The organism is Flavobacterium sp. HSC-32F16 (assembly GCF_024171645.1).
Classification (GTDB): domain Bacteria; phylum Bacteroidota; class Bacteroidia; order Flavobacteriales; family Flavobacteriaceae; genus Flavobacterium.
The window spans coordinates 403,699-461,369 of the sequence record NZ_JALKAC010000003.1; the positions used below are offsets into that span (position 1 = coordinate 403,699).

Below are 57,671 nucleotides of genomic sequence, written 5' to 3' on the forward strand. Positions count from 1 at the left end.
CATTGCCAAACGATCGATTGTAGCCAGAATATAATTTTTATCGAAAAAATGACGAGATAAATCCAGCATTAAACCTCTCCATTTAAATCGGGGTTCATCTGTAATGGTCAAACTTGGAATCTGCCATTTTGCAGAACTAATCGCATATTTACTTTCAATTGCTTCTGGAAGTAATTGTCTCACACTTTCTAAACCGTATAAAAAACCAACATTTCCTTTTGCCGAAATAACAATACTGCTGGCGTTTACATCTAAAATATAAGCTTCATTTTTTAAGTTTGGATCAACTTTAAACTGAACAAAATTGCTTGCCGGCGCTTTTGTTGTCGTTTCTGGTTTCCATCCTGCTGCAACTTCAAATTTAGAAGCCAGAGCATTGGAAGCATCTTTCTGAAAATCATTTCCGGTAATAAATTTTGTGTCTTTATTAAATTCAAAAACACCCGTTTTTATTAGAGTCTGAGTCGGTTTTGGAATGATATGAATATCACTTTCCGTGTAAACTTTCTGTGCATACGAAGAGGTTACAAAAGCAAGAAAACCGATTATCAAATAAGATTTTATAATTCTCATATTCTAATTATTTTAATGATGGTGTTATTTTAAATTGATACTGATAATTTTTGCCTCTCAAAAGATATTTTTCCATTGGCCATGCCTGCCAGCTGTCGATTCCTCCTACTCCCATTTGTTTCGAGTCGATTTTTAAACTCGTTAAATCTCTTTCCTTCAATTCGGCAGCGTGTCTTTGGTCTTTCTGCAGTCCGTCGTCTAAATCTTCATTTAAGAAATGTAAAGCGGTTACGGCCAATAATTCGTCAGATGTTACGGTTAATTTCAATTTATCACCTGATAATTCTAAGAAACGCACATCGGTTTTATTTCCGGTTTCCTGCGGACGGATGTATGGATAATATTGTTCTGAAACCGTTTGTGTATACAATCCTACTTTTGAACTGTAATTTCTGTCGATATAATTTTCATGAGGACCTCTTCCATAATAGGTCATATTGCTGAAATCTCTCGGAACAATTACTTCCATTCCAAATCTTGGCAAAATAGGCTGTTCTTTGTTTTTATCAATATTTAAAACTTCTTTTACAGCTAATTCTCCGTTTCCGTTGAATTCATAATTCAATTCTAAAGTCGAAGAAACTTGTGGCAAGCTGTACGTTGCTTTTACTAAAACTTTATTGTCTTTTGTTGGCGTAAACGTCCAGTTTATCAAAGATGGATTTTCTGTTGCATCTTTCCATGCCTTTAAGTTTACCTGAAAATTAGCGCCAAAATCATTATCGTTTGGTGCTCTCCAGAAATTAGGACGCAATTGGTATCCTTCTTTTACAATAGGCTGATTATTGAATGAATAACCGCTGATAAATCCGGTTTTCTTGTCGAAAGTAATGACTGCTTTATCACTTTTAAAAACTGTCGCATTTACTTTTTTCTCAACTGTAATTTTCCCATCTCCTTTTACAGTAATATCATTTTTCCAGATTCCTTTATAAGCCAGTTGCTCTGTAGCAATTTCAAATCCTTTTGGTAAAAATGGTTCTTCCTGTTTTAACTGATAACTGATATTTATAAAAGCTTCCTGAAATTTTTTATTCCCTAATTTAATTGGGAGTGTGTAGGTTTTTGACTGTGTTGGATCAATGGCCAAATAATCGATAATTCCAGATGCATCTTTAACTCCGTCTAAAAACAATTCCCAATGTAAAGTGACGTTGCTTAAATCTTTAAACGAAAACTCATTATATACTTTTATAGTGGCAGTTTCCTGATTTTCCCAAGATGTGTGAATATTTTGATGTACATTTTTTACTTCAAATGCATGCGGATTTGGTTTTCTGTCTACTGTAAAAACTCCGTTGTTTACAAAGTTATTATCGCTTTTTACATCTTTAGGTCCAAAATCTCCTCCATAAGCTAAAATTGTAGTTCCGTTATCCAGTTTTTTATAAACTGACTGATCGATCATATCCCAAATAAATCCTCCCTGAAAGTTTGGATATTTACGAATTACGTCCCAATAATCTTTAAAATTCCCCATCGAATTACCCATTGCATGCGCATATTCGCACTGAATGTAAGGTCTTGACGGATTTGGATTTGCCAGAATATATTCTTCCATTTTGTTTGGAGAACTGTACATTGGATCAATAATATCTGAATCCCATTCGAATTTTAAATCTTTTCCGTCCCAAGCACCCGCAGTAGCTCTTTCGTACTGAATTGGTCTTGATTTATCACGGTTTTTAATCCATAAATAACCTCTGTAAAAGTTGTAACCGTTTCCGGCTTCGTTCCCCATACTCCAGATAATTATTGAGGTATGATTTTTATCTCTTTCTATCATACGCTGCATACGCTGAATGTGCGCCAGTTCCCAATCTGGTTTATTACCAAGGGTTTTGGTAATATCATAACCCATTCCGTGCGATTCAATGTTTGCTTCATCGACAACATAAATTCCGTATTTATCGCATAATTCGTAGAAATATTCATCGTTTGGATAATGCGACATTCTCACGGCATTGATATTAAATTCTTTCATCAATTTAATATCCTGTTCCATTCTTTCTCTTGAAATTGTCTGCCCTGTAATTGGATCCACTTCATGGCGGTTAACACCTTTTATGTAAATCGCTTTTCCGTTTACTAAAAGCTGTCCGCCTTTAATTTCTACTTTTCTAAAACCAATATTATGATTGATAACTTCAATTACATTTCCTTTTTTGTCTTTTAAAATAAAACTTACCTGATATAAATTCGGAATTTCCGCACTCCATTTCTTCGGGTTGTTTACTGCAAAATCAAAAGTTTGTTTTTCGCTTAAAACGGTAACATTTTTTGATGTTATAATTTTGTCACCGTCTTTTAACTGAACGTCTAAAGAGTAACTGTCTTTTTTATCTAAATCAGAAAACTGAGTTGAGATTTTTAAACTTCCGTTTACGTAATTTTCATCTAAATCCGGAATAATTTCAAAATCATTTAAATGCGCTTTATTTCTCGCAACTAAATAAGAATCACGGGTAATTCCGCTCATTCTCCACATATCCTGGCATTCTAAATACGAACCGTCATTCCATTTCATTACCTGAAGTGCAATTGTATTTTTTCCGGTTTTTACATATTTGTTTAATTTGAATTCAGAAGGTAATTTTCCATCTTCGCCATAACCCACATAAACACCATTTACCCAAACCGTTAAATTTGACTTAGCTGTTCCGATATGAAGAAAAATGTCTTTTCCTTCCCACGATTTATCAATATTGATTTCTCTTCTGTAAACTCCTGTAGGATTGTATTTTGTTGGAACAAACGGCGGATTAGGTGCCATTAAATAATCAAAATCGTAACTCGTATTTACATAAATTGGATATCCATATCCGTTTACATCCCAACTTGCCGGAATTCTGAAATTATCCCAGCTTTTATCATCAAAATTAGTTTTCTCAAAATCTTTTGGAAGCGCTGCCGGATTTTCAACATATTTAAATTTCCAGGCTCCGTTAATGTCTAAGTAATTTTTAGATTGTCTCCATTCGTTTTTAGCCGCTAATGTTTCATTTTCAAAAACATAATAGGCAGCGTGCATGGGCTCTCTATTATCTTCATTGATTTTTTCATTCTGCCAAAACGGAACTTTTTCCTGAGCATTAATAGATAATGCTGTTGTAAGTAATAAGGTTAATATGGATACTATTTTTTTCATTTTTGTTTTTGTTTTAACACATAGCCCCGATAATTATCGGGATAGATTGTGAGAGAAAAATCTATTTCTATGTGCTTCAAATTTTAATTTTTGTTTGTCATTTCGAGAAACGAGAAATCATACTAGAAACTCCGTAATTTAAATCGCCAATCTTTGGCGAGTTCCGTGTGTGATTTCTCGTTCGTCGAAATAACAAATAGGTCTATTTATCCCACGACATTTTAAATTTAGCATCTTCCATTCTGTGTCCTTTTTCGTCATCAGAAACAGCATAATTAAAACCAGATCTTAAACTGTAGCCTGCATGTTCGCCGTTTTTATTTAAGGCAATAAATCCAACCTGCAGATACTCCATGTCTTTGTGGTTTTTGTGTTTGTTGTAAATACGCTCTGTGATTTCTTTGCAGGCATCATAAGGCGATTTTCCCTGACGCATTAATTCTACTACCATGGCGCTTCCTGCCGTTCTAATTACAGCTTCGCCTAAACCTGTTGCCGCTGCAGCTCCTACTTCGTTGTCCAGAAAAAGACCCGCGCCGATTATTGGGGAATCACCGACGCGGCCGTGCATCTTCCAGGCAGCACCACTGGTGGTACACCCTCCCGAAAGATTTCCGTCTTGATCCAACATTAGCATGCTTATGGTATCGTGATTTTCTATATTAATGACTGGTTTGTATTTAGAATCTTCCAGCCATTTTTTCCAGTCTTTTTCAGATTCCGGAGTTAGTAAATTTTCTTCTTTAAACCCTTCTGATAAAGCAAACTGCAATGCACCTTGTCCGGCCAGCATTACGTGAGGTGTATTTTGCAATACTCTTTTTGCTACAGAAATTGGGTGCATAATGCCTTGTAAAAAACAAACAGAACCGCAGTTGCTGTTGTGGTCCATAATACAGGCATCCAAGGTCACTTTTCCTTCGCGATCCGGATATCCTCCATAACCAACACTGCGGACATTCGGATCTGCTTCAGGAATTTTCATACCGGCCTCAATCGCGTCTAAGGCAGATTTTCCGGCTTTTAATTCTTTCCACGTTTCTTTATTCGCCGGTAAACCGTGATTCCATGTCGAAATAACAACCGGCTTTTTTACTTTTTTTGAAGCAAATTCTAATGCACCTTCTTTTTCTTTCGCAAATCCGCTAAAGCCTACTGAACTTACAGCTGCTGCGCCTAAAGCTGCTTTTTTGATAAAGTCTCTTCTATTTGACATGCTTTTTACTTTTAGTTTTATTGAAACACATAGAAACATAGTTTTTGAAACCGCATAAAACGCTTTCCACTTGCATTAACAAACAGAGCTATGTGTTAGAAACTTGTTTATTTTTGTATTCTTTTTGTACACACTTAAAACCTATCTTCTTATGTGTTTAAAAATATTACTTTAAACTTGCTTTTGTTTCTTTGATGGTCTTTAAATTACTTTCAGACAATGCATTTCCGTCGAAAAATGAAACTCCTACGGCTCCATTTTCTTTTGCTTCTAAAATAGCTTGTTTTAATTCTTTATCGTTTTTCAATCCCGGAATATAAATCCCTGTATTGATTTTTGTTTTCTTATCTTCTAAGTCTGCAACACCTTGTTTTGTAGCATAACCAACCCAGTCAATTTCTTCATTGTAAAAACTGTGGTAAATCATTGGATATACTTCATCAATATTCCATTTATCCCAACGCTGGCGTACCATGTGGTCTGCCATTTCTGGGTAAGGAAATACAGCGGCAGTTAATTGTTTGTTGTGTTTATGTGCAATTTTATATGCATCGTCAACAACAGCTTGTATCGCATTTAAACGGAAGTTTTTCCACTCCATATCGATAGAAGTGTTGTGGCTTTCTTTTGGGTTTTTATGGTGGATTTTTTCGAATGCTTTTACACATTCGTCACAATAACAAAAATCAAATTGAGGTAATTCTACATCCTGAACTAAGTTGTATTTTGGCAGTAAACTAATTGGTAAAAAGATGTCCGGGAAACGAATATAATCTAAGTGAACACTCTCAATTCCTTCTACTTTTGCCAGTTCTTCAACTAAATGCAAAACGTGTTCTCTTGATTCTTTTCTGGTTGGACATAACCATTGGTAGTAATCTACGTAAGGACGATTGTCAAAGCATGATTTTCCTTCTTTACTTACCTGATACCACTCCGGATGCTGTAAAGCAATTGAATCTCCGGGTCTGTTCATAGCCATAATCCAGGCATGAACTTTTAGGCCTTCTTTAGTGGCAAGAGGCACTAATCTTTTTAAAAGCTGTGCATCTGTGGTAGTATTGATTAATACTTCGTCGATACCGCCGTCTTTATATTTTTTGAATTCTTTTGTATAATCTGCATCTGATTTTTTAGCATCAGCGGTTGTCCAGACTCCAAATTTAAATGCAGTGGTTGGTTCTTCTTTTTTGGCACAAGAAAAAATAGTAATGGCCAATAATAGAAGTAATGCTTTTGGTAGTTTCATAGTGGTTTATTTTGTTATTATTTTGCCATCCTGCCTTATAATCAATGTTTGATTTGAGAAAGGACTTTTTATTGAAATATTATATCCTGCAGAATGGTTTTCTAAAATAGGCTTTAAAATTTTATTATCAACGCTGATGGCTTCTTTTGTTAGATTCGCCAGCGATTTTGCCCAAACTTTATTCTTTTGAAAATATTCTTTTTGGGCTCTGTATAAATTGTAAAGTTCCCATTTTACTTTTTCTTCCTGCGGAATGGTAAAGGTATCTTTTCCTTCTTTGGATGAAAAATAAACATATCCCCATTTTTCAGGTTCATGCATATTGATTACACCCATTGGTGACCAAACCCAGTTGTATTCTGGAAGAAATTTTCCGTCAGAATCTTTTTTGCGTTCGTATTTTCCGTCGATAAGTGAATGCTGCCAGTTGACTCTTGAGAAATTGACTCTCCAGAATTTATCTGCAGGCACGTTTTGATCAAAATATGATGTTTTGTAAGCTGCCCACGGAATCGCCATTTCTAAAACCCATCCCTGATCAACATCATTAGGGTTATTAAGCGTTCCATGAATTTTTACAGCTGATTTTAAACCGGTAAGATTCCAGTCATTTAAAACCACGAGATCATTTTCTCGGTAAGGTTTTGATAAAAATAGATCCCAAGCAGTGTTCAAGGCGTTTATCTCTAATTCGTAATAGTTAAAAGTATCGCTGTCGGGATCTATAAAAACTTCAAAGTCATTGTTATAAAATATAATGGTATCTCGCTGCTTTAAATTAGCCCAAACGTGCGGTTCGTCAATCTTTGCTAATATATAAAAATTGGTTTCGTCCCATAACATTTTAACTTTTGTTGCATATTTGGGTTTTACATCATTTTCTATATCCTCAAAAAGATCTGTCCAGTCTGCCTTGCTCCATGAAGCGTCAGACTCGTCTCCGTCTATTGTAATTGGACTTGTTGTTTTTGCCGCTACATATGTTTTAGGAATAATCGTATTTTTCTTTGACTGCGCAAAACCCGCCGTCGAAAGACAAACTAAAACAACTGTTAACCATTGAAATTTTAAACGCATGCTTTTTCTATAAACTGTTATCTTTTGTAAACTGAATTACTTCACTTAATTTACCAAATGCTATTGCTACAGCGGTATCTGCTGCACCATAATAAACAGCTAGTTTATCTTCTTCTGTATCGTGTAAAGCGGCACATGGGAAAACTACATTTGGCACATCTCCTACCATTTCATAAATCTCAGCAGGTCCTAATAAATAAGGCTGTGTTCTGTATTTAACTTTGTCTGGTGAATCAACATCTAAAAGTGCTGAGCCCATTGCATAACGGAAACCGTTGCAGGTATTGATAACCCCGTGGTAGATCATTAACCATCCTTCATTAGTTAAAATAGGAATTGGTCCTGCTCCCACTTTTGTACACTGCCATGCACTTTTTTCAAACGGACTTGGTTTCATTACTAATCTATGTTCTCCCCAATATTTCATGTCCGGGCTGTAACTGATCCAGATATCTCCAAAAGGCGTATGTCCGTTATCACTTGGACGGCTTAACATCGCGTATTTTCCGTTTATTTTTTGAGGGAATAAAACTCCGTTTCTGTTGAATGGTAAAAAGGCATTTTCACATTGAAAAAACTCTTTAAAGTCAAAAGTATATCCAATTCCAATTGTTGGCCCATTGTAACCATTACACCATGTAATCCAATAACGGTCTTCGATGAAAACCACACGCGGATCATATTTATAAGCAGATTCGATCATATCTGTATTACCAGACTGCATTACGATTGGTTCGTGGTTGATGTCCCAATCGATTCCGTTTTTACTAAAGCCGGCAAAAATATTCATTTGAACCGCTTTGTTATCACATCTGAAAACTCCCGCATAACCATCTCCAAAAGGAACTACAGCACTATTAAAAATACTGTTTGATGATGGTATTGCATATCTGTCGATAATTGGATTTTCAGAATATCTCCACATTACATCGTTACTGTTTTCGGGTCTGTCTTGCCAAGGAATACTGCTCATTTTTTTTGTTTTTTATTGTTTGTTTTATTGTAAAGCTTTGTCATTAATTTAAACACATAGAAACATAGTTTTTGAAAACCGCATAAAGGCGTTTCACTTGCATTAACAAACATAGCTATGTATTAGAAACTAGTTTCTTTTTGTATTCTTTTATACACATTTAAAACCTATCTTTCTATGTGTTTAATTTTTTTCTCAATCTTGTCATTTCGAGAAACGAGAAATCGCACTAGAAATTCCGCAATCTAAATCGTCAATCTTTGTCGAGTTTCGTGTGCGATTTCTCGTTCCTCGAAATAACAAACTGTATGTCTTATCTAATCTTCAATTTTTCTAACCTTATCTAACCACGTAAACTTCAATATCGTAGTCGTTACTAAAAACACAATCAAAGCCGTAATTGCTTTTGGATAATCTCTGATAATAAAGAATATCGGAAGCAAAATCATGCTCGACTGCCAGATAATTCCAATTGCACAGTTCATCATATCTTTCCAGAAATCATTGTTTTTTTCGAAAGTAAAATCTTCTGCTTTCAATTGTTTATAAACCGGCCCCCAGAATCCCCAAGGTCTTACGTTTGCATAGAATGATTTTAGAACTTCCATGTCTGTTGGTTTGCTTAAGAACGTTCCTAAAATACACCCTAAAATTGAGAAACCAAATATTATTGGGAACAAGTAAATGGCCTGTACTTGTGCTAAATCGTATAAAAATGATCCTTCGGTTAAACTTCCTTTTGCCTGACCTAAAGCAAATTGTAAAGAAGCAATGATTAATCCGGCGAACATTCCCCAGAAATAACCCCATCCGTTAAAACGCCACCAAATCCACTTTAGGAAATTTGCAGCAACGTAACCTCCGTATAAAGCACTTGTAATCCAAAGCGTTAAAGAGTTGATTGAATCGGCAAAGAATCCCATGAAAACTCCTAAACCAACTACAAGGAAAGATGAAATCTGACTTACTTTAATATAATGTGCATTTGTAGCAACCGGTTTAAAGTATTTTTTATAAATATCATTTACAATATAAGCTGGCCCAGCGTTTACAAACGCTGAAAATCCCGACATGAAAGCGGCTAATAAACCTGCTAAAAGAATTCCTTTAATTCCAACCGGAATATATAAATTGACCACTTTTGGCATTAATAATTCTAAATCAGCCCCGGTTAAACCTGTGTTGGCATTCAATTCCGGTGCTAAGTTTACCAATGCAATTACTACGATTCCGGTAATTAACAAGTATCTTGGAATAAATAAAATTAAGTTCGTAAAACCACTCATATAAGCCGCTTCTTTTACAGATTTTGTAGAAAGAACACGTTGTAAATCATAACTAGGAGTTGGCCCTGCGACACTTGCAAAGAAACCTTTGAATAATGTCATTCCGATGAAAGCACCAAACATTTTATAACCTTCTGAATCAATTAAATTATTGAAGGTTTGGAATTTATCACTCCACTGGGTTTCAAACTGCCATCCGAAGAAAACATTTTTCCACTCCTCGGTAATAACCGAATTTATCTGAAGATCTGTATAATTAATAAATGCATATCCGGCAATTAAAACTCCGGCTACAATCATGATTAAATATTGTACAACTTCTGTCGCAACGACAGAAAACATTCCGCCTTTTACGGTATAAATTGTAGTTAAAAAAATGATAATTAAGGCGTAAGAACGTTCTGAAGTCAATAAAATTAAATCGCCATAATGAAGCGTTAAATCCCACGGTAGAATAATAGTTACAAATTTTCCGATTCCTTCGAAGAAATAAGCGATAAAACCAATTGTAGAAATAATAGCAAAAATAGCCACAATAATATGCGATGCTTTTCCGGCTCTGTCGCTGCCAAAACGGGTTAAAATCCATTCAGAACCTGTCATTACTTTTGATCTTCTAATCCAGACTGCAAGGAACATCATCACGAAAATCTGATTCCAGATTGGCCAGAGCCACATGAACATAAAGCTTTTTACTCCATATAGAAAAAGTACTCCAATCATCCAGGAAGTTCCGGAAACATCAAACATTCCAGATCCGTTACTAAGACCTAAGAAATACCATTTGATTGTTTTTCCGCCAAGAAAATAGTCATCTAATCCTTGTTTTGCTTTTCTTGAAATCCAAATTCCAATACTCACTGAGAGCAGAATATAAGCTACGATTATCGATACGTCAATAATATCCATTAAATTATTTGTTTGTTAGGTTAGTTACGTTTTTGTTTTTTTATTTTTTTGTTCCCCAGTTTTTATTTGGCTGAGGTCCCATTACAAAATGTAAAACCCCGCCTTTTAAAATCTGTTGATGTGTGATTGCTGTTTGATTGAATTCAACTCCGTTTAAAACAGCCGACTGGATATAAAAGTTTTTATCTGAAACATTCTCTGCTTCAATTACAAACGTTTTACCTTTTTCAAGATTGATGGTCGCTTTCTCGAAAATCGGACTTCCAATTTCGTATTCTCCCGAAGCCGGATTCATTGGGTATAATCCCATTGAACTGAAAACATACCAAGCTGACATTTGTCCGCAGTCTTCGTTACCGCTTAATCCGTTTGGTGTCGTATTGTATTGTGTATCTAAAATATGACGTACCCAATATTGCGTTCTCCACGGCTGGCCCGCATGATTGAACATATACGCAATGTGGTGACTTGGTTCGTTTCCGTGTGCGTATTGTCCAATTAATCCCGAAATATCTGCCGAAACATTGTTTCCTGTAATTTCTGAACTTTCGGTAAACAACTGTTCTAAACGTTTGGTAAATAATTCATTACTTCCGTGAAGTTTGATAAAATCTTCTACATTATGAGGTACAAACCAACTGTGCTGCCATGCATTTCCTTCTGTATAATCTGTGTGTTCTCTGTGATTAGAATGTTTTGGGTCGAAAGGTTCATTCCAAGATTTTCCGTCTTCAGATTTTCCTCTCATGAATCCTGTTTTTGGATCAAATAAATATTGATAGGCCTGAGAACGTTTTAAGAAAAATTCATAATCGGCATTTTTTCCTAAAGCTTTTGCCATTTGTGCCACACACCAATCATCATAAGCATACTCTAAAGTAATTGTAACCGATTCGTCTAATAAATTATAAGGTATATAACCGTATTTTTTGTAGAAATTTAAACCACGCTCGTCCTGCATCATTGTGGTTTTCATAGCCTCAAATGCTTTTTCTGCATCGAAACCTTTTATACCTTTTAAGTATGCATCAACAATTACCGGAATGGAATGGTAACCTGTCATTGTATTCGTTTCATTGGCGTATAGTGTCCAAACCGGTAATATTTTTTTGGTATCGTAATACGCTAACATTGAGTTTACAATATCTGAGGCTTTGTCTGGTGCCAGCAAAGTCAATAAAGGATTTTCGGCTCTAAAAGTATCCCATAGTGATAAGGTCGAATAAGCGGTATAATCTTTTGCTGTAACAATTTGATCATCCTCTCTCCTAAATTGACCGTTTTTATCACTATAGGTTACAGGGGCAACTTGTGCGTGATACATCGCAGTATAGAAAATCGTTTTTAACGAATCTACTGGAGTTTCAACTTTAATTTTGCTTAATGCTTTATTCCAAACAGAAGAAGCTTCTGATTTTGTATTGTCGAAATTGGCTTTTTCTCCATCTAAATTATCTTTGGCATTGGCCACACTTACAGATGACAATGCTACTTTTACAAATAATTCATCTGAGTTTTTCGGATCAAAAAATAATTGTGCCGATGTATTTTCGGATTCTGCTTTTTTAGTATTAACAATTTGTTTGTCAGCAGTTAAAACTGATTCTGTAATTGGTTTTGAAAACTTAGCAACAAAAAATACTTTTTGGTTTAATGCCCAGCCTTTACTGTATCGATAACCGCTAATGGTATATTCGTCTTCAATTGTAATTCCGGTTTTTAAGGCTTTGTCCCAGTTTATGGCAAATCCTAAATCGACAACTACTGATTGTTTGTCGTTTTTTGTAAAAGTGTACTTATGATAAGCTGTTCTTTGTGAAGAAGTTAATTCTACATTGATCTTAGGATCCTTAAGAAAAACCTGGTAAGAACCTGGTGCTGCTTTTTCGTTAACATGACTGTAAAATGATTTATAAGGTAATTGATCTCTTGAAGTTGTTTTTAATGTTAAATCGACTTTTTTGTTTGTCGGCATAAATAAAATATCTGCCAAATCGCCAATTCCTGTTCCGCTTAAGTGCAAATGACTAAACCCAGAAACGATAGAATCTGAGTAATGATAGCCAGAACACCAGTCCCAGCTTGAGATTCCGTTATCAGGACTTACTTGTAACATTCCAAAAGGAACCGTCGCTCCGGGATACGTATGACCGTGTCCACCTGTTCCGATAAAAGGATCAACATGGTTTACAAAAATATTTTCTTGATTATTATTTTTGTATGACTTTATTTTACAACTTGTAACCAAAATTACAAATAAAGCAGGCACGAGAAATTTCTTCATATAAAACAACCTTAATTTAACTTTAAATTTAAATAAACTGACTTTTTATTAAAACTTATTTAGACGGACAACATATAAACTTAGATAAACATCAAAAAAAGTCACAAAACATCCTCATATTATGAATTTCAATTCTAATAAATTATATCGCGTACCATTGTATTATCATGTGGTTTTTTGGCTGACTTATTTCTTATTTAATACTTTTAGGTGGGGAAGCTATTTTAACAATTATTGGTATTCAATAAAAACCAACTTGCTTGGTTTCCCAATTCACATGACACTTTGTTATTTGAATATCCTCATTTTCATGCCATATCTGGTGTACCGAAAAAAGTATTTTTTGTATATGCTCGCCGTTTTATCTGCCATATTTGTTATGGTATTGATAAAATTTAACCTTACTTATCTCTTAATCACACATGAAGTATGGCCCGAAGGTCCTGAAACAATTGATAAACTTACCTTAAATTATACGATTGATATGATGATGGGAGAATTGTATGTAATGACTTTTGTTACGGCAATCAAAATCACTCTGGATTTTTTGAAAGAACAAAAAAGAGTAACCGATTTAGAGAAATCACAACTGGAAACAGAATTGCTTTTCCTGAAATCACAGATTTCCCCACACTTTTTCTTCAATACTTTAAACAACATCTATTCTTTATCTGTAGAAAAATCAAATAAAACACCAAAGATTGTCTTAAAACTATCGGAATTAATGCGTTACATGCTTTATGATACAAGTGGTAAAAAGCAAAGTTTAGAAAACGAGATTCTATGCATTCAAAACTACCTTGATCTGGAGCGAATTAGAAATGATGATCGCCTGGAAGTAAACATGGAAGTTTCAGGAGATATTCATGATAAGGAGATTTCTCCGGTGATTTTACTGACTTTTATTGAAAATGCCTTTAAACACGGCGTAAACAAAAACACAGGAAAAGTAAAGATTGACATTAAATTCAAGGTAAAAGATGATTTTCTATACTTTACAATTTCAAATCCAACGCCAGAAATTACGCAGCATCAGGATAATTTTAACAAGTCAAGTGGTATAGGGATCGAAAATGTAAAAAAAAGACTGGAATTAGGATATAATAAAAGTGACTATAAGCTTTTATTTAAAAATAAAAAGAATATTTTTGTCGTGAAGCTGGTGATTAAAGTAACCTAAACACCACTTTTCCTCGTATATAAGTTTACCTGCTAGATTATTCGCTCAAATAACATAAGATTATAGAAATGAGAATAAAATGTTTGATTATTGATGACGAGCCATTGGCAATCAATGTTATAAAAACCTATTTAGAGCCACTTGAAAATTTCGAGGTAATAGATACTTTCAGCAATCCAATTGAAGGCTTGAATTTCCTGAAGAACAATAAAGTGGATGTTATTTTTCTTGACATCAATATGCCTGTTCTTGACGGAATTAATTTTATTAAAAGTCTTGAAAATCCGCCTTTACTTGTAATTACGAGTGCTTATAGTCAGTTTGCACTAGAAACTTATGAATTGGACGTTTTAGATTATCTGGTAAAACCAATCGAATTTCCAAGATTGATGAAAACGTTGAATAAAATCAGTAAAAGATTAGAAAACAAAGCTAGTTCTCCGCAGGAAAGCAATCCAGACAGCCCTTTTATATTCGTAAAAATTGACAAAAAAAGAATGAAGAAGATATTCTTCAACGAAATTCTGGTTATCGAAAGTTTAAAAGACTATTTAAAAATAAATACCTTAACAGGAAAATACATAATTCACAGCACTTTATCTGACTTTACGGATTTACTGCCGGAAAAAAACTTCATAAGAATTCATAGATCCTACACTATCGCAATCGACAAAATCGACGCCGTTGAGGGAAACAGCATTGAAATTGAAGGACTTAGATATGTTATTGGAAGATCGTATATCGATCATGTAAAACAGAGAATTTTAAATTCTTCTATATAAGTATTTAACCGCAAAGAGCGCTAAGATTTACGCAAGGTTCGCAAAGTTTATTCACAAAACTTTGCGGACCTTTTTTTATATTCCTTTTTAGATCAAGCAAAAAAACTTAGCGTCTGCGTAAATCCTAACGCTCTTTTCGGTTAAACTACGCCACGTATAAAAACAAAAAAAATGCAGCCAACCACGGCTGCATTTCAAAACTTGGTAACTAACCAAATAAACCACATGAAATAGTTTATTATATTTTAAAGATTTTCTTAGAAGAAATATCTCTTGAAAGCTTCAATTGCAGAGTAATCTGCCAAACCTAAAGCGTGATATTTTTCTGCAGTTAATCTGTTTCTGTCTTCTGCTCTAATCCAGAATTCCCTGCTGTCATCACCCTGGAACATTACACCGTCTTTTTGAGACTGGTGATAGAAAATCGCGTGACGTTTTTTCAACACCTGATCCGGACTCATTGGAACCGCCATTTCAATTTGGTACGTTTCCCATTCGTGCCAAGCACCTCGGTACAACCAAACCCAGCATTCATCCATAAAACTTTTGTGTTTCAATCGTTTCAAAGCTTCAAACAAACTGTCCAGACACACTTTGTGCGTACCGTGCGGATCTGCTAAATCTCCTGCTGCGTAGATTTGATGAGGTTTTATTCTTTCGATGATATCGCACATTATTTCGATATCAGCCTCACCAAGATTATTTTTCTTTACCGTTCCCGTTTCATAAAAAGGAAGATCAAGGAAGTTTACATTAGAATCCGGCAAACCTAAATAACGTGTTGCTGCCAAAGACTCACTTCTTCTAATCAAACCTTTTAATTTTCTAACTTCTAATGAATCGATATCATTGCTTTTTTTGTTTTTCAAAAAGTCAATAATCTTTTCAGCATCAGCAGAATTATTGTTTAGCGCTTTTGTAATTTCAGCAAACTTTAAAGCTTCCTGATTCGAAACCGCAATATTTCCAGAAGTTTGATATGCAATATGAACATCGTGCCCCTGCTCTACCAATCTGTCAAAAGTTCCTCCCATTGAGATAACATCATCATCAGGATGCGGACTAAAAATGATAATTCTTTTTCTTTCCGGAGTTGCACGTTCTGGTCTGTACGTATCATCGGCATTAGGTTTTCCGCCTGGCCATCCCGTAATAGTCTGCTGCATTTTGTTGAACATTTTAATATTCAAATTATATGCAGTTCCTTCTTCGGTTAAAACGCTGGACATTCCATTATCATTATAATCCTTGTCTGTCAGTTTTAAGAAAGGTTTTTTAGTCAATTCACTTAACCAAGCCACTGCTTTTAATTTCAATTCGTCTGTCCAGATTACAGATTTTACTAACCAAGGCGTTTTTACTCTAGTTAATTCTGATGAAGCTTCGGTATCTAAAACAAAAGTTGTGTTGTTGTGCTGTTGTAAATACGTGGCCGGAACCCTAGATGAAATTTCACCTTCAATTGTTTTCTTTATAATTTCTGCCTTGCTGATTCCCCATCCAAGAATTACAATTCTTTTGGCATTTTTTACCGTACCAATTCCCATTGTAATCGCTTTTCTAGGCACATTATCAATTCCTAAAAATGATGATGCTGCATCAACACGCGTTAAGTGATCTAATGTAATGCTTCTGGTTCCTGAATTTACGTGAGATCCCGGCTCGTTAAAACCGATATGTCCCGTTCTTCCAATTCCAAGAAGCTGAAAATCCAATCCGCCGTAAGCCTTAATCTTCATTTCATAATCGATACAATACTGCTGAAGATCTTCATTACTGATATTTCCGTCAGGAATATTGATATTTTGAGGCAAAATATTAACGTGATTAAAAAGATGCTCATGCATGAAATACCAATAACTTTGAATATCATTTTTATCCATTGGATAATATTCATCCAAATTGAAAGTTACTACGTTTTCAAAACTTAAACCTTCTTCTTTATGAAGACGAACTAATTCTTCATATACTTTTATCGGAGAAGATCCAGTTGCCAAACCTAAAATACAAGGTTCGTTTAACTCTTCTTTTCTCTGAATTATATTGGCTATTTCCTGAGCTACTAAAATCGAAGCCTCTTTAGACGAATCAAAAATTACATTATGTATCTTTTCAAAACGCGTTTCTTCGAATTTTCCTGCTTCTTTGAAATTTATACTTTCTTTAATCATTTGCCTGATGTTCTAATTATTTAGTATAAAATTAAATATTACATAATGTAAATAATCAAAAATTCGACTAATAACCTGTTACCTTCGCTATAGGGCAAAATTGGTAACTTTAAGCAAAAACATTACAAATCAAAAAGCGGTTATAATGTTTCAATTACATTTATTTCTGCAATAGAAACGGTCGATCCCTTCGCTACCGCTGACTTGGCTGTGAAACGAATATATCTGGCTTTGGCTTTTTTGAAAGTCTTAACCTGCTCGATTGGGTTATGCTTAATATTCGAAAATTCACCTTCAGACTGCAAAACCCAGTTTACATTATCTATACTAGTGTAGAATTCGTAATTTGATATTAAATTAAGATTGTTGCCCACTTGCTGCGGCACATATGTAAAACCACTTAGTGTTAAAAGACTTCCCATATCTATCGTTATTTCTTGCGGAAGTTTATTTGCATCACCTCCAAAACTCCAATCTGTATTTGGATTTCCGTCGATAACCCGGTCTGCTGATTTCAAATCTCCGCTGGATGCCGAAACTATTTTCCAGTTTTCTTTTGATGCGCCGTATTTTGCTGTTTTCACAGCACTGCTTATATTTTCTGCAACATCAATAACTACAGCTTTTATGGTAACCGCTTTATTAACCCGAAATACTCCTTTATATAGAGTACTTTTTTTTGTTGGCTTTTTTCCGTCAAGCGAATAATAAACAGGATTTCCATCTTCCGTTTTTATGGTTACATCACCATTTTTATCACGCTGAATTTCCGGCATACGCACAAAAGTCGGTGCATTGTAAGCCTGAATATTTGAAATAACAATGTTTGCTTTTGAATCTGTAATATTGATTCTTAATGCCGATGCTTTAACTCTGTCGATTCTTAAAATTCTTTTGTAACCAATAGTGGTTTCATTTGCAGCGGTTTTCCAGTTTCCATCCACTTTAACTTCAACATTAAAAGCTTTTACGCGCTGTCCAAGCGCAATATATTCCTGAAGTAAAACCCGGTTTATGTCTGTAGGTTTTTCAAATTCGAAAGTTATCGAAGCCGTTTTTACATTATCGTCTGTTGCCCAATAGGAGTTTTTATTTCCGTCAACCGCATTTTTTGCTGCAAATTCTATGTTATTTCCTCTAACATTATCCGCAGCAATTTTTGTTTTAGATAATAATTCCGTTTTAAAATCAGCTTTTATAGCTGCAACCAATTCTCTTAATCTCGCTTCGTCATTTTCATGAACCAAACCTCTTCTGTCAACCGGCAGATTTAATAATAAAGTCGCATTTCGACCAATTGATTCATAATAAATATCGACCATTTCATCCAGCGGACGCACTTTATCATCTTCAACCGAATGGTAAAACCATCCCGGTCTTATTGAAACATCGGCTTCGCCCGGAACCCATTTTTCGCCGTCTTCATGTCCCGACATAAATTCGGTATAATGCACTTTTCCGGCCAATTCATCTTTCTGGCGCAAAAGCGACCAGTTTGTTTTTCCGGCACGGCCTTCTTCATTTCCAATCCATCGCGCTTCAGAAGGACCAACTCCCCAAACCAAAGTTTTAGGTGCCGTTTTGTAGATTAATTTATAGGTTTCATCCCAATTGTAATATTCAAGCGTATTAATTTTTCTCGTTTCGTTTGCACCGCCGTAATAGCCGTCGCCGCCGTTTGCACCATCAAACCACATTTCGAAAACATCTCCGTAATTGGTCAATAATTCTTTCAGCTGATTTCTGAAATATGTAATATATTCAGGTTTTCCATATTCAGCGTGATTTCTGTCCCAAGGCGAAAGGTATAATCCTAATTTTAAATCATATTCTTTACAAGCTTCTGCCAATTCTTTAACTAAATCACCTTTTCCGTTTTTCCACGGAGAATTCTTTACGGAACGTTCCGTATACGCCGACGGCCATAAACAAAATCCATCATGATGTTTGGCTACCAATATAATTCCTTTCATTCCGGCCGCTTTCACAATGCGCGCCCATTGGCGAACATCTAAATTTGTCGGGTTAAATAAAGCCGGAGATTCATCGCCATAACCCCACTCTTTATTGGTGAATGTATTTAATGAAAAATGCACAAAAGCATAAAATTCCATTTCCTGCCAATCGATTTGTTTTTGCGTAGGAAGCGGTCCAAAAGGTTTTGGAGCATTTGCCAATTCCTGACTTAAACTGCTGGAAATTACCCCAAAAAGGCATAAGGAAAGAAAGATATTTTTCATTGTACGATGATTTATAACGTATTATTAAAATAGGAACAACACAATATTAACGTAAATTACAATTCTAATTGTTTTTATTTCGACCAACAACGATTTTGCCTATGGTTTTGGTAAAATGTTAGATGTGGAATTTAATATCAAAATCAATTCAGATAATATTAATTTCCGTAAACCCGACAGGTTTTAAAAACCTGTCGGGTTTATTGCGGTGTGTCTTGTGCGCAAAGAATTATCAAAACTCAATATCCACTAATTGATTGATTTTATCTAATAACTCAAATTCATCGATTGGAAATAACTGAAGTACGGTTTCTAATAGTAAAACCACATTTATGGATTCATAATTAGCATCTTTTGCTTCGTTTTGGTCTAATGCTAAAATACTTGATTTTAGCATATTGGTAATAATAGAACCTAATTCATAATAACTTCCTACTTTTATTTTCACATTATAAATATCTTTTTCATCCTGAATAGGCTTTAAGGTATTAAAATATTCGGCAGTTAATGTTTGAAGATTTCCCAAGCTTTTAATGTTTTTTAATTCCATTGTATTCTAACTTTTATTTTTGCACGAATATACAAAAAAAACAGTCATATTTAACCGTTCATATATGTTCCTGTTTTTTTGGCTACTTACTCCTAATTTTCAGAATATAATCAGCAATAAATGAGAAAAACTGAAGTACCTGAATCTGTTAAGATTGTAGGAAATAATATAAGAGAAATTATCAAAGAAAAAGGTCTTAAAGTAAGACATGTTGCTCATGATTCTGATTTAGATATCGAAGCATTAAGAAGATATATGCTTGGGAAACAAATTATGGGTATCGATAAGCTTATACGTATCAGCAAAGCTTTGAATGTCGAGATCTCGGAATTGTTTACAGAATTATAATTCAGATATTGTAAAATTGTCAAAAAACAGCCCCCTTTTTGGAGTCTATTTTGTTTAATTAATTTTTTTCTTTTAAATCCCAATTTAATCGCATAGTGGATTCTTCAACAATTAGTAAATCCCTATTTAATGAATGTCTTACTAATTTAAATCCTGAAAATTCAGAACTGAAATCAAATTCAAAATTTTCATAGTACTCATTATTTTCAGTAATTATTATTTTTCTTCTTCAATTATTTTTGGTAAAATTTCGTTAGTATATTAAACCTTATTGGTTCATTAAATTCTCCATTTTCATAGACCGAAACATCCCGTAAGTTATCACAGTAACCTATTCTTAAAGTTCCTTTTTCATAATTTATTATCCTTTGCATTGTTCTTAATTTTATAAATTATAAAACAAACATACAATAGCCACACAACCCATTTAAAACAAGTTACTAATAAAAATATGTGTGTTTCAACAATCATAATTTGAAATCGAAATCACAATAAAATTCCAAACTAAAAACCAGAAACAAAATACTTAACCCTTTATGATTTCAATCATAAAACGAAGCTTTGTCGTGGGGTTAAATTTGCTGTTATAAACTCTAAGACAGCATATTTCTTAGAATTTTGAATTTAAATCCTAATAAATTATTCAAAATGAATCCACATCAAAAAGAGCTTATTAAAGCTACAATTCCTATTTTACGAGCGAGCGGCGAAGACCTTACCAATTATTTTTATGCCAGAATGTTTAAACATCATCCTGAATTACGAAATATGTTTAATATGGGAAATCAGGCAAACGGAAGACAAAAATCTGCTTTAGCAAACGCAGTTTTGGCTTACGCCGAAAATATAGAAGATCCGTCAGTTTTAATTGGCGTATTAAAAGGAATCGGAACCAAACACCGGAGCCTTGATATCCAGCCGGAACAATATAAAATCGTAGGAACACATCTTATCGCCTCGATTGGAGAAGTTGTTGGAGACGCCGCCACACCCGAAATTCTTGAAGCCTGGACCGTTGCTTTTTACGAACTTGCCGCAATTATGATTAATATCGAAAAAGATTTATATCAGGAAAATATCGAAAAAACCGGAAGCTGGAACGGCTGGAGAAAATTCATCATTAAAAAAATTGTTGAAGAATCGGCGGAAATTAAATCCTTTTATCTTTATCCCGAAGACGGTAAGGAAATCGCCAATTTTCACTCCGGGCAGTTTATCAGCGTTCAGGTTTTTGTACCCGAACTGAATCTTTTACAGCCAAGACAATACAGTTTGTCAAGCACTTTTAATCCTGAATATTACAGAATTTCGGTAAAAAAAGAAAGCGGCATTGCACCAAATCCAAACGGATGGGTTTCGAATACAATGCATTCAAAATCTGAAGGCGATATTATTTCTATTTCTTCTCCTGCAGGATTGTTTCATTTAGAAAAAGATTCTCAAAATCCGTTAGTATTAATAAGCGGCGGCGTTGGACTTACGCCGATGTTAAGCATGCTGGAAACCAATTTAAATTCAATTCAGAATAAAAAAACAATCTGGATTCACGGCTGCAGAAACGAATCTGTTCACGCTTTTAAAGATCAAATTTCGGCTTTAAAAGAAGAAGCGAATCACTTAGAAACCTTTACTTTTTATGATGCTGTAACGCCGGAAAATATAATCTCAAATGAAGTAATTCAAGGCCGCGTTGATCTTCATAAATGCAAAGATTCAATTTTATTAGAAGAAGCCCGATATTATATCTGCGGGCCTGAAATTTTCATAAAAACGCAATATGAAGCACTTATTAATTTAAACGTAAATCAGAAAAATATTTTCTATGAAGAATTTGGACCTCAGCTAATTAATTTGAATTAAAATGAGAATTGTCTGGTTGTATAATAGGAAATTATTAATTCAAATACTTCAAAATCTGACAACAACGTTTTTTATAACTTTAATTCTCGCCAGTATTAACTGCTCTAATAAATCTGTTTTTTTATTTTTTTGGATGCGCTCCTGGCTGGTTGCGGCTTTAATTTCAAATTTGTTTTCAGTTTTTATATTTTCAAATAAAAAAGATTCCTAAAATTAGGTTTCAACTCCTGCAAGGTTTCCAAAACCTTGCAGGTTTAAATTTTATGCCCAAATAACTTATTGTTTTAAATATAGAATACCTACAAGGTTTTGAAAACCTTGCAGGAAAGCAAAAAACTAGAAAAGCCTTCAGAAATCTGAAGGCTTTTTAATTACTAATTAACTTTTAGAAACTGAAAACTTGCAGGATCAGCGACTATTTTTCCATCTTTAAATTCAACTGAAATAATTCCGGCTTTTCTTGGAGATACCGCACTTTCATTAAAATGAGTATGCAAAATATAATGCATTTTATTGTTTTTATCCCAAAATACATCTCCGTGACCAATTCCATTTTGTTTCGTAATTTTTTTGCTGATGATTGGGCTGTCTACAGCTTTTATCCAAGGTCCAAGCGGATTTTTACTGGTTGCATAACCCACGGCATAATCAATATTTCTGAAATCATTTGCCGAATAAATCATGTAATACAAGCCGTTATGTTTTAAAACTGTCGGGCCTTCTGTAACCGGCCAGCTTACGTTTTGTGTGTTTTCCCAAGGTAAAATTCCCGAAATACATTCCGTTAAAGTTTCTGGTTTTATACTTTTAAAATCGTCATTGATTTCTGCTGCGAAAATTCGGTTTCCGTTTGTTAAACGAACATGATAGAGGTATTTTTTTCCATCTTCATCAATAAAAATAAACGGATCAATTTGGTTTCCGGTTTTAATAATCGGTTCTTTTAATTCGCTTTTAAATGGCCCAAGCGGACTGTCACTTGCTGCGACTGCAATATTTTCATTCGCAGTATAAATCATGTAAAATTTATTTTGATACGAAAGTATCTGCGGTGCCCAGAAACCTTTGTCACCAAAAGCATCTCCTTTTTTTAAAGCCAGACCGCCCTGCGCGCCATTTGGACCTTTCCAGTCTTTTAAATCTGTTGAGGTATATACCTGAAATCCTTCACCGTTTGGAAAATCTCCTGTTGTCGTTCCATATAAATAATAGGTTCCTTTGTTGTAAAATATAGTTGGATCGGCCAGTAAGATGGTATTCGATTTTACTTCTTTTGGTTTATCTGTGCTTTTTTCCTGCGAACAGGCTGTGAAGACACAGAGGGATGTTATTAAGGTTAGTATTTTTTTCATTTTATACGGATTTATGTTTTTTTTAACCGCAAGGATCACAAGGAATTATGCAAAGCACACTAAGGGTAAATGATTTGCGTTCTTTGCGGTTAAATTCGTTAAACTAATTCTACTTTTTCACAGAAAACTGATAATAAGAAACGGTATGATATTTTTCACCGGGTTTCAAAATAATCTGAGCAAATTTTGGCTGATTTGGCGCGTCTGGAAAATGCTGTGTTTCTAAAGCAAAAGCAGTTCTAAAATCGTCTTTTGCACCGGATTTAAATGTGTTTTTTGACTGCATAAAATTCCCGCTGTAAAACTGTAATCCCGGTTCTTGTGTAAAAATATCAAGCGTAATTCCTGATTTATCACCAGAAATTGTTGCCGCGTGATTTAATTCGTTTTTCTTGGTTCCGTTTAAAACGTAATTATGATCGTAGCCTTTCCCAAATTTCAACTGTTCATCTTTGGTTTCGATTCTTTCGCCAATAGTATGTTTTGAAATAAAATCAAAAGGGGTATTTTTCACTGCTTTTAATTCACCGCTCGGAATCAAACCTTCGTCAACCGGAGTAAATTCGTTGGCATAAATCTGTAATTTGTGATTTAAAATCGTACCGCTTCCTTCTCCATTCAAATTAAAAAAAGCATGATTGGTTAAATTGACAATTGTTGTTTTATCTGTAGTAGCTTCATACTCCATTTTAACCGAATTATCATCAGTAATTGTGTAAGTTACTTTTACTGATAAATTCCCAGGAAAACCTTGTTCCCTATCTGGCGAGACATAGCTAAAAACCAAAGTATTTTCATTTGTTTTTTCGGCATTCCAAACTACATCCTGAAAACCTTTTACACCGCCATGCAAGGCATTTTTTCCATTGTTTAACGGAACTTGATATTGTCTTCCTTCTAATGTAAATTTTCCTTTTCCAATTCGGTTTCCCACTCTTCCAATTGTAGCTCCAAAGTAAGGTTCTGTCGAAGTTTTAAAACCTTTTGCGCTGTTCATTCCCACAACAACATCGGTTGGTTTTCCGTTTTTATCGTTTACCCAAAGCCCAATTAGTCTTCCTCCGTAATTAGTAAAAGCGGCTTTGATTTCTTTGTTTTCTATCCAGTATAAATTGACTTTTTTACCATCGATTATCGTATCAAAATTTTTAGTTTCTAAAACGCTTTTTACTGAATCAGAAGTCATTTCTGAAGTTTCTTTTGAAGTTGTATTTTCTTTTTTATTGTCTTTACAATTGAACTGAAAAAGCGCCAGTAAAACGACAACTCCTATTTGGATATTTTTCATTTTGTGAATTTTAAAATGTTTGTATTATTTTGAAGGAATTGCCAGTTTCGTCTGTTCGCTTACAGGCTCTCCTAAAACCGGAAATCCGTTGGCATCCCAATTAATTTTCTGCATTCTTGGCGACCTTTTATTCCCGCATCCTTCTCCCGGATTTGAATTGGCGTGATACAAAATCCAGTCTTCTTTTCCGTCTGGAGATTTAAAGAACGAATTATGGCCCGGTGCATATACTTTATTTTTATCTGATTGTTTAAAGATGGGTTCAGGAGATTTTTTCCAGGCATTTGCATCTAATAAATTATCACCTCCGTTAAATGTTAATAATCCTAAAGAGTAAAAATCTGTCCAGCATCCGCTTGCCGAAAACACAATAAAAATTTTACCGTTTCTTTCTAAAAACTGTGGGCCTTCGTTTACGTTTACCTGTGGCGGATTTACATCATCATGCAGCGCTCCGTGTGTTTCCCAATCATTTGCCGGGGCAGAAATCATAACGCGGTCGCCTTCAATTTCAAGGGGATTTTTCATTTTAGCGATGTAAATGTTCTGCTGTCCGTTGATATCGCCTTCCCATCCGGCCCAAATCATATAGAGTTGATTATTATGTTCGAAGACATTTCCGTCGATTGCCCATTTGTCTGTTTTCGCAGCAATTTTTCCTTTAAATTCAAATTTTCCTTTAAACGGATCTGATGATTTGTTTTCTAAAACATACATACGGTGATTGTTATTATCACCATTATCTGCCGCAAAATAACAGTACCATTTTCCCTTTATAATATGAAATTCCGGTGCCCAGATTTCAGCTGAATAATTCGTTTTTTTCGGTGGTGTCCATATTACTTTGCTTTCTGCATTTTTAATATCAGACAAATCTTTTGTTTTCCACAAAACCAAACGATTTCCAAGCGTATTGGTGTAATAATAATATCCTTTATAATACGTGCTATACGGGTCTGCTCCCGCTGGCAGAATGGGGTTTGTGAATGTTTTTTGCTGAGCAAAACTCATTGTTGTGAGCAGGAAAAGAATTAGGTATTTTTTCATTTTAGTTTTTTTATTGTTGAGCGTGTTTTTTTAACGCAGAGACGCAAAGGTTTTTTCTCAGCTTTGTCACTTCAAAAGAAGCCGAAGTTCGCAAAGCTGTTTGTCATTTTGAGGAACTAAAAAACTATGTTTCTATGTGTTTAAAAAAATGCCTATTTAATGATTCAAAGCATTTATAACTTCTGTATTAATCTTATTTACGGCTTTGAAATCCATTTTATCTACTTTTCTGTCATAGGTCATGAAACCGTTTACTTCTCCTTCAACATCTGTAGTCTGCGTGTAAACCGCTGCCGAAAATCCTGTTTTTACATAATTTTTAAGGATTTGAGCGTATTTGATATATTCTGCCGTTACCTCAGTTTCATTTTTAAATTTAACATACCCCCAGTTGTCATTTGCTCTCCATAAATGTCCTTCTAACGGAAGACCAATTCCACCGTATTCGCCTAAAACGGTTACTCTTCTGGCATCATACAAATACATTTCCGGTCCCGGATAATTGTGTAAATCTAAAATATCTCCGGTTTGAAAATGATTCCCTCCGCTTGATGAATTTGTTAATCGGCTTGGATCGTGATTTTTGGTCCATTCGGTAATTTCGACTGTTTTAAATTGTCCCCAAGCTTCATTAAAAGGAACCCAAACTACAATACTTGGATACGAATACAAATGATCCATTATTTCTCGCCATTCTTTTTTGTAGATTTCTTCTGATTTTGGCGAACGCTGTAATTCTGTTCCGGTAAAATATTTTGTGTTTTGCCAAATCGGCTGCTCGTCTCCGCTTGGCATATCCTGCCACACCAAAATTCCTAATTGATCGCAATGTGTGTACCAGCGTTCCGGCTCTACTTTTACGTGCTTACGAATCATATTAAAGCCTAATTCTTTGGTTTTAATAATATCGTATTTCAAAGCTTCATCAGTTGGTGCTGTGTATAATCCGTCTGGCCACCAGCCTTGGTCCAAGGGACCAAATTGAAAATAATCTTTGTTGTTTAACTGCATTCTCATGATTCCGTTTTCATCTCGTTTAGATGAAATTTTTCGCATTGCAAAATAGCTTTTCACCTCATCAACCACTTTATTTTTGCTGATTAAACGAACTTTAGTCTGATACAAAAACGGACTTTCAGGCGACCATAATTTTGGGTTATTTAAAACAATATCATTGCTTTCACCAACTACGGCTTTTTCTGAAGCAATTTCTTTTCCTCCGTCAAAAACAGAAATTTCGATTAGATCTCCTTTTTCTGCTCCATTTATATAGGCTTTAATACTGATTGTATTTTGATCGATATTGGGTATTGTTTTTAGTTCTGTAATATTTTTAGCATTTACAGGTTCAATCCAAACGGTCTGCCAGATTCCGGTAACAGGTGTGTACCAAATTCCTTCCGGATTTTTGACTTGTTTTCCTCTTGGCTGAGGTCCGTCGTTTGAAGGATCCCAAACTTTTACGACTAGTTTTTGACTTTTCCCTTTTTGGATAAATGGTGTAATATCAAATGAAAATGCTGTGTAACCTCCTGTATGCGATCCTACTTTGACATCATTTATAAAAACTTCTGTTTTCCAGTCTACCGCTCCAAAATGTAAAAGGATATTTTTGCCGTTCCACCCTGATTCAATTGAAAAATTCGTTTGGTACCAAAGTTCCTTTTTTGCGCCGACTTCTTTCATCACACCAGACAGACTTGATTCTGCAGCAAACGGAACCAGAATCTGCCCGTCATATTTTGAAGGCGCTGTTTTGCCAAATTCCTGAATGGCATAATTCCATAATCCATTCAGGTTTTTCCATTGACTGCGCTCCATAATCGGACGGGGATATTCAGGCAGCGGTTTCTTTGCATCAACCTGTTCTGCCCATTTTGTTTTGATTTTATCTCCCTGAGGTTTCCATTGCGCATTTACTGCAAACATGGATAACAAGGCTAAAAAAAAGATGCTTTTTCTTTTCATATTCTATCTATTTGAGATTTTGCACTCATACGTTTTTTTGCTTTAAACTATATAAGTTATATAAGTTCATTTTAGCTTAAGTAACTGTTATTAGGCATCATTAAGAGAGTATAAGTTTTGACTTTCAAACTAAAACCAAACTTAATATGAACTTACATGACTTATATGATGAAAATATTTACTCTACTGTGAGATTTCTTCTAAATCAAAATGAATTACCAGACTTATATCCACATAAGTCTGGTAACTTCTCAAACACTTAAACTAACTTAACTAACCGTATTTTATCGGTAAGATGTAAAAGGTTAGATGTTAGATGGATTAATTTATTTCCGATTAAATAATCCATTTTTCTATTAACTCAAAAAAAGAACTCTAGTATCTAACCCTCAACCTCTTACTTTTTACTTTTTATTTCTAACATCTCTCACTATTCCAAATTTCTTTATTAAACTGTCGTATTCTTTTTTAGAGATTGTAATCATGCAGCCGTGGCGCACTTTTTCAGGTAAACTGTATTTATCCCAATCTGAGAAAAAAGTGTAGCCTGAGGCTTGATACCAAGGTCCGTTTAGGTTATCTGCGATTGATAATCCGTAAGAAACTCCAGGATATTGCTCGTAATACATGTACCATATTTTGTCATCTGGAGAAGGAATCAGCATTGGCGCTTCTCTAAAGTTGGGACTGATAGACTGCTGGGGTAAAGAATAAGGTCCTAAAAGGGATTTTGATTTGGCAATTCGGATGGTTTTTCCGGTTGTCCAATACAAAGTTGGGTAGGTTTCATCTTTTATAACGGCATAATACGAATCTCCGACTTTACGAATAAAAACATCAATAGTTCCCATATCCCAATCGAACAAACGATTTGGTGTTCCTTCAAAAGTTTTTAAATCTTTGGATAGAACATATAAAGTTCTCTGACTCGCCCAATAACGTTCTCCGTCTTCTTTTGTTCCTTCAAGATGCGGGGTATGCCACGTCATGATAAACTTTTCTGAATCTTTGTCGTAATATAATTTTGGAGCACCTATTCGCTGTAAAGCGTTAGAATAATCGGGTGTGCTTTTTAAATCCGGCGTATAATCTGAATGTTTTTTCCACGTAATTAAATCATCCGAAACCCAGATGTTAATACTTTTTGCATCGTCGCCTGTATTTCCTGCGATGTAATATTTTCCGTCCGGACCTTTGCAGATATCGGGATGCCCTTTGTAATCTTCAAAAACGCGTTTTCCGTTGTTGAGGTTTTCCCAATGTAAACCATCCAAACTTACAGAATAGTACAATCTGCCATAATCGTTATGTGTCATGTGCGCAAAAAGATAGGCTTCGTTTTTTGGTTTTTCATTTCCCTTAACTTGTCCGGGCGGATCTGGCTGTTGTGCTTTCGCAGAAATTCCAGTCAGAATTACCAGCAGAAAAAAGAGCTGTTTTATTGTGTATTTTTTCATGTTGCTAAAAGATTAAAATGTTTTTTGCCACGAATTCCACTAATTTTCACTAATTATTTTTTTGCCACAGATTAAAAGGATTAAAATGATTTATTTTTATTGTCCTTGAATTAATCGGATCAAACAGGTTTTCACTGATTTAATTTTTAAGTTGATTTTAATAAAATTGACCAGTGAAAATCCGTTTAATCTGTAAAATCTGTGGCCAATTATTCTACTTCTTATTCGCCTCAGAAGTCATCTTTTTGATTAAATCTGTTTCGGCTTTTATGTATGGCGTTCCGTCTGTGTGTAATACCTCGTGAAACCATAATTTTGGTTCTGAACTGTATTCTTTCGTCCAGCTGTCCCAGGCGTATTTGGTTTGTGTTTTTCCGTCAACAAATCCCCAGTTAATCATACCCACATTGTATTTTCTTGCGATTGGTAAAAACCCTTCGAAAGTACTTCCGTTTGGTCTTGCCATATATTCGGTACACAATAAAGGTTTTCCGTAACGTTGCAATTGTTTGATTACTTTTTCGAAATCCTGCGGTGTATTGTAATTGTGGAAAGAAACCACATCTGATTGTTCGATCTGCATTTTGTGCATTGGTTTCATTTTTGCTTCATCGCTCCAGTCTCCAACCCAAACTCCAGAAGTTAAAGGCTGTGAAGGATTGCTTTCTCTTGCCCACACAAAAACATTTTTTAGAAGAGGCAGAATTAAATCGACTTTGTTTTTGATTTCTACTTTTTCATAAGACGGTCCTGTCATATTATCCGGCTCGTTCCAAACGTCCCAGCCCAAAATACGTTTATCGTCTTTAAATTTGGCAACCGTTTCTTTTACATATTTCTCTAAACGAGGATATTGCGTAGAATCCTGCAGCACTTTTTGCCCCGGACTCTGCACCCAGCCTGAATTATGCTTAAATGGTTTTGGAGCGCGCTGTTTTCCTAAAGCAGGAAACGGGTCCCAGCAGGAATCAAATAAAACAAAAAGGGTTTTGATATGATGTTTGTCTGCGATTTCAAGAAACTGATCCATACGTTTGTAAAGTCCTTCTGCATCTTGCTTGTGCAATAAATCGTGCAGGTAAACGCGCATTACGTTCATGCCTAAATTTTCTGCCCAGCCCAATTCCTGATCGATTCTTTTGGGGTCAAAAGTATCTTCCTGCCACATCTCTAATTGATTTACAGCTGTGCTGGGATAATAATTTGCGCCCACTAACCAAGGCTGTTCTGCGTACCACTTATTAGCCTGGTCTTTTGTCCAGACTGCTCTTTTTTCGTTTACAGCAGTTTCATTTTTTTTCTCTTCAGAATTGCTTTTTTTGTTGTTGCAGCTTAGCAATACTAATCCTGCCAACATAAATGTCAGACACAATTTTACTTTTCTCATTATAAATTTTGTTATTATGAACAATCGTTCTTTATGATAAGGGAATCAGACTAATACATCTGATTCCCTCAAAAAATTCAGTTTTAGTATCCAGAGTTCTGCTCCAGATTTGGATTATTGTCTACATCACTCTGCGGAATTGGCATTCTATGATTTTTACCTACCGTGAAGTTTTTAAAATCGGAATCACGAAGTGTAATTTTATCAACCGCAGCTTGAGAATTTAAATCTTCCCAGCGTTTTAAATCTTCCCAGCGAACACTTTCTCCGCATAATTCAAGAACTCTTTCTGTTTTTAAACGCTCTAAGAATTTATCATGATCGTTTCCAATTTCAGGATGTGCCGCTGCTAAAGTGTTTAAGTTTACACGGGCTCTCACTAAATCAACATATTGGTAAGCATCCGCAGTATTTCCTAATTCATTTAAAACTTCTGCATAGCGCAATAAAATATCGCCGTAACGCACTAATCTGTAATTGACCTGGTTGTAATAATCTTCATTATTTCTGTAATAATCACGACTTCCTTTTCTAAACCATGCTTCATCATTATTCCATTCCCAGTTTCTATCGTATGTTTTGTCTCCAAAATCAGCTTGTAATTGAGGATAATATAAAGTCCATCTTAAACGAATATCCAGATTACCGTCTTTATTTTTTTCTTGTTTAAAAGCATTTACTAACCATAAACGTGCCTGCCCATCAGACCAGCCAATTCCTCTTGGTGCAAAAAACTGAGAACGGTTGCTGGAAACTGCTGCATTTTGCGCCTCATCTGTCCCCCCTTTTCTTTGATCTCCAAACTGAATTTCAAAAACAGACTCGCTGTTGTTTTCGTTTACATCTGTAAAATTGTCTCTGTAGTTAGATACTAAATTGTACTTTGCTCCTGCTCCATTAATTAAATATTCTAAAGCCGCTTTGGCTTCCGGCCATTTGTGCTGCTGCATATACGTTTTGGCAAGAAAAGCTTTTGCTGCACCTTTATCCGGTCTTCCTGTCTGATCTGATGCCCAATCTCTTGGTAAATCTTCATAAGCTTCGTTAAGGTCTTTTTCAATTTGAGTCCAGATTTCATCCACCTTTTTTTGCTGTGGTAAATCTGCCGGCGTAGAAGGATCTAAAACCAATGGAACATCTTCCCAGATTACGGCTGCATAATAGTAATGTAAGGCTCTGAAAAATTTAGCCTGCGCAATAATTTTCTTTTTATCATCTTCATTTTGAAAAGCAATATTCGGGACATTTGCTAAAACCTGATTACATCTAAAGATGGCTTTGTAGGTATCTCTCCATGTTACAGCATTTCCTTCCCAAAAATTATAATTGATGTAATTGAATCGTGTCCAGTCTGCTAATTCTGTCCACGGACTTACACTATATCCTTCATCAGAAGTCAAATCTAAACGGAAATACATCCATCTTGCCCAAAGACCGTCTTTATAAAACATGGCATAAATTGAGTTTACACCGGCTTGTGCATCACTTTCAGTTTTCCAATATTGATCTACTGTTATATCATTTGGGCTGTTCAAATCCAATTCGTTTTCACAAGCTGTAAAAACCAGACCCAGAAAAGCTGCTGTTATTATTATTATTTTTTTCATTACGCTGTTTTTTAAATTAAAAGCTAAACTCTACACCAAAAGAATATGTCTTAAGATTTGGAAAAGAACCATTATCAACCCCTCTTTCAAAAATTCTATTATCGCCGGTATTACTAAACTCCGGATCTAAACCTTTGTATTTAGTAATCGTAAGGATATTTTGTGCTGATAAGGTTAATCTTGCTCTTGTAATTCCTGAATTTTTTAAAACACTGTCTGGCAGATTATATCCAAACCCTAAATATTTTAGTCTGATAAAATCACCGCTTTCTAAGAAACGGTCGCTGTCTCCTCTTGAGTTTAAAGTTGAACCTTTTGTAATTCTAGGAAAATCAGTATTTGGATTTTCCGGTGTCCAAGGCTGAATACCTGTTCTGTAATTACTGTTATCGTCAAAACGATCTACAACGCTTCTAAATCCATTATAAACAGCAGCTCCGTGTGAAGCGATCCAGTTCATAGAAAAATCAAAACCTTTGTATTCAGCTCCGGCGTTTAATCCCATTTCAAATTCCGGCCATGGACTTCCCACAACAGATTTGTCTTCATTTGTAATTTGCCCGTCACCGTTCACATCTTTAAAACGAATATCTCCCGGAACCGCATTTGGCATAATCACTTTTCCGTCTGCGTTTTTGTAGTTCTGAATTTCTTCCTGAGACTGGAATAAACCATCTGTCTGCAATACATACCACATTCCTACCGGTTGTCCGCTTCGGGTCATGGTGTTTCCAATAATATTTTCATTTTGGCCATTCCCCAAAGAAACCAGCCTGTTGTTTATTTTTGTAAAGTTTACCGAAGCATTGAATGAAACTTCATTGATTTTTTTGCTGTAAGCCAATTCTAATTCAAAACCTTTATTTTCTACAGTTGCGGCATTAGAAATTGGATTTCCGCCATCATTTCCTGTAGTTAATAAAATTGGAAAACCAAACAATACATCTTCTGTACGGGCAATAAAATAGTCGGCAGTAAGGCGCAGATCATTATTTAAAACCCCTAAATCTAATCCTATATTGGTTTGTTTCAATTTCTCCCAGCGCAATTGCGAATTTGATAATTTTACCTGAGCTGCTGATGGATATAAGTTTTGGTCATTACCTAATACAATTTGTCCGAAATTATTAATGAAACTTCTTGACTCGTATTCTCTGATATTTCCAGAACCCAATTCTCCATAACTTGCTCTTAATTTTAAATCTTTAATAAATTCTGATTTAAAAAATGATTCGTTGCTTATTCTCCATCCTGCAGAAAGTGACGGGAAATTACCCCATTTATTTCCATCGCTGAATTTTGATGAACCATCACGTCTTATTACAGCATTAAATAAATAACGATTATCGTAATTGTATTCTAACCTTCCTAAATATGATGTTAAGGCGGCTTCGTTTATAAAACCTCCAACTACCGGCGAATCTCCCTGATTTAAAACTTCATAATACTGCCCTGTTCCAGAATTCATTGGCAGATTTCTCTTGGTTCCATAAATCTGATTGTAAGTATCTTTTTGGAACGTCTGACCTACTAAAACCGTAATATCATGTTTGCCAAATTCTTTTTTGAAAGTCAGCGTATTTTCAAACAACATTGTTTCAGATCTTCCTTTATTCTGATCTGTCTGAGATGGATCCTGGGGCTGATTTAATGTCCAGCTTCCTTTTTTTCTCAGGTATTTATAAGAATCAAAACTAGTTTCATATCCAAAATTGAAGCGGTATTTCAACCAAGGCACAAATTTTAATTCGGACCAGATATTTCCTCTAATCCTAAAATTTTCGTTTGTTACATTAGAAAAATCGGCAAGAGCCAAAGGATTTGTTCCAAAAGTATCTGCAACGCCTTGTTTTCCGTATCCGTATCCGCCTGGATTAGAAGCATCGTAAAGGGGAATTGTTGGTGTCATTCTGTAAACATCAATAATTGGATTTCCAGACATTTCATCTGTTTTAGAATTACTGATGGCTAAGTTTTCTCCAATACTGAAAATTCCTTTTGTACCGCTTGAGTTTACACGAAATGAAATTCTGTCAAAATCAGTTCCGATTACGGTTCCTTCATTTCCAAAATAATTTCCAGACATGAAGAATGTAGAATTATCGCTTCCGCCAGAAAAACTTGCATTATAATCCTGAATCATTCCTGTTCTAAAAACGGCATCCTGCCAGTCTGTATCAACAGCCATATTTAGATTTTGTCTCGGAAGTCCGGCATTATCATATGCCATATTGTTATATTTGGCAAACTCTTCGGTTCCCATTAAATCATAACGAGGCATTACTGTAAAACTTGATTTTGCAGAAACTTCAACTTGCAGCGGTCCTTTCTTACCTTTTTTAGTCGTAATGATAATTACACCATTTGCTGCTCTGGAACCGTAGATAGCTGCAGCAGAAGCATCTTTTAAAACCTGAATCGACTCGATGTCATTTGGGTTAAAATCACGATTTGCCGTTGTTACCAAACCATCAATTACATAAAGCGGATTGGCATTTTGAAGGTTCTTCAATCCACGAATTTCAATATTGGCTTCCTGCCCCGGACGTCCGCCTCCGCGAACTTTTACTCCCGTAACTAAACCTTGTAATCCGTCAGCAACTGTAGTTACCTGTCTTTTTTGAATTTCGGCAGCTTTTACCAGCGCAACGGCTCCTGTAAGGTCTTTTTTCTGCTGCGAACCGTATCCTACCACGACAATTTCGTCCAGTTTTGTAGCATCTTCTCCTAGAGAAGCATTTATTGTCGTTTTGCCATTAATTGCGATTTCGGTTGTTTTATAACCCTGCGAACTAAAAACCAGTGTCTGGTCTGAACCAGCGGTAATTTTATAAGTCCCATCGAAATCTGTAACGGCGCCATTTTTAGTGTTTTTGATGACAACGTTAGCAAACGGAATGGGTTCTCCTGTTGCAGAAGCTACTTTTCCGGTTATGGTTATTTGCTGTTGTGCATACGTTTGTTGTAATAATAAACTAAAGAAAAACAAGAGGTAATATCTCTTCTTTAAAATTTGAGTGATCTTTGTTTTCATTGATTTGTCATTTAGATAGTTTTCTTTTTTGGTTGGTTTTGCAATTGTTTTACTACTTCTAGTCGGATCTAATGCGAGCAAAAAAGCAAATACATTTGCTCATTGTTAATAATTCGTTCATTTTGTTTCAAAATTGTTAATGAAATATTTTTTTTAAACTTAATTTTATTGATAGTATATTTTTTAGCGTAAAAAAACATCAATATCGTTTATTTAAAAAGTCAAAGTAGATGATTTTAATTCAAAATAAATTGATTCATTTGTGTCAATTTCTATCTCAAATGATTCAAATTGTATAAAAAAGACCAGAAAAATAGTGACTTGCAACATTTTGTTGAATATTGACACGATTTGAATATGTCCTTGTTTTATCCTAAAAAACACAACTATGCGTAAATTCTTTCTTTTTGCATTTTTTTCGCTTTTTTCAATAAATTTTATTGACGCACAAGAATATTATTTTAAACATTTTCAGGTTGAAGAAGGACTTTCTAATAACACCGTTTTGACTTCTTTACAGGATGAAGACGGCTTTATGTGGTTTGGTACAAAAGATGGTTTAAACCGATTTGACGGTTATCGTTTTAAGACTTACAGAAGCAATGCCGACCCAATTCATAGTTTAGGAAGCAATTATATTCAGTCTTTACATGAATATAAAGGTGTAATTTGGGTAGGAACTGATAAAGGTTTGTATAAATACGATAAAAAAACAGATCAGTTTACGGTTTTAAATGAGGCGATTAATGACCGTATCAACGATATTAATCATGATAAAAACGGAAATATCTGGTTTATCTCCGGAAATATTCTGTATAAATATTCGACAACAAAAAAGGAAACCAAAACTTTTAACCCGAATAAATATTTTATAGCCACGTCGATTTCCAGAGATGCGGAGGGACAAATCTGGGCTTCTTCCTTAAATAAAATTTATCGTTATTCTGAAGAAAATCTTTCGTTTGAAAATATCCCGATTATGCCTCCGGTTGGTTCATCCAATTTTAGAATTACCACGATTTACGCTTTAGATAAAAATAATATCGTAATTGGCACACAAGACGACGGAGTTTTACTTTATAACATTCCTAATAAAACAAATTCGAGTTTAGAATTTTCGACAAAGAAACCGGTTTATGTCCGACAATTTAAAAAGAGAGGAAATGATGAACTTTGGATTGCAAGCGAATCTGGAGTTTATGTTTATAATCTGAAAACTAAATCAAGCATTAATCTCAAAAAAAATTACAACGATCCGTATGCCATTTCAGATAATGCGGCCTATTCTATTACAATCGATAAGGAAAACGGAATTTGGATTGGAACGTATTTTGGCGGAATCAATTACCATCAAAAACAATACACGCAGTTCAAGAAATATTTTCCGCAGAAAGGGCAAAACTCTATCAGCGGAAGCGCCGTAAGGGAAATTCATAAAGATGATAAAGGCGATTTGTGGATTGGAACTGAAGATGCGGGTTTAAACCGATTTAATCCAAAAACACAGCAGTTTACATCCTATTTACCAAACGGAAGCAAAAGCACTGTTTCGTATTATAATATTCACGCTTTGATGCCCAGAAAAGATAAAATCTGGGTGGGAACTTTTGAGCATGGTCTGGATGTTTTAGACCGAAATTCGGGTAACGTTGTGCGACACTATAGTGCTAATAATCCGGCGTCTGGATTGCGCAGTAATTTCATTTTTTCTTTCTATGAAACCAAAAAGGATGAATTGATCGTGATTACGACAATGGGACTTTATTTATACAATGAACAAAATGACAATTTTGAAACTTTAAAAACTTTTCCCGAAACCACGCATTATACGACTTATAAAGAAGACAGCGACGGAAATCTCTGGGCAGGAAGTTATCGTGATGGTTTGTTTTATTACAATCCGAAAACTAAAAAGAAAGAGGTTTTTATTTACGATTACAAAAATCCAAACGGAATCAGTAATAATTCGATCAATTATATTTTTGAAGACAGTTTTAAAAATTTATGGTTTGCTACCGAAAACGGACTGGATTTATTTGATAAAAAAACAAGGACTTTTAAAAAATTTACAACTAAAAACGGATTCCCAAGTAATGTTGTGTATTCGATTTTAGAAGATGAAGCTAAAAATTTATGGCTTACAACTTCTAAAGGTTTGGTGAAATTTGGCCCGGATCATAAAAGCATTAAAATTTATACAACGGCAAATGGTTTATTGAGCGATCAGTTTAATTATGCATCGGCTTTTAAGGACTCTAACGGCGATATGTATTTTGGAAATTTAAACGGAATGATCAGTTTCAACCCGAAGAACTTTACCAAGAATAAATACACGCCTTCGACTTTTATTACCAATCTTCAAATCAATAATAAGGATATTGATGCCAATGAAAATGATTCGCCTATAAAACAATCTATTGCGCATATTGACGAACTGGAACTTAACAACAGCCAATCGTCATTTAATCTTGAATTTGCTTCACTAAATTATACCGCCCCAGAACTTACTGAATATTGGTATAAATTGGAAAACGTAAATAATGACTGGGTTTATCTGGAACGCAACAATAAAGTTTTCTTTACGGAATTGGCGCCCGGCGATTATGTTTTTAAAGTAAAATCACTGAATAGTTTTGGTGTTTGGAGTAAAGAAGTGGAATTAAAAATCAGGATTCTGCCGCCGTTTTGGGCGAGTTCTTATGCGTATTTTTTCTATTTTCTGCTGATATGCGGTTCGTTTTATTACATCATTCGTTATTCGCAGAATCTCACGCAGATTAAACATAACCGAAAAATAAAACATTTAAACGACGAAAAAGAGAAAGAAATCTATCAGGCCAAAATTGATTTTTTTACCAATGTAGCGCACGAAATCAGAACTCCTTTGACATTGATAAAAGGACCTTTGGAAAAACTTTTGGTAATGGATCACATATTGCCGGAAGTACCTCAGAATCTTTCGATAATGAAGAAAAATACGTCTCGTTTATTAAAACTGGTAAACGAATTACTGGATTTTAGAAAGTCTGAAATTGGCGGTTTGAAACTCACTTTCGTGGAAGCGAATATTTCGTCGATGGCTCGGAATTTACATTTGAGATTCAGCCAGTTGATTGAAGAAAGAGGAATTGAATTTGAACTGGAACTGGGCGATAAAGATATTTTTGCTTTTGTGGATAAAGAGGCTTTCAAAAAAATCCTGAGCAATTTGATGAGCAACGCCATAAAATATTCTACAGATAAAGCTTCGATTACGCTTTTTAGAGATGAAAAGAAACTGACTTTAATTGTAAAAAATGACGGAAATCTGATTCCATTTCATTTAAAAGATAAAATTTTTGAGCCGTTTTTCAGGGTTGATAATATGGATACGACTTCTGGAACTGGAATTGGACTTTCGCTGGCACATTCGTTAACGCAATTGCATAACGGAAATCTGCAGGTAATTCCGGATTCAAAAGTGAATATTTTTGAACTTGTGGTGCCGCTTCGTCAGGAAGAAGAATTTATGTTTTATAATGAAACAGAGAAAGACGAAATTGAAGCAGAATCTGAAACTGTAGAAATCGAAAACAAACACGAAAAAACACAGCTTTTAGTAGTGGAAGACAATGAAGACTTATTGAATTTTATTACGGCCGAATTAGCTCCGTTTTACACGATTTTAAAAGCGGATAATGGAGAAAATGCTTTAAAAATAATTCATAACGAGAATATTCAGTTGGTTATAAGTGATGTTTCGATGCCTGTTATGGACGGAATTACGTTGTGTAAAGAGATTAAAACCAACTTAGAAACGAGTCATATTCCGGTGATTTTGCTTACCGCCAAAAACTCGCTGAAATCGCAAATTGACGGTCTTGAAGTGGGTGCCGATGCCTATATCGCTAAACCTTTCTCAATGGATTATTTAAAAGTTCAGGTGAACAATCTAATCGAAAACAGAAAGCAGATTATGAATTATTATGCGAGTTCTCCGCTTTCACATATTAAAAGCATTGCGCACAACAAAACCGACGAAAAGTTCCTGAAAAAACTAGACGAAGAAATCCTGAAAAACATCATGGATTCTGATTTAAGCGTTGAATCTCTGGCTGAAATCATGAATATGAGCCGTTCGACTTTGTATCGAAAAATTAAAGACATTTCAAATTTGAGTCCGAATGAATTGATCAATATCGTCCGTTTAAAACGTGCTGCTGAACTGCTTTTAAATGAGAATTACAAAATGTATGAAATCGCCGAAATGGTGGGTTATAAATCGCAGACGAGTTTTGGACGTAATTTCCAGAAGCATTTTACGATGACGCCTTCGGAGTATATTGCGATGAATAAATAGTTTTTGTAGAGACGCACAGCAGTGCGTCTTATGCGCAAAGTGATATATGTTGAGGTTACGTTGTGTTAGACGCACTGCTGTGCGTCTCTACATAACAAAAACTGGATATATTTTATTTAAAAAAAATCAATTGCCTCCAGCTTTAGCTGGAGGTTAAATTTTGAAAAATATGAAAGGCTTTAGCCGAACTTTGAGTTTTTGGCTAAAGCCTTTTTGACTACAGATTTCTATTCCTCCAGCTAAAGCTGGAGGCAATTAAATACATTTATTTTGTGATATACGTTGTGTAGATGCACAAGAGTACGTATTATGTTCAAAGAATTTAAATAATCTACAAAGAAAACCATTCCTTAACATCGTCTTCAATGGTTTCTTTTACCAAAAGATTATCAAATTCGTTGGTTACAGGATTATATTGATACGCTTTCTGCCAATCCTGAATATTTAAAACGATTTGTTCAACGGCTTTACAAATAAACAAAAGTTCTTCATTTTTCATTGTTGGATGAAGTGAAACCCTTACCCAGCCCGGTTTTTCGGTTAAATTTTTCTGAAGGATTCCGTTTGTGATTTCGGTAGATTTTTCTTCGTCAATATTCAATAAAAAATGAGCGTATGTACTGGCGCACGACCACCCGCCACGAACCTGAATTCCGAAACGGTCATTTAACAATCGTACAATTAAATTGTAATGAATGTTCTCGATTGTAAAAGAAACACAGCCAATTCTTTCTGTTTTTAAATCTCCCAGAATTCTTAACCCATTTATTTTCTGCAATTCAAAAAAACAGAGATCCAGCAGTTCTTTTTCTCTGTTTTTCATGTTTTGAACATTCATTTTATTTTTCAATTCCAGACACAAAGCGGTACGCATAACCTGCAGAAATCCCGGTGTTCCTCCATCTTCTTTTACTTCAATCGCATCGCTGTAATGATAACCGCCCCAAGGATTGGTACATTTTACATTGCCGCCGCCCGGATTATCCGGAAAATTAGATTGATATAATTTTGCATTGAAAACTAAAATGCCGCACGTTCCAGGTCCGCCCAAGAATTTATGGGGCGAAAAGAAAATCGCATCCAATTGTTCTTCGGGATCTTCCGGATGCATATCGATTGCAACATACGGCGCCGACGCTGCAAAATCTACGAAACAATAACCGCCGTTTTGATGCATTATTTTGGCTAATTCATAATAGGGCGTAATAATTCCCGTAACGTTTGAACAAGCGGTAAATGAGCCAATTTTAAGCGTTCGGTTTTCGTATTTTTTGATTTCTTCGGCCAATATCTCTGGATCGACTAAGTTGTCTTTTCCACAGGGTAAAACCACAACATCGGCAATGGTTTCGTACCACGGAACCTGATTGGAATGATGCTCCATGTGTGTGATAAAAACTACCGGCCTTTCATCCTCAAAATTGATTTTTACATTGAAAATGTTGTCCTGAGAACGCAGTCCCATAATGCGCTGTAATTTATTTAATGCAGCCGTCATTCCGGTTCCCGTTGCTACAAGGCAATCTGAATCATTTGCATTTATATGTTTCTTAATCAATTCTCTTGCGTACTGATAGGCATAAGTCGAAGCTTTTCCGGTCTGGCTGGAAAACGAATGTGTATTGGCGATCATTGGGCCAATTTTACGAAGCATATTATCTTCAATCGGGAAATATAATCTTCCGCTGGCAATCCAGTCGGCGTAGAGAAGGTTTTGCTCTCCGTAAATCGATTTGAAACTGTGATTGACTCCAATTGTATTTTCTCTGAATTCAGAGAAATAATTTTCAAGTTCGCTTGGTTTTGTTTTCAAAATAGTATCCATTTCATTTATCATCGTAAAAACATTTTACTTTTTAAAGTTTTTAATACCGCTTTGAAGCCAATTGTAATATTCTTCAATATCAGGATTATACGCTGAGGTTTCTGTTAAAGAATTACTTGCATGATCTACAATTACATAAAACGGCTGTGCGTTTGCTTTATAGGTTTTAATCTGTAAATCGCTCCATTTGTTCCCTATGGTTTTTATTTTTTTTCCGGTTGTTTCAGAAACATATTGTTCACTTTCTGGCAGTTCTTTTTTATCATCAACATAAAGCGAAATCAAAACCACATCATTATTTAAAACACCTAGAACTTTAGCGTCTGACCAGACTAATTCTTCCATTTTTCGACAGTTTACGCAGGCATATCCGGTAAAATCCAATAAAACAGGTTTTCCAGCTTTTTTGGCAAACTCCATTCCTTTGTCGTAATCGTGAAAAGTGATGATATTCTGCGGACCGTATTCTGCGCCTTCCGGCAAAGCAGCTTTCGTTGTTTCGGCTGTATTTTTAACGCCTAATCCGTCTGGAGATTCGCTGTAATGCATTGGCGGAGGAAATCCGCTGATTAATTTAAGAGGTGCGCCCCAAAGCCCCGGAATTAAATAAATGGTGAACGTTAAAACGATCAATCCGAAACTTAATCTTCCTACCGAAATATGATTTAAAGGCGAATCGTGAGGTAAAGTAATTTTTCCGAATAAATAAAAAGCCAAAGCTCCAAATACGGCAATCCAAATGGCAAGAAAAACTTCTCTTTCTAACCAATGCAATTGCAGCACCAAATCGGCATTAGATAAAAATTTGAAGGCTAAAGCCAATTCTAAAAAGCCTAAAACCACTTTTACGGTATTCAGCCAGCCGCCTGATTTTGGCAATGCATTTAACCAGCCCGGAAAGGCGGCAAATAATGAAAACGGTAATGCAATGGCAATCGAAAATCCTAACATTCCAACGATTGGCGCAATACCGCCTTTTGAAGCGGCTTCGACTAATAATGTTCCTACAATTGGTCCTGTACAGGAAAAGGATACAATGGCTAAAGCCAAAGCCATAAAGAAAATCCCGATTAATCCGCCTCTATCTGCCTGTGAATCGACTTTATTGGCCAATGCATTTGGAAGCATAATTTCGAAAGCACCCAAAAATGAACAGGCAAAAACAACTAATAAAATAAAAAAAATCAGGTTGAACCAAACGTTAGTTGAAAGCGCATTCAGCGAATCGGCACCAAAAACTGCGGTTACGATTGAACCTAATAAAACGTAAATAATTACGATAGAAAATCCGTAAATCATGGCATTGCGAATTCCCGCTGCCTTGGTTTTACTCTGTTTGGTAAAATAACTTACCGTCATTGGAATCATTGGGAAAACGCAAGGCGTTAAAAGCGCCGCGAATCCGGATAAAAAGGCAACAATAAAAATACTCAGCAATCCTCTGGATTCTTCTTTCTTAACGGGACTAACCGCTGCTTTTTCTGTTTTTCCAGCTTTATCAACGGCTTTTACAAAGGTTACATCTTCGGCAATAGCCGCATCATTTTTTACGGCTGGAATTTCTTCGGCGGAAGCCAGTGTCTTTTCTGCCGGAATTTTAAAAGTTAATTCTTCTGTAGACGGCGGTAAACAATTACTGTCATCACAAACCATAAAATCAACATCGGCGGTGATAATGGAAACATCTGAAGTAAGTTTTATTTTTTGCGTAAAAACAGCTTTGTCTTTAAAATATTTGATTTTCATATCGAAGATTTTATCAATCGTTTCATGCCCTTTTTCTTCGGTTGTTTTTCCTGCTAATTCGAATTTGCTGGAAGTATTTTTAAAGGTAAAAGCAGTTGGCGACGGACCGCCTTCTTCAATATATTGTCCGTACAAATGCCAGCCCGATTGTATTACGGCTTTGGCTTTTAAAATATATTCTTTATCTGAAATTTTCTCGACCGAAGTACTCCATTTTACCGGATTATACATTTGTCCAAATATGCTTCCGGAGAACATTAAAAGGAACATTATTATAGTATTTTTCATTTTTTTGATTTGATATTTTACAAAAAAGAGCTGTCGGCAAAAACAGCTCTCTTAAAGGTCTTTCATAGAAAATGGCTTACTAATTCAGATTCTAAAATGAAAATAATGAAAGACGACTATTAAAATAAATTTTAGATTTAAAATTAAGCCTTAGTTTGCAATCCCAGTTTACAGCGAAACTGAATACTGTGACTGAGACTGCACACTGAGACTGCTTATAAAAAACTACTTCAACGGATTCCCGTCTTTATCCAACGAACCTGATTTGATAATGATCATTTTGTCTAATTGAATGTATTTTTTAACGGCATCATTTACCTGCTGTAAGGTCACTTTTTCAATATCTTTTGGGTATTGTTCGATGTAATTTGGCTCTAAACCTCTTTCTACAAAACCTAAAATAGTTCTTGCCATTCCGTTTGTGGTTGACATTCCTACTTTAAAACTTCCAATTAAATTGGTTTTCTTGTTTTCTAATTCTGTTGCGGTAATTCCGTCTTTAACCCATTTATCAACCTGAACTTTTGTAGCATCTAAACCTTTTTGAAATAATGCCGGGTTAAAAGAGGCGTTTACAAACCAGTAACCTCCGGTTGTAATATTTCCTCCTAAACCAGATGAAATACTATAGGTTAAACCGTCATTGTCACGAACTGTCTGCATTAAACGTCCGGCAAAACCGGCACCTAAAGTATAATTGGCAATGTAAAACGGAATATAATCAGCATCTGTTCTTTTTAAGCCTGTGTATTGTCCGATGAACAATTCGGCACTTGGTTTTTCCGGAATTGTTACTACTTCTGTTTTTGAATTGGCTTTTACGGCTTCTTCAAATTTCATGTTTTCTACTACTCCGCCATTCCAGTTTTTGAATGATTTTTTTAAAGAAGCATTTAAAGCAGCACCTTCTGTATCGCCCACAATTACTAAATGCATAGAAGCCGTTCCGAAATATTTTTTGTGAAAAGATTTCACTTCATCTAAAGTTGCTTTTTTGATATTTTCGATATTGTCTTCAACACTTAAGCTGTAATTTGGGTTCGCCTTTGGATAAATAGCCTGCGATAATGCAATGCCTCCTCTTTCGCCCGGATCGTTTAAATCCTGCTGTGTGTTTCCGATAAACTGCTGTTTTAAGTTTTCAAATTCTTTGGCATCAAACAATGGATTTCTTAATTCTTCTGCCAATAATGTAATCACCTGATCTAAATCTTTTTTCAAACATTTAAATCCAATATTGATTTTGAAAGTTGAGGCATTTACGCTTAGGTTTACGCCTAATTTTTGCAGTTTTTCTGAGAATTTAAACTTGTCATTCAACGTAGTTCCTTTTGACAGCATTGACGCTGTTAAAGACGGAATCATATTGTTTTTGCCTTCATTTGCATAATTTCCTAATGAAATACTTGCTGCAACGGTTACGAAATCTTTAGCCGAGGTTTTTACTGAAATCACATCAATTCCAGCTGCTTTTTCTCTTTTGTAAGCCGAAGCTGTTTTTTCGATTATTGTATCATCAAAAGCGATTTCTGTTGTGTTTTTTTGTTCCGATAAAATAGCTGATCCTGATTCTTCGTGTACATGTCCATCTTCTGAATGTCTGTAATAAAAAGGTCCGTTTTCAGTAATAAAGTTATTTGCTTTTGCCGAATCCTGATTTTGATTTCCAGATTGTTTCGGAATAAAATAACCCGTTGTACTTTGGTCTTCAACTAAATATTTTTGCGCAACGCGAAGAACATCCGCCGGAGTTACTTTTTTTAATCTGTCAACTCCTGTTACATAATCTGTCCAGTCGCCCGAAGCAATCGCTTCATTCAATTCTGATGCAATTACGCCAGAACCATCTCTTGCTAAAATGGTCTGTGCACTAATTTTGGCAACTACTCTGTTTACCTCATCTTGTGTTACGCCTTCTTTTTGAATTTTTGCTACCACTTCGCTGATTTTTGCATCAATATCTTCATGTTTTGATGAGGTTGGAAAACCAACTCCAATAGTAAAAAGACCGACTTCTTTGAAATTTGTTGCACTTGCATATGCATAAATTCCTAAACGGCTGTCAACGAAAGTTTTATTTAAAATAGCCGATGGGCCGGAACCTATAATTTCTCCCAGAATATTCAACGCTGGAAGATCTTCGTGTAAAGCACCCGGAATTTTATAGGCTTTATTTATTACGCCTAATTCTCCCGGTTTTCTCACTATAATTTTACGTGCGCCATATTGCTGCGGTTCCTGCGTGTAAGGTTGCGGCATTACGTTTGGCGCTTTTGTAATTTTGCCGAAATACTTTTCGATTAAATCAAAAACATTCTCTTTTTTAAAATCTCCAATAATGGTTAAAGTCGCATTATCCGGCCAATAATAGGTATTATAGAAATTACGCAAAACTTCGATTGGTGCATTTTCTATATCGGATTTCCAACCAATTGTGGAGTGATGATACGGATGTGCAATATATGCCGAAGCCCAGATTTCTTTGTCTAATAAGCTGTTTGGATTGTTTTCGCCGCGTTCAAATTCGTTACGGACAACCGTCATTTCTGCTTCTTTATCTTCTTTTAATAATAAAGAATTACGCATTCTGTCGGCTTCGATTTGAAGTGCCAGTTCTATTTTATCACTTGGAAGTGTTTCGAAATAATTTGTACGATCATACCATGTTGTGGCATTTAACTGCGCTCCTGTATTTTGTAAAACATCTGTAATAGTATTTCCGTTTTTTTTGTTGAAACCCGGCGTTCCTTTAAACATTAAATGTTCTAAAAGGTGTGTCGATCCTGTGTTTCCTAAAACCTCATGTTTAGAACCTACACGATATACAATCTGTACGGTTGCAACTGGCGAAGCATTGTCCTGCAAAAGCAAAACATTCATGCCGTTTGGCTGGTATAAATATTCTTCTATCCCGCCTAATTCTTTTATTTTCTTGAAGTTAACTGATTTATTCTGCGCAGAAACAAGCGTGCAGAATGCTAGTGAGCAATAGCCCAGAAGGATGTGTTTTTTCATGTTTTTGTTGATATTTTTTTAGTTTTCTGCCGCAGTCACACTTTGCAGTTTGAACTGAGACTGAGACTGGGACTGATCCCGACAGCTATCGGGAGCGGCTAAATACTAGTCTTTAAGATTTACTGAAGATTTCTTTTAGTTTAGATTGTAATTCTGCTTCTCTAAGGTTTTTGGCAACGATTTTTCCGTCTGGACCAATTAAGTAATTCGTTGGCACCATTTTTACTCCGTATAAAACAGCGGCTTCGTTCTGCCATCCTTTTAAATCAGAAACATGAGTCCAGGTTAAACCGTCTTTTTCAATTGCTTTTTCCCAAAGTTTCTTTTTATCATCTAAAGAAACTCCTAAAACATCAAATCCTTTTTCGTGATAGGTTTTATAAGCTAAAACTACATTTGGATTTTCTTTTCGGCATGGTCCGCACCAAGAAGCCCAGAAATCTACCAAAACATATTTGCCTTTGTAATCTGAAAGTTTCACTGCTTTTCCGTTAATATCAGTTTGAGAAAATTCCGGAGCCGTTACGCCTACAGCTGTTTTATCATTAAGATCGATAGCTTCTTTTAACTGTTTTCCGTAAATTGATTTTTGTACTTCGGGAGATAAAACGGCATAATAGGTTTTTACCTGTTCCGGAGTTCCATACGATACAATTCGATCGTTGATTATTAAAGCTGCTGCTATTTTATCTTTATTTTTTCTGATAAATTTATCGGTTAAATCATCGGCGAAAGCGGCAAGATCCTTCCACTTTTTATCCATCATGGTTTGCTGTTCGGCTGTTAATTTTACTTTTCCGTTTTGAGTTAAGGAATCAGATAATTTATAAACAGGGCCAGCGATATTCTGGATTTTTTTGAATTCATTATCGTAGTAGGATTTGTAAATATCATTTTGTGCTGTACCGCTGATTTTAGCTTTATAGATAGAATCTTTTTTGGCTTCAATTTTTATGTCATCGTTATCTAAAAGAAAGAAAGCACCATATTCTTCTCCTTTTAATTTAACGGTATATAATAAAGGTTCTGAAACTTTTCCTTCAAATGTAAAAGTTCCTCCTTCCTTAATTTGTGCAGAATCTGCTATTTGTTTGTTTCCTTTTTCATCTGTATTTTCCAGATAAACCATTCCTTTATCTAATCCGGCAATAGTACCGTTGATTGTGTAACCTTCTTTTTTAGAGCAAGAAGTAGTTACAGATGCAAGTGCCAATACAATTAATGACGATTTTAAGATTGTATTTTTCATGTGAGTTATTTTTTTAGTTTTTTGTTTCCGTTTTCAGTCACGGTTTTCAGTTTTCAGCACTTACTGTGACTAAAAACTAAAAATCAAGATTTTAATAGTTCTTTTAATTTTGCTTCTAATTCTGCACCTCTTAAATTATCGCTGATAATTACACCTTTACTATCAACTAAATAGGTTGCAGGAATTGCTTTTACATTAAATGCTTTGCTTACTTTGTCATCATCTAAAAGATTATGCCATTGCATATTTTCAATTCCTAAGGCTTTTTGCCACGCTTTTTCGTCTTTATCAATTGAGATACTTAAAATTTCAAATCCTTTTCCTGAATATTCTGAATAAGCTGTTTTTAGGTTTGGAATTTCTTTTCGGCATGGTCCGCACCAAGAAGCCCAAAAGTCAACCAAAATGTATTTTTTTCCTGCTGTAATATCTTTCGCTGCGTATGGTTTTCCGTCTTTATCTTTTAAACTGAAATTAGCAATGCTTGTTCCAATTAATGATTTCGGATTTAAATCTTTATCTAAAATTTGTCCGTAGTAACTTTTCTTTGCTGTTTCAGAAAACTGATCGTACAATGGTTTTTGTTCCGGTGTGAAATAACTGAAATTTGTCATCATAAAAAACGGTCCCCACCAAGTTGCTTTATGTTTTGCAATAAGATCTAATGTTGTTTTTTCTACTTTGGTAAAAAAGGCTTTTTCTTTTGCTTCAAAAACTTTCCATTCTTCAGTGCCATAAAGAGAGTCTAAAGCTTTTTTATTTCCTTCTTTTCTGGCTTTACTTACTTTATTACTCAATTCATCTATTCCTACGTGATAGGCAGTATAATCTTTATCTAATTCTGCTTTAAAAGCGGTTTCTTTTTCATAAAACTCATGTGATTTAGAACCCGTGATCTTTATATCTTTAAAAGAGATCCATTCTCCTTCTGCTTTGGAAACGCTTCCTGCAGCTGTAATTTTTATTTTAGAATTTTCGGCCATTACAGAAATGTTTCCTTTGTTTTTACCAAAGATAATATAGAAAAAACGCGGTTCGTTTAATTTTCCTGTAAAGGTAAATTTACCTTCTTTTAGTATAGTTTCTGCTACCGGCAATTCTGATGAATGTGTACCACCCGGAATTAATTTTACAGTTGTCCCATCTTCAAGACCTGTAACGTCTCCGTCAATAGTGTAAGACGATACCGTCGAAACTGCTGTCTTTTTCTTTTGCGCCTGACTGTTTGAAATAGTAAACAAACAGATGCAGACTGCAAATATTTTATATTTAATTGTATTCATTTTTGATTGATGTTTTTATAGAAAAGCTTCCCTTTCGGGATTCCTAATCAGGAAGCTTTGAATTATTATTTATTTACGTTTTGTGTTAATGTTCCGTTTCCTGGATTTTGTGTTGCTCCTTGTGGGAAAGGCGATGTCCATAAATGAGAATCCGATTTTAATGTGTACGTAACTCCATTTACTACTTTAGTGAAACTAACTTTGTAAATTCCTTCTGCATTTAAACGGCGTGCATCTGCATAAGGTGTAAGCGTTTGCAGCAGTTCATTATTTTTTGTTTTGTAAATAGCGTTCAAAGCAGCTGCTTTATCTGTAGTTGAAATATCCTGATAAGAGGCTGGAAGAATACGAGTTTTACGAACCCCATTTAAAATAGCTAATGCTTCACTGATTTTATTATCACGTGCTAAACACTCCGCTTTTATTAAATAAACCTCAACAGTTGTAAGTCCTCCAAAATTGTACATTCCTGACAATATTGAATAGTAGTAAGTATCAGCTCCTACGGTTCTTAATTTCCAACGAGATTTTAAACGTGCATCTCCCGTTTCAAAACGCGCAGCTCTTTCTACTGGTATGCTTGGTTCTCTTCCTAATGAACGGCTTGAACCGTGTCTAAAAAAATAGTTTTCAACATTGTTATATCCCATCGGCGAAACTGCTGTTGTATAAGAATTTGGAACATCTATAATGGCTTTATTTGCTTCGTAGAAAGCTGCCCAGTCAAAGAGTTTATTATTTTCTGCTAATGCCAAATCAGCATATTTTAAAGCCTCCGTATAATTATTCATCTGCAGATAAACTCTTGAATAAAAAGCATAACCTGCTCCTAAATTAGGATGCAAAGCGGTTTGAGAAACCTTAGGCAAATAAGGCAATGCTTCTTTAATGTCATTTAGAATAAAATCATACATTTCCTGAATGGTTACTTGTTTGCTTGGCGCATTGATATTGGCACTCGTAATTAACGGAACTGATAATTTTGTTGCTGCGGTAGAAGCTGCATAAGTATCTGCATAAAAATTAGTCACATAAAAAAAGTTCATAGCACGCATTATTTTTGCTTGTGCCCAAACCACTCTCTGTTCTTGTTCAGTCGCTTTAGTTGTCGAAAGCGCATTTTCAATAATTAAATTAAAGGACGAAATTCCGCCATACGTTGTATAATATGTAGATTCATCTGATACTTTCAACGCAATACGATCTGCATTTTCGTCCCACATATAATTTGCATTATACAATCTATTACTTGTTAGAGTAGCAGCTGTTATGAATTGATCATTTAGCACGTATACAGCTCCCAGGATATCTAATCTTGTATTATATTCATCGCGCAAAAAAGCTTCATAGTCTGCTAATGTTTCTGGAGATTTTGCTCCTTTTGGCACATCGCTCAAGTAATCATCGCAAGATGCCAAGGTTAATCCTAAAACCAATAAGCACGCTGCTTTTTTATATATATTTTTCATCGTCTAGTCTTTATAAATTAGAAATTAACATTTACACCCATAACAAAGCTTGGAGATATGAAACCGCCTAACATATATTTGGCATCTCTGCTTTTGGCAAAAGTATATACGTTTTCTGCGTTCAAATTGAATCGTACTCCGTCTAGTTTTACTCTTTTAATAATATCTTTTGGCATTTGATACGCTAACGAAATGTTGCTCAATCTTAAATTTGATGCATCCAAAATATTAATATCTGCATACGAATAAATAGTACGAGATTCTGAATTAAAATCTGCTTCATATTCATAAACTGCTCTCGGAATATTGGTAAAAGCTTCATCACCTGGCTGCATCCAACGATCTGCAATACGATTGTTGGCCACCGAAATATCGGTTACATAACCTCCAAGTGCGCCATTGTAATTGTTAGCCAACATTGGCAGGAATGTGTTTTTTACTTTATGTCCTAACTCATAAATGAAAAGAGCCGAAAGTGAGAAGTTTTTATAATTTGCTGAGGTATGAAAAGAACCACTGTGTATAGGAACTGTTGAGCCATAATCTTTAATCGCATCTAACTGACCCGGATTATATTTTACCGCTGTACCTGAGGCATCATAAACCTGAGGCAGTCCTGTATTGCTTAAACCAGCCCATTGGTAACCATAAATGGTGTTAAAACTTGTTCCAATTCTAGGATAAGCCTGTGGATGATCTAATTGTAAATAGTAAACAGGAGCTTTTACATTTACATAATCTACAGTATTTTTATTATAGGCATACAAAACAGCCGCATCCCAAGAGAAAGAAGGCGTTTTTACCATTGTTCCTCTTAAGGTAACTTCGATACCTTTGTTGGTCATTTCTCCGTTATTAAGTGTGTAAGGAGAATATCCGAATCCTTCTGTTGGAATTCCCTGACTAGTCGCTAATAAATCTTGACCTTTTTTATTGTAAAAATCTAGCGTTCCACTTAATCTGCTTTTAAAGAAAGAGAAATCTAAACCAATATTCGTTGTTGTTGTTTTTTCCCAAGATAATTCAGGATTTGGTCGTTTACCTACACTTCCGTAAGTTCCTCCAACATTTGTATTGGAGTAATAAAAAGCTGTTAAATAAGGTGCAGAATCTTTGGCAATATTTCCTGCAATACCATAAGAACCACGTAGTTTAAGAGCATCAACCCAAGCAACGTTAAAAAATGATTCATTGTTAATATTCCAGCCCGCACCTACAGACCAGATAGGTTTGTTTTGGTATTTACTGTCTGTTCCCCAAAGATTAGAACGATCCCAACGAATACTACCAGAAAGAGAATATTTTTTGTCGTACGTATAACCTCCTGTTGAGTAAACAGAAACATAACGATTTTGTAATTCTTTTTCTAATCCAAAGTCGTTTTGTGACATATAACCGCCAAAAACAGATCCGTATACTTTTAATAAATCAGCCTGATTTATTGCTGTAAAAGATAAAGCTTGTGAATCGTAACCATAACGAGTGTTATCATTATATTCTTGCTTTGAATGACGGATTTCCATACCTGCAATCGCAGAAAAATCATGCTTTTCTGCAAAAGTCTGATTGAAATTTAACTGCTGGCGGAAATTATAAGCATTAGAAAACTGATTCGTTTCTTTAAGGATATCTCCATAAGGCAAATTATAAACCGCTTTGTTATTCACAATTGTTACCAAACCATTTACTTTGCTTCTTACATAGTACGAGTCTCTGTCAAATAACTGGCTTGCGCGATCTGAAGCAAATTCATATTGGAACATCACATTGTAAGTAAATGCGTTGCTGAATTCCACATTAAACTTAGCAAACGTTCTGTTTAGGAAATTTTTGTTTTCAGTTAAATTTCTTCCTAACTCGTCCATTGGCGTAATATCCATGTTATAAAGACCATAAGTCTGCATAGAATTAAGCGTGAAATTATTGTAGCGAGAAGCAGCAGTAGAAACAAAATTAGTTCCGTCGTTATTTACCAATTGATTGTATGGCTGCCATTTATAACCCGGATTATCTGAAACAGCAGCTGAATTGATTGGCTTATAATACTGAGTATCTCCTATTCCGTAATTTAAATACGTTCCTAAATCTAAAGACAGCCAGCTGTTAATTTGTGTTGAATTTTTCAAATTAATCCCAACAGATTGGTTTTCAGAATACATATCTTCCAGCTTATTGTCTTTATATGTTATAGACGCATTAAAAGTATTGTTTTCGCTGGCTTTACCTAAACTAAGGTTGTGCTGCATAAAATACTGATCACGTTTTGCATATTTTGCTACATCATCATAGTATTTATAACCTTGAGAACCTAGTTGATTCAAGCGATTATTCATATCTGTTTGAGAAATATTTCCTGCATAGCCATTTAAAATGGTCTGCATCCCTAAACTTTGAAATACTGCATTATTCAATAAAGACTGCGCATAAGTAGCTGAATTAGCGGTTTTCAAATTAGGATTTCCTTCTGCCCATCCTCTTTCTAAACCAATAATATCAGCAGAACTAGTAATATTACCAGTATAATTTCGGTAAGGCGTAACGGTTAAATTACTTGAAAACGAAATATTTGTTTTTCCATTTTTTGCTTTTTTTGTTGTAATTACTACAACTCCATTCGCTGCACGAGCACCATAAATAGAAGAAGCTGCAGCATCTTTTAAAACTGTAATCGTTTCAATATCTTCTAAGTTTAAACTTGGGACATTCTCTTCTATAGTTGCGTAAGGAGTTAATCTAGTATTCTCAACAGGGAAACCATCAATAACATATAAAGGAGCCATCGCATTAACATTCATAGAAGTTGTTCCACGAATTTTTCCATCCTGATACCCCACAATACGTCCTTCTAAAACTTTATCCAAACTGCTTAAACGCTGTTCTTGAAAATCCTTTGCTTTTAAACTTGAGAAAGATCCCGTTGCTTTTTCTGCAGATATATCCTGATAACCAGTTTTCAAAACTAATCCTTCAAGTTCAAGGACATCTTCTTTTAAAACAACATTGATTACACTTCTTCCTTGAACTTTAATTTCCTGTCTTACATATCCTAAATAGGCAAATGCTAAAGTTGTTTCGCTTCCAACAGTTATAATTTGATATTCTCCATTAAAATCTGTCTGAACACCTCTTCCTGAACCATTATCTGAAATTGCGGCACCTGCTAACGGCATTCCTTTTTCATCAGTTACACGGCCTTTTACAATAAAGTCTGCCTCTGCTTTTAATGCTTTTGTTTCTGCAGGAGCTTTTTTTGCCATTAATACAATATGGTTTCCTGAAACTTTATAATCTGTTCCGGTATTGCCAAAAATGGTATTTAAAATCGTCTCGATAGAAACATTACTTTCATTTACATAAATGGTTCTGTTTAAATCAACTGATTTTACATTATAAACAAATCTGTAGCTGGTTGTGTACTCTAATTTTTCTATTGCTTTGGCAACAGTCATATTATTGGCACTGAAAGACATTTTTGTTTTTTGCGAGTACGTTACCCCTGCCTGCATAACCGTGAGAGTGGTTATTAAAAATAGTGTGGTCAATTTCATCTTCAAATCGAATTTCAAAAAAGGCGTGTTGAACCTCATTCTGTTCAATAGTTTTTTCATACTTTTAAAATGTTTTTTAATGTTGGTTGGTTAATTAACTGATCGCATTTATTCTACCGGGAAATGTTGGCGCATTTTCCGGTTTTTTTTTTATAATAACGATCCCTTTCTTTTTGGATTTTTGTTACATAGGCATTCTAGATTTCTGATTTTAGATTTATCCTGCTTCTATTCTCTTCTCTATATTCTCTTCTCTATATTCTTTTCTCTATATTCTTTTCTCTCTATTCTTTATTCTCTTACTTAATAGTTATTTTATCCCTGTCTATATTGTAATCTATTGCGTAGCTGTCGCTAAAATATTTTAAAACCACTTCAATAGGTTCGTTATCAAAACGGGCGTTGAAAATCTCTTTGCCCAGCATTTTATTTCTGTTGATAAAAGTGACATTGTAATGACGTTCCAGCTTTTTGATAATATCCTCAAACGAAGCATTTTTAAACACTAAACTTCCTTTTACCCAGGCTGTATAATAATCTGTATTAACTTCTTCGGTTGTAATTTTTGACTGCCCTTTTATATTCGAACCTTTCATGCCAGGTTTTAAATACACTTGATCTTCGTTTGTTTTTTGATCTTTGTAGAGCGAAACTTTACCTTCGACCAAAACAACATTCGTACTTATATTTTCACTATACGTATCCACATTAAACTTAGTTCCCAGAACCTCAACATTTACATTTTGCGTATTTACCGTAAACGGATGTGCTTTATCTTTCTCAACTTCAAAATAAGCTTCACCGAGTAAATTCACTTGTCGGTTTTGATTTTTGACAAACTGAACCGGATATCGCAGTGAAGTTCCGGCATTTAAATACACAACTGTTCCGTCTGATAATTGAACTTCAAACTTTTTCCCGTACGGAATTTTGATTGTATTGTAAACCAATTCTCCATTTGAATAGGTTTTGTTGTAAACCAATCTGTTTTTTTCCTGTTTCCCAATTATGTTTCCCTTTTCGTCTTTTACATTTCCTGCCTCATTTGGGTCAAGATTCTGAGATTGACTTCCAATTTGAAGTACGATTTCATCTTCTCTCGGAATTACAACATTTTGTTTTGGATTTGATATGGCATTCGAACTTTTATAAAAATAAAATCCGCCTAAAGCCACAATCAAAATCGCCGCATATTTGTAATACGATGAAAACCTTCTTTTGTAAAACACATTATTTTCTTTTTGAATCCTATCCGAAAGCTGTTTTCTAACTTCGGTAGAATCAAAATTATTCATGGCTGTCTCTATTGCGTAATTGGTTTTTATAAAATCCTTAAACACAAGTTGGTTTTTATCCTCTTTTAACCATTCTGTCAAGGCTTCAATTTCCTCCTGACTCGCCTGATTTGTGATAAATTTAACAATTAATCTCTCTGACTTTTTTACTGTCATTTTAGTTATTTTTAATATTATTACGAAGCCAAAAAACAAAACCCTAACAATTTGATAAAGTTTTTTTCATTTTGATGAATTTTTTATTTTTCACAAGTCTTTTCTTTCAATAAATACGACTAAATTGATAGAAGTTAAGAAGTAAATGCTTTTATCTTTGCCTTTTTTGATGCTTTATTTGTACTAATTTTCAAATAGAAAATAAAAAAAACAGCGAATTTGATTCAAATTCAATCTCTCTTTAAGCGTTAAAAATTTTAATTTATATATTTGTTTCTATGATAAATGCTGATTACAACAATAATGATGTATTAATTGAGTCTCTACGAAACGGAGATGAAGGCGCATACACTTATTTAATCGACACATATCATCATAAGCTTTGCGTTTATGCTAACAGCTTAGTAAAAAATGTTTACAGTGCCGAAGATATTGTACAAAATGTTTTTATCAAGGTTTGGGAACAGCGCACAAGACTAAAAACAGATCATGCCTTAAAAAGTTTTCTGTACAAACTGGTTTACAATGAATTTATTGATTTGTACAGAAAAAACCAATCCTTGTTTTCATTAGAAAAATCGTATTACGATGCTTTGAACGGAATTGTTCAGGAAGATGATTCTGAAGCTTTTCAAAGAGTTTTAAATGCGGTGAACAAAGAAATTCAAAATCTGCCTCCAAAATGCAAAGAGGTTTTTATTTTGAGTAAAAAAGAAGGTTTAACCAATATCGAAATCGCAGAACATTTAGATGTTTCGATAAAAACGGTTGAAGCTCAGATTACAAAAGCTTTTTCTATTTTAAGAACTTCGTTGGAAGAAAAAGTAAAAAGTGTTCTGTTTGTGTTATTTTCGACTAAAAAAAAATTCAGACTAAATATTTAATCTGAATTTTTTGACTTATTGATTTAAAGCATAAATAAATCCTATTCCCTTTTTTCCGTTTTCGAGTTCATATTCTGTTTGAATTCGCGTATAACCATCGCCTTCAAACTCGTCGAGATAATCCCAATGTGAAAGTAAATCTTTTGAGAAAAGAACATAACAATTAATAGTTTCAGCCTCTTGAGTATCTACAGGAATAAATCCATGATATCCTAAAGACGATCCCCAGCCTCCTTCCTGCAGTTTTCCTCTTATAGCTGCTTTTTGCCAGTCTCCTTTAATAGAATCCATAATCGAATGATTGGATTCGCCAGGTGCCAGCGAACCATAAATAATTAAAGCCGAAATTGATTCCAAATTACTCATTGTCTATATTCTTTAGTAATTATCTATATTTTTCCTCTTTCCTCTTTCCTCTTTCCTCTCTCTCTTCAAAAACTAAAATTCTAAAACCGGTGTTTTCATATCATGATACAAAAGTACTTTCCAGTTTTCGTCTTTAGCCTGCTGTTCCCATTTTTTACGTGATTCCATAGCACGTTTTCCGTCAAAATCTGTTTTGTAAGCTACGTGCATAGATAAATATACTTTTTGAGGTAAATCATCGGCACCATAAAAAACAATTTCATCATCGGCTTTGATCCAGAAAACCTGATGAAATTTGGTATGTCCAGCCGAAACTTCGTAGAAAATTTCATCAGTAATAGTACCGCTGTCATTATCCATTAATTCAACATTGGAAAGTTTTTTCAGCTGATTCAATATTTCAAAAACATACGACGGATTATTGACTTGTTCTAAAGCAAAATCTATTTCTCTTTTTTGAATATAAATCTTTGCATTTGGAAAATTTTGAATAAAATTACCGTTTTCAAAATAACCAATTCCTTCGATATGATCTTTATGAAGATGAGAAACCAAGACTTTTGTAATTAGATTTGGTTCGATATTATTCTTTTTAAGCATTTGATGAATAAAAGGAATTCCATCATTTACAAATCCTAAACCGAAATCTAACAATATAACGTCATTTTCTGTAATAATCACAAAAGGCTGAATTGCCATTTTTAGTCCCGGATCATTTGTTTTTTCTGTTATAAGTTTGAATTCTTTTTTAGAATCGGCGATATAATTTCCTTCTTGTAAAGCTATAATTTTCATTTTGTTACTTGCTTTAATTTGCAATACAGCAAAGTTCTTAAGAATTTCTATATTTGTAAAACCTTATTTTTCGATAAAATCAATCGATAAAACCGATTTAGAAATGGAACTCAGACAGCTCAAATATTTTCTTAAAGCTAAGGAATTATTGAATTTTACCGAAGCAGCTTCGGTACTTTTTATAAGTCAAAGTACTTTATCACAGCAAATTAAACAATTGGAAGATGAATTGCAAGTACCTCTTTTTAACCGAATTGGAAAACGAATTACACTTACAGAAGCCGGAAATTTATTTTCGGTTTATGCACAGCAGTCCATAAGCAAAGCTTCTGACGGACTTGAAGTATTAAAAGATTTAAATAATCTTGAAGCTGGAAAAATTGCTATCGGCGTAACATATGCTTTACGTCATGTGGTAACAAAAGCT

General features: G+C 34.8%; 36 protein-coding genes (2 of these 36 only partly in view). 7 read left to right on the top strand and 29 right to left on the bottom strand.

All coding sequences use genetic code 11. From position 1 onward, the window contains the following. From L1276_RS13015 to L1276_RS13050, 8 genes are all read right to left on the bottom strand, one after another. Window positions 1-573, bottom strand: partial view of a family 20 glycosylhydrolase gene (locus L1276_RS13015; protein WP_253788438.1) — the beginning only. The gene continues 1,746 nt to the left of window position 1, outside the view; only the first 573 of its 2,319 coding nucleotides appear in the window; the start codon lies at window positions 571-573; its stop codon lies off the left edge, out of view. Window positions 574-580: 7 nt separating this feature from the next. Further along, window positions 581-3,721, bottom strand: coding sequence for a glycoside hydrolase family 2 TIM barrel-domain containing protein (locus L1276_RS13020; protein ID WP_253788440.1), 3,141 nt, complete (start codon window positions 3,719-3,721; stop codon window positions 581-583). A 202-nt stretch (window positions 3,722-3,923) separates the two neighbouring features. Next, window positions 3,924-4,937, bottom strand: a complete 1,014-nt coding sequence (locus tag L1276_RS13025; RefSeq protein ID WP_253788441.1) for an isoaspartyl peptidase/L-asparaginase family protein — start codon at window positions 4,935-4,937, stop codon at window positions 3,924-3,926. A 166-nt stretch (window positions 4,938-5,103) separates the two neighbouring features. Next, window positions 5,104-6,186: a putative glycoside hydrolase gene (locus L1276_RS13030; RefSeq protein ID WP_253788442.1), complete on the bottom strand. Its 1,083-nt coding sequence runs from the start codon at window positions 6,184-6,186 to the stop codon at window positions 5,104-5,106. A gap of 6 nt (window positions 6,187-6,192) precedes the next feature. After that, window positions 6,193-7,263 (bottom strand): carbohydrate-binding family 9-like protein, encoded by a 1,071-nt coding sequence (locus L1276_RS13035; protein ID WP_253788443.1) that lies wholly within the window; start codon window positions 7,261-7,263, stop codon window positions 6,193-6,195. Between the two features lie 7 nt (window positions 7,264-7,270). Further along, window positions 7,271-8,236: a glycoside hydrolase family 130 protein gene (locus L1276_RS13040; protein ID WP_253788444.1), complete on the bottom strand. Its 966-nt coding sequence runs from the start codon at window positions 8,234-8,236 to the stop codon at window positions 7,271-7,273. 317 nt (window positions 8,237-8,553) lie between these two features. Continuing rightward, the gene (locus L1276_RS13045; RefSeq protein ID WP_253788445.1) at window positions 8,554-10,431 is read right to left on the bottom strand and encodes a sodium:solute symporter family protein; all 1,878 of its coding nucleotides are present in this window, start codon (window positions 10,429-10,431) and stop codon (window positions 8,554-8,556) included. Between the two features lie 40 nt (window positions 10,432-10,471). Beyond that, window positions 10,472-12,715: a GH92 family glycosyl hydrolase gene (locus tag L1276_RS13050; RefSeq protein ID WP_253788447.1), complete on the bottom strand. Its 2,244-nt coding sequence runs from the start codon at window positions 12,713-12,715 to the stop codon at window positions 10,472-10,474. Between the two features lie 121 nt (window positions 12,716-12,836). On the opposite strand from L1276_RS13050, the gene L1276_RS13055 reads away from it, so the two are divergent. Both L1276_RS13055 and L1276_RS13060 read left to right on the top strand, forming a co-directional pair. Further along, window positions 12,837-13,895 carry a sensor histidine kinase gene (locus L1276_RS13055; RefSeq protein ID WP_253788449.1) on the top strand — a complete coding sequence of 353 codons (1,059 nt, stop codon included), beginning with the start codon at window positions 12,837-12,839 and terminating at the stop codon, window positions 13,893-13,895. Between the two features lie 68 nt (window positions 13,896-13,963). Further along, entirely contained in the window at window positions 13,964-14,677 is a 714-nt protein-coding gene (locus L1276_RS13060; RefSeq protein ID WP_253788451.1) for a LytTR family DNA-binding domain-containing protein, read from the top strand. A gap of 257 nt (window positions 14,678-14,934) precedes the next feature. Here L1276_RS13060 and nagB read toward each other — a convergent pair whose 3' ends face one another. The 3 genes from nagB to L1276_RS13075 all read right to left on the bottom strand — a co-directional run bounded on the left by nagB (window position 14,935) and on the right by L1276_RS13075 (window position 19,638). After that, window positions 14,935-16,848, bottom strand: a complete 1,914-nt coding sequence (nagB, locus tag L1276_RS13065) for a glucosamine-6-phosphate deaminase (RefSeq protein ID WP_253788454.1) — start codon at window positions 16,846-16,848, stop codon at window positions 14,935-14,937. Window positions 16,849-16,988: 140 nt separating this feature from the next. Next, on the bottom strand, window positions 16,989-19,088 hold the full coding sequence (locus L1276_RS13070) for an alpha-L-fucosidase (protein WP_253788456.1): 2,100 nt from the start codon (window positions 19,086-19,088) through the stop codon (window positions 16,989-16,991). Window positions 19,089-19,320: 232 nt separating this feature from the next. Continuing rightward, window positions 19,321-19,638, bottom strand: a complete 318-nt coding sequence (locus L1276_RS13075; protein WP_253788458.1) for a hypothetical protein — start codon at window positions 19,636-19,638, stop codon at window positions 19,321-19,323. A gap of 120 nt (window positions 19,639-19,758) precedes the next feature. Here L1276_RS13075 and L1276_RS13080 point away from each other — a divergent pair, with 120 nt between their 5' ends. Then, entirely contained in the window at window positions 19,759-19,986 is a 228-nt protein-coding gene (locus L1276_RS13080) for a helix-turn-helix domain-containing protein (protein WP_253788460.1), read from the top strand. Between the two features lie 648 nt (window positions 19,987-20,634). Further along, window positions 20,635-21,846, top strand: coding sequence for an NO-inducible flavohemoprotein (gene hmpA, locus L1276_RS13085; RefSeq protein WP_253788462.1), 1,212 nt, complete (start codon window positions 20,635-20,637; stop codon window positions 21,844-21,846). 374 nt (window positions 21,847-22,220) lie between these two features. Here hmpA and L1276_RS13090 read toward each other — a convergent pair whose 3' ends face one another. The 8 genes from L1276_RS13090 to L1276_RS13125 form a co-directional block, all read right to left on the bottom strand. Next, window positions 22,221-23,198: a glycoside hydrolase family 43 protein gene (locus L1276_RS13090; protein ID WP_253788464.1), complete on the bottom strand. Its 978-nt coding sequence runs from the start codon at window positions 23,196-23,198 to the stop codon at window positions 22,221-22,223. 109 nt (window positions 23,199-23,307) lie between these two features. Next, the gene (locus L1276_RS13095) at window positions 23,308-24,486 is read right to left on the bottom strand and encodes an aldose epimerase family protein (protein WP_253788466.1); all 1,179 of its coding nucleotides are present in this window, start codon (window positions 24,484-24,486) and stop codon (window positions 23,308-23,310) included. 24 nt (window positions 24,487-24,510) lie between these two features. Continuing rightward, window positions 24,511-25,533, bottom strand: a complete 1,023-nt coding sequence (locus tag L1276_RS13100; protein ID WP_253788467.1) for a family 43 glycosylhydrolase — start codon at window positions 25,531-25,533, stop codon at window positions 24,511-24,513. A gap of 156 nt (window positions 25,534-25,689) precedes the next feature. After that, window positions 25,690-27,501 (bottom strand): glycoside hydrolase family 2 protein, encoded by a 1,812-nt coding sequence (locus tag L1276_RS13105; protein WP_253788470.1) that lies wholly within the window; start codon window positions 27,499-27,501, stop codon window positions 25,690-25,692. 404 nt (window positions 27,502-27,905) lie between these two features. After that, on the bottom strand, window positions 27,906-28,958 hold the full coding sequence (locus tag L1276_RS13110; protein ID WP_253788472.1) for a glycoside hydrolase family 43 protein: 1,053 nt from the start codon (window positions 28,956-28,958) through the stop codon (window positions 27,906-27,908). Window positions 28,959-29,172: 214 nt separating this feature from the next. Next, window positions 29,173-30,345: a cellulase family glycosylhydrolase gene (locus L1276_RS13115; protein WP_253788474.1), complete on the bottom strand. Its 1,173-nt coding sequence runs from the start codon at window positions 30,343-30,345 to the stop codon at window positions 29,173-29,175. Between the two features lie 83 nt (window positions 30,346-30,428). Next, on the bottom strand, window positions 30,429-31,952 hold the full coding sequence (locus L1276_RS13120) for a RagB/SusD family nutrient uptake outer membrane protein (RefSeq protein ID WP_253788476.1): 1,524 nt from the start codon (window positions 31,950-31,952) through the stop codon (window positions 30,429-30,431). Window positions 31,953-31,968: 16 nt separating this feature from the next. Further along, window positions 31,969-34,986 carry a TonB-dependent receptor gene (locus tag L1276_RS13125; protein ID WP_253788478.1) on the bottom strand — a complete coding sequence of 1,006 codons (3,018 nt, stop codon included), beginning with the start codon at window positions 34,984-34,986 and terminating at the stop codon, window positions 31,969-31,971. 388 nt (window positions 34,987-35,374) lie between these two features. On the opposite strand from L1276_RS13125, the gene L1276_RS13130 reads away from it, so the two are divergent. After that, window positions 35,375-39,325, top strand: coding sequence for a two-component regulator propeller domain-containing protein (locus tag L1276_RS13130; RefSeq protein WP_253788480.1), 3,951 nt, complete (start codon window positions 35,375-35,377; stop codon window positions 39,323-39,325). Window positions 39,326-39,656: 331 nt separating this feature from the next. On the opposite strand, the gene L1276_RS13135 is transcribed toward L1276_RS13130, so the two are convergent. The 8 genes from L1276_RS13135 to L1276_RS13170 all read right to left on the bottom strand — a co-directional run bounded on the left by L1276_RS13135 (window position 39,657) and on the right by L1276_RS13170 (window position 55,199). Beyond that, a complete protein-coding gene (locus L1276_RS13135; RefSeq protein WP_253788482.1) occupies window positions 39,657-41,162 on the bottom strand; it encodes an aminotransferase class V-fold PLP-dependent enzyme in 1,506 nt (501 codons plus the stop codon). Window positions 41,163-41,174: 12 nt separating this feature from the next. Further along, complete coding sequence (locus tag L1276_RS13140; protein WP_253788484.1) at window positions 41,175-43,184, bottom strand: cytochrome c biogenesis protein CcdA; 2,010 nt, start codon at window positions 43,182-43,184, stop codon at window positions 41,175-41,177. Between the two features lie 225 nt (window positions 43,185-43,409). Continuing rightward, window positions 43,410-46,199, bottom strand: coding sequence for a pitrilysin family protein (locus L1276_RS13145; RefSeq protein WP_253788486.1), 2,790 nt, complete (start codon window positions 46,197-46,199; stop codon window positions 43,410-43,412). A gap of 112 nt (window positions 46,200-46,311) precedes the next feature. Further along, window positions 46,312-47,448 carry a TlpA disulfide reductase family protein gene (locus L1276_RS13150; protein WP_253788487.1) on the bottom strand — a complete coding sequence of 379 codons (1,137 nt, stop codon included), beginning with the start codon at window positions 47,446-47,448 and terminating at the stop codon, window positions 46,312-46,314. Between the two features lie 83 nt (window positions 47,449-47,531). Further along, a complete protein-coding gene (locus L1276_RS13155) occupies window positions 47,532-48,731 on the bottom strand; it encodes a TlpA disulfide reductase family protein (RefSeq protein ID WP_253788488.1) in 1,200 nt (399 codons plus the stop codon). A 65-nt stretch (window positions 48,732-48,796) separates the two neighbouring features. Next, window positions 48,797-50,200 carry a RagB/SusD family nutrient uptake outer membrane protein gene (locus L1276_RS13160; RefSeq protein WP_253788489.1) on the bottom strand — a complete coding sequence of 468 codons (1,404 nt, stop codon included), beginning with the start codon at window positions 50,198-50,200 and terminating at the stop codon, window positions 48,797-48,799. Between the two features lie 17 nt (window positions 50,201-50,217). Continuing rightward, window positions 50,218-53,808 (bottom strand): SusC/RagA family TonB-linked outer membrane protein, encoded by a 3,591-nt coding sequence (locus L1276_RS13165; protein ID WP_253788490.1) that lies wholly within the window; start codon window positions 53,806-53,808, stop codon window positions 50,218-50,220. Between the two features lie 239 nt (window positions 53,809-54,047). Beyond that, complete coding sequence (locus L1276_RS13170) at window positions 54,048-55,199, bottom strand: FecR family protein (protein WP_253788491.1); 1,152 nt, start codon at window positions 55,197-55,199, stop codon at window positions 54,048-54,050. 278 nt (window positions 55,200-55,477) lie between these two features. Between L1276_RS13170 and L1276_RS13175 the strand changes: the two genes are divergently transcribed. Continuing rightward, window positions 55,478-56,083, top strand: coding sequence for an RNA polymerase sigma factor (locus tag L1276_RS13175; protein WP_253788492.1), 606 nt, complete (start codon window positions 55,478-55,480; stop codon window positions 56,081-56,083). Between the two features lie 15 nt (window positions 56,084-56,098). On the opposite strand, the gene L1276_RS13180 is transcribed toward L1276_RS13175, so the two are convergent. Both L1276_RS13180 and L1276_RS13185 read right to left on the bottom strand, forming a co-directional pair. Next, a complete protein-coding gene (locus L1276_RS13180; protein WP_253788493.1) occupies window positions 56,099-56,449 on the bottom strand; it encodes a gamma-glutamylcyclotransferase family protein in 351 nt (116 codons plus the stop codon). A 72-nt stretch (window positions 56,450-56,521) separates the two neighbouring features. Then, entirely contained in the window at window positions 56,522-57,244 is a 723-nt protein-coding gene (locus L1276_RS13185) for an MBL fold metallo-hydrolase (RefSeq protein WP_253788494.1), read from the bottom strand. 103 nt (window positions 57,245-57,347) lie between these two features. Here L1276_RS13185 and L1276_RS13190 point away from each other — a divergent pair, with 103 nt between their 5' ends. Further along, a protein-coding gene (locus L1276_RS13190; RefSeq protein ID WP_253788496.1) for a LysR substrate-binding domain-containing protein crosses the window boundary here: on the top strand, window positions 57,348-57,671 show its 5' end (the start). The gene runs 552 nt beyond the window's last position; only the first 324 of its 876 coding nucleotides appear in the window; the start codon lies at window positions 57,348-57,350; its stop codon lies off the right edge, out of view.

Coding starts and splice junctions, on each gene's coding strand:
- L1276_RS13155 (WP_253788488.1), bottom strand. CDS start 48,731: ATGAATACAATTAAATATAAAATATTTGCAGTCTGCATCTGTTTGTTT.
- L1276_RS13110 (WP_253788472.1), bottom strand. CDS start 28,958: ATGAAAAAATACACAATAAAACAGCTCTTTTTTCTGCTGGTAATTCTG.
- L1276_RS13055 (WP_253788449.1), top strand. CDS start 12,837: ATGAATTTCAATTCTAATAAATTATATCGCGTACCATTGTATTATCAT.
- L1276_RS13090 (WP_253788464.1), bottom strand. CDS start 23,198: ATGAAAAAAATACTAACCTTAATAACATCCCTCTGTGTCTTCACAGCC.
- L1276_RS13120 (WP_253788476.1), bottom strand. CDS start 31,952: ATGAAAAAAATAATAATAATAACAGCAGCTTTTCTGGGTCTGGTTTTT.
- L1276_RS13075 (WP_253788458.1), bottom strand. CDS start 19,638: ATGGAATTAAAAAACATTAAAAGCTTGGGAAATCTTCAAACATTAACT.
- L1276_RS13170 (WP_253788491.1), bottom strand. CDS start 55,199: ATGACAGTAAAAAAGTCAGAGAGATTAATTGTTAAATTTATCACAAAT.
- L1276_RS13135 (WP_253788482.1), bottom strand. CDS start 41,162: ATGATAAATGAAATGGATACTATTTTGAAAACAAAACCAAGCGAACTT.
- L1276_RS13035 (WP_253788443.1), bottom strand. CDS start 7,263: ATGCGTTTAAAATTTCAATGGTTAACAGTTGTTTTAGTTTGTCTTTCG.
- hmpA (WP_253788462.1), top strand. CDS start 20,635: ATGAATCCACATCAAAAAGAGCTTATTAAAGCTACAATTCCTATTTTA.
- L1276_RS13145 (WP_253788486.1), bottom strand. CDS start 46,199: ATGAAAAAACACATCCTTCTGGGCTATTGCTCACTAGCATTCTGCACG.
- L1276_RS13050 (WP_253788447.1), bottom strand. CDS start 12,715: ATGAAGAAATTTCTCGTGCCTGCTTTATTTGTAATTTTGGTTACAAGT.
- L1276_RS13025 (WP_253788441.1), bottom strand. CDS start 4,937: ATGTCAAATAGAAGAGACTTTATCAAAAAAGCAGCTTTAGGCGCAGCA.
- L1276_RS13100 (WP_253788467.1), bottom strand. CDS start 25,533: ATGAAAAAATACCTAATTCTTTTCCTGCTCACAACAATGAGTTTTGCT.
- L1276_RS13180 (WP_253788493.1), bottom strand. CDS start 56,449: ATGAGTAATTTGGAATCAATTTCGGCTTTAATTATTTATGGTTCGCTG.
- L1276_RS13175 (WP_253788492.1), top strand. CDS start 55,478: ATGATAAATGCTGATTACAACAATAATGATGTATTAATTGAGTCTCTA.
- L1276_RS13045 (WP_253788445.1), bottom strand. CDS start 10,431: ATGGATATTATTGACGTATCGATAATCGTAGCTTATATTCTGCTCTCA.
- L1276_RS13095 (WP_253788466.1), bottom strand. CDS start 24,486: ATGAAAAATATCCAAATAGGAGTTGTCGTTTTACTGGCGCTTTTTCAG.
- L1276_RS13125 (WP_253788478.1), bottom strand. CDS start 34,986: ATGAAAACAAAGATCACTCAAATTTTAAAGAAGAGATATTACCTCTTG.
- L1276_RS13080 (WP_253788460.1), top strand. CDS start 19,759: ATGAGAAAAACTGAAGTACCTGAATCTGTTAAGATTGTAGGAAATAAT.
- L1276_RS13030 (WP_253788442.1), bottom strand. CDS start 6,186: ATGAAACTACCAAAAGCATTACTTCTATTATTGGCCATTACTATTTTT.
- L1276_RS13040 (WP_253788444.1), bottom strand. CDS start 8,236: ATGAGCAGTATTCCTTGGCAAGACAGACCCGAAAACAGTAACGATGTA.
- L1276_RS13150 (WP_253788487.1), bottom strand. CDS start 47,448: ATGAAAAATACAATCTTAAAATCGTCATTAATTGTATTGGCACTTGCA.
- L1276_RS13130 (WP_253788480.1), top strand. CDS start 35,375: ATGCGTAAATTCTTTCTTTTTGCATTTTTTTCGCTTTTTTCAATAAAT.
- L1276_RS13105 (WP_253788470.1), bottom strand. CDS start 27,501: ATGAAAAGAAAAAGCATCTTTTTTTTAGCCTTGTTATCCATGTTTGCA.
- nagB (WP_253788454.1), bottom strand. CDS start 16,848: ATGATTAAAGAAAGTATAAATTTCAAAGAAGCAGGAAAATTCGAAGAA.
- L1276_RS13070 (WP_253788456.1), bottom strand. CDS start 19,088: ATGAAAAATATCTTTCTTTCCTTATGCCTTTTTGGGGTAATTTCCAGC.
- L1276_RS13020 (WP_253788440.1), bottom strand. CDS start 3,721: ATGAAAAAAATAGTATCCATATTAACCTTATTACTTACAACAGCATTA.
- L1276_RS13060 (WP_253788451.1), top strand. CDS start 13,964: ATGAGAATAAAATGTTTGATTATTGATGACGAGCCATTGGCAATCAAT.
- L1276_RS13160 (WP_253788489.1), bottom strand. CDS start 50,200: ATGAAAAATATATATAAAAAAGCAGCGTGCTTATTGGTTTTAGGATTA.
- L1276_RS13115 (WP_253788474.1), bottom strand. CDS start 30,345: ATGAGAAAAGTAAAATTGTGTCTGACATTTATGTTGGCAGGATTAGTA.
- L1276_RS13185 (WP_253788494.1), bottom strand. CDS start 57,244: ATGAAAATTATAGCTTTACAAGAAGGAAATTATATCGCCGATTCTAAA.
- L1276_RS13165 (WP_253788490.1), bottom strand. CDS start 53,808: ATGAAAAAACTATTGAACAGAATGAGGTTCAACACGCCTTTTTTGAAA.
- L1276_RS13140 (WP_253788484.1), bottom strand. CDS start 43,184: ATGAAAAATACTATAATAATGTTCCTTTTAATGTTCTCCGGAAGCATA.